Source organism: Novosphingobium sp. KCTC 2891 (assembly GCF_025938155.1).
Taxonomy (GTDB): domain Bacteria; phylum Pseudomonadota; class Alphaproteobacteria; order Sphingomonadales; family Sphingomonadaceae; genus Novosphingobium.
Genome location: NZ_JAPCZG010000016.1, coordinates 1 through 57,449 on the forward strand (window position 1 = coordinate 1; position 57,449 = coordinate 57,449).

Here is a 57,449-nt window from a genome sequence, read left to right on the forward strand (position 1 = left end):
CCCGGTAGCTCGTCAGGCTCATAACCTGAAGGTCGCAGGTTCAAATCCTGCCCCCGCAACCATTCCAGTCAAACGACTTCGCTACACAAGAGCACAGCTCCACGCTCCAGCGTGTCCACAGCAGGTCCACAACCCGGCCAACGCACCACATGCACGCCGCGTAAACCCCTCCCCAAATCCAACACCCCACCTGCACCACGCGAACTGATCGGATCGGGTTTCCGCCGCCTCGGTGCGAATACGCTGATGATTGCGCGTGACGTCGATCGAAGGGCCGTTCCACACCGGAGCGTCCGAAGGACTAAAGCGGTCGAAGCCGGTCGAAGTCTTGCCCATGAGCTTGGGTGCGTCGACCAGATAGGTTCGCCACTTCTGAGCGCCGGTCTGCGCGTCAAGCGTGAGGATCGAACCAGCCGCGATTGTTCAAATTCCGATGGTTTTGTTCGTGCCTTAGCCGCGAGGCTGGCGTGCATTGCCCATTCTGACAGTTGGGGTCAGACCGTCCGTCCTAGTTCGGCCCCGCCGTGGATGGCGGAGAGAAGGTCGCTGCGTCCCAGCATGTCGCCGGCCGTGCTGTATGCGATGCCCATCGCGTCAAGTTCGTCGGCCAGATCGCGCATGGGGCGGTTCACGCCGGCAAGTATCACCAGCCGCGCGGGCAGGGAGTCCACCCGGCTGGTGTGCGGCACGCCGATCTCTACGCTGTCCTTGCCGATCGTCACAAGGTGGCGACCACCGACGAACGTCATTCCTGCCTGCATCAGCCGTTCGCGCGCCGCGCCAGTGGTCACGGGCGGAAAGGGCAGCGTTTCGCCTGGCTTGTCGAAGCGAGAGACGAGCGTCACGTCCAGACCTGTGGCCAGCAACGCATCGGCCGCTGAAATCGCCTCGAACGTGCCCGCATCGTCGAACACCACCGCCGGTCCCTTCAGTTCCGGCGGTCGGCCCACGCCGAACAGCGCCCAGGCATCGTGGACATGCGAAGCGTCGTGCCCGGGGACCGAGTCTGCGGGCGCGTAGACCTGGCAACCATCATCACGCGGCACCGAGCCGGTACAGAGAACGACGCGATCGGCACCTATCGCGGCGACAGCGGCCCCGTCGAGCGGGCTTTCGAGGTGGACGGTAACGCCCAGCCTCTCCAGCTCGGCTTCCTGCCAGCGCACGAGCTGCCCGATGTCGGCGCGGTGCGGTGCGCTTGCGGCCAAACGGGCTTGTCCGCCCAGCTTCCGGCCCGCCTCATGCAGTTCCACGCGGTGCCCGCGCAGCCCCGCGTTGCGCGCCGCCTCCATCCCGGCAGGGCCGCCCCCGACGACGAGGACATGCAAGGGCGAGGTGGCTGAGGTTTCGGGTTCGAACGGCATATGGTCTTCGCGCGCGGCGGCGGGGTTGACCACACAGGAGAGAACCCCGCGCGTCATCAACTGGCCCACGCACCCCAGATTGGTGCCGATGCACGGGCGGATCAGGTGCTCCTCGGCACGGCGGCCCTTGGCGACAAGCTGCGGATCGGCGATCAGCGCACGCACCATCGAGACCATGTCGGCCTCTCCATTGGCGACTAGCGCGCTGGCATGGTCGAGCGTCATGATCCGGCCGACGACGATCGTGGGCATGGTACAGGCGGGCGTGATGACCGCGTTGGCAGGCATCTCCACGCCCAGCGGATCGTCGGCCAGCGCGATCAGTTTGTGAAAGCGCCAGTAGCTGCCCATGTGCAGCGAAACGTAGTCGACCAGCGGATCGATCGCCGCGGCGATACGCGCGGCGAGAGCGGGCTCGATCCCGCCGGGCACGTGATCATGGTTGGGCAGGCGCACGCCTACGGCGATGTCGTGGCCGACTTCGGCGCGGATCGCTGCGATCACCTCCCGCAGGAAGCGCAGGCGGTTGTCGAAGCTGCCGCCATATCCATCCTCGCGCCGGTTGAGCGCGGGCGAGAGGAATTCATGGATCAGGTAGCCGGAGGAGGCGTGGATATCGATGCCATCAAGCCCGCCGTCGCGCACGCGGCGCGCGGCCTTGGCAAAGCCTTCGACCACTTCGTCGATCATTGCCTGATTCATCACGCGCGGCACCGCGCCGCCCATGGGGTTGAGCAGGGCGCTGGCCGACCAGATTTCGTCACGCGCACCGAACGTGGGTGTGCCCGCGCCTGAGTGGTAGAGCTGCTGGAACAGCTTCATCCCGTGGGGACGCATCCGGCCCGCAATCTCGCGGTAGAAGGGCAGGATGTCGTCCGACCACAGCGGCAGTGCCGAGGGCGAGGTCGGGTGGACGCCGCTCGCCTCCAGCGTGGACATGCCGACCCCGCCGGCCGCGCGCGCCTCGTGGTAGGCGATGAGCCTTTCGCCCGTCAGCAGCGTACCGTGCGCGCTGCGCACCACGCGGTTTGGAATGGTGACGGGGCCGACCGCGATCGGCTGGAACAGATTGTCGTAAAGCGCCATCGGCAGGCGACCTTTCAGAATGTCAGCATCAGCTTGCAGGCGGTCTTGTTCGCGCGCAGATCCTCGAAGGCTTGCGGCAGCGCGTCGAGCGAGACGGTGCCGTCGAACATCGGCATCGGGTTGACTTCGCCCGTGGCGATCAGCCGCTGCGCATGGGCAAATTCGGCGATCGTGTAGCACGCTGCATAGCGGTAGGTCAGTTCCTTGAGCGTGGGGGTGATGCCGAACAGGGTTTCGTGCCCGTTGCAGGCCCCGGCCATGATGATTTCGCCCTTCACTGGGGCAAGGTCGCTGGCGCACTGCATCATGCCGGGGGTGCCGACGCATTCGTAGATCACGTCGGGCGCGGCCCCTGCGGCATCGGCAAAGGCTTCGCCCAGGCGATCATCGCTGACGAGGAAACTGTCGGCCCCCATCGCGCGGCCAAGCTCGGCGCGCCGGTCCGAACGCGCGGCCACCGCCACGTGGCCTGCACCAAGCCTGCGCGCCATCGCCGCGCAGGCGAGCCCAACGGGCCCCGCGCCCAGCACCAGTACCGGCGCGCCGGGCCTGATCCGGCTCATGGCCACGGCGTGCAGGCCGACCGCGAGCGGCTCGGTGAAGGCGCCTTCCTCCCAGCTGACGTGATCGGCCAGTCGTACCGCCTCGCGCGCACCGATCACCATGTATTCGCCATAGCCGCCGACCAGATCCCCGGTCGGCAGGCGCAGCGTGTGCGGGCAGTGGAAGGATTCGCCCCTCATGCAGAACGCGCATTGGCCACAGCCGATATAGGGCAGGGCGGTTACCCGGTCGCCCGGCTGCCACTGGTCGCGCACTGCCGCTCCGGCTTCGACCACCTCGCCCGAAAATTCATGTCCCAGCACGCAGCCCGATGGCACGTTCCAGCTGCTGTGCACGTCGGTGAGGTGAAGGTCCGAGCCGCAGATCCCGCAGCGTTTCACCCGGATCAGCAGGTGGTGCAGTCCGGGCGCGGGAACGTCGATTTCCCGCACCACCAGCGGCTGGCCCGGCTTGTCGAAAACGGCGGCTCGCATCTTCATCGTCGGTGTCCGTCCGATCTCACGCCTTGTCGAAGGCGATGTGCAGTTCCTTCAGCGCGCGCAGCCAGAAGCCGGGCACGTGGGTGAAGTCATTACGGCGTTCGACCGGGCGCAGGTTGCGCGTGCGATCGAGCAGGATGTCCCAGCAGACCGTCTGTTCGAGCCGCGAGAGCGCGCCGCCCGGGCACACATGGTCGCCGCCGCCGAAGGCGAAGTGCCCTGCCGCTGTCCGGCGCGAAAGGTCGGGCTTTTCCGGACAGGCGAATCGGCGCGCATCGCGATTGCCCGCGCCGAAGCGGATGTGGATGGCCGAACCCTTGGGGATATTCACGCCGTCGAATTCGACATCGCAGGTTGCCACGCGGTGCATGCCCTGCGTGGGCGATTCCACGCGTAGCACTTCTTCGACCCAGACGCGCAGCTTGCTGCGATCCCCCTGCAACTGCGCATAGACTTCGGGATAGCGGAACAGCAGCCACATTCCGTTCGACAGCGCGAACGTGGTGGTTTCATTGCCGCCGGTCAGCAGGTGGTCGGCAATACCGATGATTTCGGCATCATGGAGCTTGCGCGTCTCGCTGGTGACCGGATCCTCGAAGTCGCCGTGTACCAGCGCGGAGATCACGTCCTCGGTGGGCGCGGTTCGTTTGCGCTGGATGGTTTCGTGGATGTAGTGCTGGAACTCGATGTGCGTGCGTACGGCCTCGACTTCCTGCTCCTCCGTCAGGCCCTTGAAGAAGGGCGTGGCCCAGGCGGTCGACCACCGCTTGAGCCGGGGCATGTCCACGCGCGGAAAGCCCAGCGCCTCGGCGATGATCGCCATCGGCAGCGGCTCTGCGAAGTTGTGGATGAACTCCACTTCGCCCTGATCGATCCAGCTGTCGATCAGCTCGTTCGCAACTTCTCGGATCAGCGGTTCGCGGCTCTTGACTGCGGTCGCGGTCAGGAACGGATCGACCATCCGGCGATAGGCCTTCTGCACCGGTCGGTTGAGTGCGAGCGGCATCATCCGCTCCCAGCCTTCCCTGGCGTAGAGTTCGCGTGCCGCCGGAAAGTTGAGCAGCGGCTGTTCGGCGTCGTCCGAATACTCGTTGATGAACGTGTAAGGATCCTTGAGGACGCGGTCGATGTCCTCATAGCGGGTCAGAATCCACTGGTTGACTTCGGGCATGAAGTAGACCGGCGCCTGTTCGTGCAGCACGGCATAGGCCCCGTACCAGTCTTCCTGCACCGCAGGGTCCAAGAAGTTGATATCCTGCGCCTTGTGGTAGGGGCATGCGGGATTGGAGAGGGTCATGCCAGCGCCTCCTTGTGCGCGAGGATCGGGCCCCACCACTGCGGGCGCTCTGACGGCAGCATGTCGGCATAGACCTTGCGCTTTTCGTCGATATCGGCGGGCAGCGGCGGGATCTCCGACTGCGCCAGCGTGTGCGCGCCCGGGATCGGATCGATCCATTGCAGCTCGTGCTCGATGAACAGCCCATCCCAGGCCACGTCGTCGTGGTAGTCGGCGATCTGGTGTTCGAGGAACGCGGCCAGATCCTTGAACGTCAGGATCGAAACGAACTGGCCCGGCTTGGTCGCGCGGTAGTGTTCGTAGCGCACGGTTTCGGGTTCCAGTTCCCACGTCTTGGCCCAGAGCATGCGCTGGATCGCCACGTATTCCTCTTCCCGCCCTGGCGCGACGGTGTGGACCGACATCAGGCTGATCATGGCTCTCTCCTAGGTCTGGCTTTTGGCGCCGTTTGATTTGCAGTGTGCGGCCAGCCGGGCACCGTCCCAAGCTGGCCAGTGTGATAGGTCGCATCCACTGTTGTTCCAGCGGCGCGGCAATGTCCTGCCCGGCGCGGGAGGTTGTTGCGCCGGGCAGAACTCCTCAGGACAGCGAAGCGGTCACCACTTCACCCCGACTTGCGCGCCGAACCAGCGCGGGCGGCCCAGAAGGCCGAACACCCACAGCGGATCGACGCTCTGCACGCCTTGCAGATAAGTCTTGTTGGTGAGGTTCTGGCCGATCACCCGCACGAAGTAGCGATCGTCCTTTTCCGCCAGCGTGATCGATGCGTTGAACAACGTGCGCGCGGGCAGGTAAGTGTTGTTGGCAAGGCTGGAGATCGACTGGGTGTAGAGATTGCGGCCAACGTAGTTGACATCGCCATCCAGCACGACCTTGTGCTCGCCCAGCGGGATCACGTAGTTCGCGCCCAGTGTCCACTGCCATTCGGGCGTGCGGTCGAGCGGAGAGAGCGAAAGGTCGTAACCTGCGGGATAAGGCGGCGTATAGTTCTGGTAGCGTCCGTTCTGGTAGCCGAGCACCGCATTCAGCGTCAGGTTGTCGATCGGCCGTGCCTGGATTTCGCCTTCAATGCCGTACACGCGCGAGGAGGCGGCGTTAAAGAAGGCGGTAATCTGCGCAGGCACGCCATTGGCCACGACCGGCACCTGCACCTGGCGCTGAAGATCGCGGTACTTGACGTAGAAGCCGGTGAGGTTGAAGCGCAGCCGGCGGCCGAAGGCCTCGGTCTTGATGCCCGCCTCGAAGCTGTCGGCGTATTCGGGCCGGGTGGCGGCGGCAGCGGCGGCATAGGCGTCCAGATCGTCGCCGAACTGGTTGTTGGAGCCGATGTTGTCGTTGAACCCGCCCGACTTGAAGCCGCGCGAATAGGTGAAGTAGGCAAAGACATCGGGCGTGGCCTGATAGGACAGGCTCAGGCGCCAGGTCGGTTCGTGGACCTTGGTCTTCAGGCTGATCACACCTTGCGGATACTTGCTGAAATCGGATAGCGACATGATCGAGATCGTCTCGGGATCGATGCCGATCTGCTGTGCGGCCACCTGTTGGCGGCCCTGCCAGGCCTTGTCTTCCCAGGTGTAGCGGAAGCCGCCGACCAGCGTCAGTTCGGGCGTGATCTTGTAGGTCGCCTCGGTGAACAGCGCCTCGGAATTCTGGCGCTGGCGGCTGCACTGGAACAGCGGTACGTCGTTGTAGCTGCCCCACGGCGTTGTCGCGCCGAACAGCTCGTTCACGCCGACGTAGGCCGCCGAGCAGAAATCGACGCTGTCATGCTGGTAAAACCCGCCCGCGACGAAATTGAACGGACCGTCGAAGGCCGAGGCGAAGCGCAGTTCTTCCTGGAAGGTCTTGCGGTTCGTGGCGCGCTGCGCGTCGAACAGCGAGAGCACGTCGCCATCGGGCGCGACCGGGGCGATCCCAGTGTAGGAGTTGGACAGGCGGTCGCGTTCGGACTGGAAGCCGATCACGTTGGTGATGGTGCCCACATCCAGCTTGATGTCGGTGTTCGAATAGACCCCGTCGAGCGAGACCTTGCTGCCGTGTTTTTGATCGATGAAGCGATCAATGCGGTTGGTGATGCCCCCAAGCTTGTAGAGATCATTGCCAGTGGATGCGCCAACGCCCAGCAGGTTGAACAGGTAGCTGGCGTTGCCCTTGGGCGTCAGGTTGACCGAGGCCGGGACCGGCGAGTTGTCGCGCAGCAGCTGATACTGCAATTCGGTCGAGAAGGTCTCGCTCGGCTTCCACAGCAGCTTGGCCCGGCCGCTGGCGATCCTTTCGCCGCCAATGGCGCGGCCGTCGCCGCTACCCGTGGCGCCCGCCCACTTGGTCGGAGCGAAGGCCACCACCGGCCCATAGTTGAACCCGTTGCGCATGTAGCCCTGCGACGAACGGTAGCCGCCCACGACGCGCAGCGCGAGCTGGTCGGAAATGATGGGCAGGTTGATCGCGGCCTTGGCGTCGAACGTCTCGAACTTGCCGTAGCTGGCCTCCGCCTTGCCCGACACCTTGGTTAGGTCAGGCTTGATCGTGCGAACCGAAACCGCGCCGCCGGTGGTGTTCTTGCCGAACAGCGTGCCCTGCGGACCGCGCAGCACTTCGACTTGCGCGATGTCGAAGGTGTCGAGCAACTGCGATTGGATCGTGGGCATCACGAAGTCGTCGACCAGCACCGCGACAGGCGCTTCATAATATACGATGATGTTATTCGCGCCGGTGCCGCGCATGGCATAGCTAGCGGCATGGAAGCCGGGCAGTTCGGCGGCCGAAAAGTTGGGGACAAACTTGGCGATATCGGCGATGTTGCGCGGCGCGGCCTGCGCGATGCGGCTGGAATCGACCGCCGACACCGCGATCGGGGTCTTTTGCAGGTTGGATTCGCGCCGCGTCGCGGTCACCACGATTTCGGCAAGGCCGCCCGTCCTGGCTCCATCGGCGCTGGTGGTTGCAGCGTCCTCTGTTGCGTGCGCTGCCTGCGCCATGGCGCCCAGCGCCAGCGCGATGGCCAGCGCGGAGCGCGAAACCGGCCCCGTCCCATTGATCCCGTGCATTGCTCTCTCCCGTCTTGCGGACGCAAGTTCTCGTCCCCGCGGAACGGTTTTCGCGCGGCTTGTCGTCCGGGTTTCTGCCAGTCCCCCCCAGGGGCAGCGGTAATTTAGTCTTGGGTTTCGCCGATCAGTTCGGCGACCTTGCGGTGGAACCGCTGCAGCGCGATCTCGTTGCTGCCATAGACGATGCGGAAGCCGTCAGGTGCGTAGGTCAGGTTCTTCTGACCGCCTTCGGAAACCGAATAGTCTTCCGTGCTTACAACCTGCTTGACCAGTTCGTGCACGTCGATCCATTGCTGCATGTCGGGATCGCCCTTGGCCTCAACCGGGCGGTAGTTCGACATCAGGGTGTAGGCCTTGTCCACGCTTTCGCCCGGGAACATCCGGTAGAAGCCATAGACGAACTCCAGTTCGGGGCTCATCTTTTCCACCTGGATGATCGTGTTGGGAAACAGCAGGTGCACCCCGCCGTGCGGGATTTCTGGCCAGGTTTCCTCAGGGTCTGCGGCGTAATCCTTCATCTCGTGGCGCGGAAAGCCGATGCGGTGATGCGGCGCATAGCCATCGTAGAACATCACGTCCGACGGCGAGAACTTGGCGATCGTATCGGGGTGCAGCGCGCCGAAATGGTAGCTCTCGCCATACGTGTCGAGCGCGTATTTCCAGTTGGCGTTCACATCCACGCGTGACGAGCGCACGTGTTCAGCGTTGGCAAAATCGAGTTGCGCCAATTCAGGCGCAAATTCCCCGAGATAGGCCGCGACATCGATCTCCTCGTCGCCCGGCGTGGCCCGCACGAAGATCATACCGTGCCATTCGGCTACCGGCACGCGGATCAGGCCGAGTTCTGCGCGGTCGATCCCGGCAAAGCCTTCGCTGCCCGGCTGGCCGATCAGCTGGCCATCGAGGTCGAAGGTCCAGCCGTGAAACTTGCAGGTCATGCGGGTGCGCGCGTCGCATTCGTGGACCAGCGTTGCTGCGCGGTGCGTGCACATGTTGAGGAAAGCGTTGAGCTTGCCCGCCTTGTTGCGCACCACGACGATGCTCGGCCCCGCAGCATCGAACAGCAGCTTGTCGCCCGGGTTCGGGATGTCCGGCGTCAGCCCCACGAACAGTGGCAGCTTGCGGAACAGCTCGCGCTTTTCCGCCTCGAAACGTTCGGGATCGGTATAGGCGCCGGGCACGTTGCGCATCGGCCCTTCGGCGCGGCTGGTGGTGCCATCGCGCAAGTGCTGCATCATGCCGCGCTGCATGCGCTTGCCCGATTCCTTGCGTGCGCCCACCATGTCGGCGGCGGCCTGCGCGATTTTCTGTTCAAGACCCATGGGTGTTCTCCCGCGAAACGGCTGGCTCAGGCCATCCGGCGATAATGAGGGTGATCGGAACTGGTCGCGCCAATCGTATTGAGGGCAGCAAGCGGCCCCGTGATCTCGATTTCCTGCCACTGCGTGCCCGCGATCAGCAGGTGACGCCGCGCGGCGATGTTCCAGACGCCATCGCGCCGCTCGAAGCGGTCGACATAGTAGCCGAAGAAGCTGCCGAGCGCGGCTGGCGGGGTCGATCCGACGGTGTCGGCGGCCATCGACAGGTTGTAGGCGCTGGCATGGGCGACATCGCCGTCAAGCTCGATCGAGACTTGCGCGGTGAAGTGCCAGCGTCGACCGGAGGTGCGCTCCACCTCCATCAGGATCGGACGGAATTCCGAAGCTTTCCCCTTGAAAAACCCATAATCGATCTGCGCATCGTCGAAGAATACATCTTCGATAAGGCGATCATCCAGCCAATCAAGCGCACGAGAATAGCGGTTCATCACCGAGATGATGCTATCCTTGTCCTCAAGATGTTTGAGGCGAGATTCGATTATTTCGGGACAAAATTCAATGGATGCATCAAGCATGCGCATCTCCCAACGATGAAATCTTATGGCGATCTCTTGAGGATGGAAGATAGTCGTGCCGCATGGCTTGTAAAGTTTAGTCAAAACGCCCTATTTTTAATATTAGGTGTGAGTGTGTAAATTCAGTGGCCAGGAAGGCTGCGGAAAGGGGATGTGCATTGGTGCGTGGACCGAGGCAAAAAGGCAGCGACAACGGCGGCACGGACGCGCGTCAGGCGATCCTCGATGCAGCCGAAAGGATCTTCGGCATGGAAGGCTATGCAGGGGCCGTGATCCGCGACATCGCCGATGCCGCCGGGGTCAACCTCGGGCTGATCCAGTATCATTGCGGAACCAAGGACCGGCTGTTTGCGGAGGCGGTCAATCGCCGGTTCGCGCAATGGGAAACCCGCGTCGTGGGCGCGGTCGAAGCCGCCGCTGCCGCGCCCGGGGCCAGCGAGCGTGACGTGATTCGCGCTTTCCTCACCCCGTTTCTCGAAGTCCTGGCGAGCGGCGACGAGGGCTGGATCAACTATCTGCGCTTGCTGGGCCGGGGGATGAGCGCCTACGCCATGGGCAAGGTCCATCCCGCGCTAGTGCAGCTCTCGGACATTCCCGACGTGCTCAAGTCCAATCTGCGCGCGATCGGAGGGTTGAACGATGATGTCGCGCTCGACACGGCGAGCTACGTGCTCGAAGTGACGCTGACCTATCTGGTACAGGATCGCGGCCTGCTGACCGCACGAACGCACGGCAAGGTCACGCCTGCGGGCATGGCGGCCGAACTCAATTTCCTGACCGACCTGTTCGCCGCCACGTTCGAGGTGCGCCGCCGCGCCTGATTTTTGCTTGCGCTCTCCTGGTCGGATGACCAATGCAGAATGCGCGATGATCGACCGGCGCAGCGACCTTTCCAGCCCGAACGGCGCCCGCCGCCCGCGCGGGGCCGAATCGAAGGCCGCGATCCTGGCTGCGGCCGAGTGCTTGTTCGCGCGCGAAGGCTTCGATGGGGCTTCCACGCGCGACATCGCCGCGCAAGCCGGCGTCACGCTCAACCTCATCGCCCACCACTTCGGCACCAAGGAAAACCTGTTCATCGCCGCGGTCGAACGCCGCTACGATGCTTGGGAGGCGCGCGTGCTGGCCAGTCTCGCTGCGGCCGAGGCGGAACCCGACGCTGGACCCCGCGCACTGATCTGCGCGTTCATAACGCCGTTCGTCGCCTGCCTTGCCAGCGGCGATGAAGGCTGGATCGATTACCTGCGCCTGCTGGGCCGGGGGATGAGCGTCTACAGCCACGAGAGTATCCATCCCGTGCTGCACCGCCTGTCCGACATCCCCAACGCGTTCCGCGCGGCGCTGTGCCGCCATGACGCGGTGCAGGACGAGGAGGCGCTGTCGCTTGCCAGCTACCTGCTCGAAGTGGCGCTGACTTATGTGGTGCAGGACCGGGGCCTGCTGCGCGCGCGCACCGGCGGGCAAGTCGCGGTGGAGGAGCTCGATCGCAGAATCGCGTTCCTCACCGACTATTTCTACGGGGCCTTCACGCTCAGCGGCGCGATCGTCCCGCGCCTTGCCGAATGACCCTCATGCGGCGGTCATCCCGCCGTCGATCACCAGTTCAGTCCCGGTCATGAAGCTCGACGCGGGCGAGGCGAGGTAGACGATTCCGGCCGCCACTTCCTCGGCCTTTCCCAGCCGCTTGAGCAGATGCCCGCCCTCGATCGTGCGGTGGCCGTCCTCGACCGAAGTGAAAGCGCCACTCGTGACGTAGTGCTCGAGGATCTCGTCCAGCATCTCGGTCTGGATGCCGCCAGGGCAGACCGAATTGGCGCGGATCGGCAGCGACAGCGCGCCGAATTCGGCCGCGCAGCTCTTGGTGAACAACTTTACCGCGCCCTTGCTGGTGCAATAGGCCGCGAGGAACGCCGCTCCCTGCAGCCCGCCGATGGACGACAGGTTGATGATGCACGATCCCCCCGCCCGTCTCTCGCCGCTGCGCGCCAGCAGGTCGGTGGCTGCCCGTGTGCCATAGAACACGCCGTCAACATTGACCGCCATCAGCTGGCGCCAGGCCTCGTCGCTGGTATCGGCGATGCTGGTGGTCAGTTGCAGCCCGGCATTGTTGACCAGCACGTCGAGCCGCCCATACCGCACCTCGATGGCGGTGATCGTTGCGGCCCATTGCGCGGGGCTGGTCACGTCGAGCCGGTGGTATTCGGCAGCCCCCGGCACCCGGGCATCTTCATGCATGTCGGTCGCCACCACCGTCGCGCCAGCTTCCGCGAGCGCCGCGCAGGTTGCCGCGCCGATGCCGCGCGCCGCGCCCGTGACCAGCACTACCGCGCCATCGAGTCTGAAATTCGCCATTGCTTGTCTCTCCATTGCTTTATGGATGTGGATCAGCGCAGTGCGTCGCGGCTTTCGGGCCGTCCTTGCGCGAAATTGTAGGTCATGCCCTGCATCCACGCGGCATAGGCGAGGCGGAAATCGCCAGTGCCCATGGCGCCCGCCTCGGCATCGAGTTCCACCGCTTCGCCGTGGGCGAGCGGGCCTTCCCAGATCGCGGACAGGCACCGCTTGGTCTGGGCAAAGGCAGCGGGCGAACAGCGTTCGAGCTGCCCCAGCACGTCGGCCAGGTGGGCATCGAGCGCCGCGTCATCGGCAAAGGCGCGCGTGATCAGCCCTTGTTCTGCGGCCTCGCTGCCCGAAATGGCGTTGCCCAGCAGCAGCAGTTCCTGCGCGCGGCGCATCGGCATCATCCGCCCGGCCCATTGCGTGCCCCCCCACGCCGCCACGAAGCCCAGCGTTACTTCGGGAAAGCTGAAGCGCGCATCCTCGCGCGCGAACACGAAATCGCAGCGCAGCAACTGCTCCAGCCCGCCGCCCAGCGCGCCGCTGCGGGCAAGCCCGATCACCGGCTTGGGCAGGCCGGCCACTTTGCGGCCCAGCTGCTGCCCGCGATGCACCAGCTCGCGGAAATCCTCGTCGCCCAGTGCTTCCATGTCTGCCTGCAGTTCGGTCACCATCACCGCCCCGCGATGAAAGCCCCGCCCGCCCGCGTCGATCACCACCGCGCGCACTTCCGGATCGCACGCGGCGGCCTCGATCGCAGCGCCCAGTTCGCGGCACACCGCGATGGAAATGCCATAATGGGTTGCGGCGTTGATCTTGGTGATGAACCGGACGCCGTTTTCGGTCCGGATGTCGAGCGCGGCTTCATCCGCTGCTCCCTTGGCCGTCATGGCAGCCTCCCCCCTTCGCTGGTCAATTGACCAGTTCAGGAGGTGCCACCTGCGCTGCAAACTGCCTCCTGACGAAAGGGAGAGTTATGAAGGCAATCCACTACAGCGCCAACGGCGGCCCGGAGGTCATGACCTATGGCGATCTTCCCGATCCGGTGGCGGGCCCGGAGGCGATCGTCATCGCGGTCGCGTGGATATCGATTGAAGGCGGTGACCTGCTCAACCGGCGGGTGACGCCGCCCGTGCGCGTTCCGTTCGTGCCCGGCTACCAAGCCTCGGGCACCGTGGTTGCTGTGGGTGAGCGGGTCACCCGCTTCAAGGTGGGGGACCGCGTGGTCGGCTTCAACTGGAACGGCAGCCATGCCGAACTGTTCGAAGTGCCCGAACACTATGCCTATGCGGTTCCTGCCGATCTCGACCTGCGCCTGGCCGCGACGATCCCCGTGGCCTTCGGCACCGCGCACGATTCGCTGTTTGAGTATGGCGGGTTGAAGGAGGGAGAGACTGTGCTGGTTCAGGGCGCGGCGGGTGGCGTCGGCCTTGCCGCAGTGCAGTTCGCCGCCCAGGCGGGCGCCACGGTGATTGGCACGGCATCGAGCGCGGAACGGCTGGAGCGAATGCAACTCTTCGGACTGCACCACGGCATCAACTATCGCACCGACGACATTGCCGCGCGAGTGCACGAAATTACCTGCGGGCGAGGGGTCGATCTCGTCATCGATCTGGCGGGGGGCAAAGGCAAAGAGGCGCTTGTGCAGTCGCTGCGCGGGCACGGCCGCTACGCGGTCGTGGGGGCATCATCGGGCGATCTTCCCAGCTTCGGCTTCTTCGAACTGATCCGCAAGGCAATGCATGCCGTGGGTATCTCGTTTGGGCGCGATATGCACACGCCGCGTGCTCATCGGTTGCTCGCAGATATCATGCACCAAATCGGCGATGGTACGATCACAATGCCGATCGACCGGGAGTTTCACTTGTCGGAGGCCGTAGAGGCGCACCGATATGTGGCAGATGGCCATCCCTTCGGCAGAGTCGTCATGAAGGCCGCATCAGCATGAGCATGGAGGTCGCGCCTGACCAGCCGTCCGCTTCGGGGCGTTCAATCGGCAGCTTACTCACCAATGGACCGGCATCGCGGTCTCGATAGGAGTGGTGCCGACCAAGACACTGGCCAAGGCCGCCAATCCGCATGGAGAAGTCCGCTAGGGCGGGGTCCTCGATCTCGTACATCACCCGGGCTGGATTGACGCCGCTTTGCGCGGGGATTGGCAGGCGCTGGAATGCGATGTGCGGGGCATCCACACTGCCCATGATCTTGCCCATGCTCCGGATGGCAGGGGCCGCAAGCCCATGGGCGTGGTCGGCCTGCGGACAGTGCATGAACTGCATGGATTTGTCTGCCATGCGCTCGAGGACCAGGCGATGGCCATGCCGGGAGGGCGACATCTACCAATGCATCCGGTGGGCAACGCTGATTTGGGATCGATCGATTACCTCATACGACTATGATCCTCAAAGCGGGCGTCGGATAGGACACAGGTAACTCCCCAGGTGAGGCGAACTTGAAATCGCCCGTGAACGTATAACGTATTGATTATATGTAAAATATTATGGATTTAGCCAGAATTTTTGGTTGGAAGTCAGCGGTGGAGCGTTTGTCAGCGGGAATCGTGTTCTGCAAAGGACAAATCCTGCCCCCGCAACCATACCAATCCAACGATTTCGCTACACAAGAGCACAGCTCCACGCTCCAGCGTGTCCAAAGCAAGTCCACAACGCGGCCAACGCACCACATGCACGCCGCGTAAACCTCTCCGCAAATCCAATACCCCGCCTGCACCACGCGAAACGTCACCACGTGTCTATCCACGGCTGACGCTTCCCCTCCCGAACCACACGCGCAGGCAGCGCCTCCAACCCCATCTTCAACCAACCGCGCGTCCCCGCAGGATCAATCACGTCGCTCGAGGTGCGGCTTGTGCTGATCTCCGTCTTGATCGCAAGACGCACCGCTACAGGTCAGCCCGAGGCGGCCAGGCGTTAAAACAGGATCAAGGAGATCGCAGCGACCCGCATGCGTTATGACTGCACGTCGGGTGGTGCGATCGCTCGCGTCGCGGCCGAACGAAATCTGGGTCATGGATTTCGTGTCCGACGCCCTGTTCAACGGCAAACGGTTCAGCGTCTTGACCGTTGTGGATGCCTGCACCCGGGAGCGCCTGGCGATCCACGTCGATCAGGGGATCAGGGGCGAGCAGGTGGTCGAGGTGATGGACCGCCTGTGGTTCGAGCTGCGCGAACCGCCCGCGAAGATCAGGGTGGGCAATGGGCCCGAATTTATCTCCCGGTCGACCATTGGGCCTACATCAACCGCGTTGCGCTGGACTTCAGCAGGCCGGGTAAACCAACCGACAATGCATTCGTTGAGTTCTTCAACGGGCAGCTCCGCGACGAGTGTCTGAACACGCATTGGTTCTTGTCATTGGGCGGACGGACTTCAACGAGACCCGACCACACACAGCCATGGGGTTCACGACGCCTGCCGAATTTTCTTCATCGGCCGGGGTTAACCACGGCCGATGAAGCGCCGGATCTCTGGCAAAATCCAAGGACAGGGTCAGGTCAAGTTCACGCTCTGGGCTGACCGTGAGACCCAAATGGTGGGCTCGCTCAGGCCGCGTGCAATTGCTGCGGGTAATAATGCGCGGCCATTTCGTGGACGGCGGAGTTGGCTGGCGCACTGTCCGCCGTTTGCATTGCCCGAAATTCCCGCGGAGTTACGCCATAGGCAGTCTTGAACATGCGGCTGAAATGTGCGGCGCTCTTGAAGCCTGACATATAGGCGATCTCGTGGATAGGTTGGTTGCGGGTCTTAGGCGTGACAAGCCAATCGCGCGCCTTGGGCAGCCGGTTTTTCCATACGAGATCGGAGAACGAGGTGTTGTTCGCCTTTAGAAGATAGCACAAATAACGAGGGGAGATGCCGCAGTTGGCGGCGACCTTGTCGTGACAGAGATCAGGATCCGTCAGGTTCATCATGATATAGTTTTCGATGTCCGCCAGTCGGCGATCCACCAGGTTCTGTCGCTTGGGCAGAGTGGCAAAGCTGTTCCGCAGATGATCCGCGATCGCTTCCAGCAACCCGCCGACGAGGTGCCGTGAGGATTGCTCGCCGAGTGTGTCGCCATATTCAAGCAGGATGTCCAGCAGGCGAGTGCAGGCAGCGCCTTCCGACGATTGCAGATCGACCGGCGCGGACAGCTTTTCAGCTTCGATCAGGTGCGCGAAGAAAAAATCCGGCGGAAGGATGATCTGAGTGGATTCGTGCCTATCCTCACCATTGCGCTTGAGGGTGGCGTGGAATGGCACGCTCGAGTCCATGATACCGGCAAAGCCTGCGCCGATCTCGCAAGTGCCGTCGGCGCGACGGATCTTGAGCGATCCCTTGCGGACGAACCACAGGACGCGGATGCCTACGCGGTTGTTGCGGATGTGTTTCGGGCCGCGGCGGAAAGAGAGATCACATCCACTAGTGATGCGCGTGATGGCAATAGGATTGCTCATTGCCTTATCAAACGTGACATCGAACGTCCCATCGGGGCACTCCAAGTCACCTTCATAAAATTCACGCTTCATGAGGGCCGCGTAGGCACTCACTTCTTCAGAAGACTGGCTGTTAGCCGTGGAAAACAGGCGCTCCATGCTTACTCATCTCCCGATGCCCGCGTTTTTGGCTGGATGCCCAGCCGCGCTTTTATAGCTAATCGATGGCCGATTTCGCTGTTTGTGAATAATCATTCACATATGGGAATGGGTTGAGTCAAGGCGACCGAGTTTTCTCTAAGCGCAATCCCTAGCCGACCAAGGCACGGGATCTGTCACGGTGTTCGGGGGCTGCCCATTATGACATTTGCACAGGGGGCAGGTCTGCGTGCGAGCAGGACGAAAGCGTGACTTCGCCTCCGTTTAACCTGCCTGCGAACACCAAGCCTGCTTGTGATGACAACGCTCAAGCCGATCTCGGGGAGGCAAGAATATGGCCACGCAAACTGTTCGTGGCCGCAATGGAATTTTTCTCTCGTCGCAAAAGTGGAATTTGGTTTGCAACCTGCGGCCGGATGAAAGACGGATTTAGCCGCGCTCATGAAGGACTGGCCCATCGCAATTGAGGTGTCCGCCATTAGAAAGTCCGGGGGAAACGAGGCGAATCAACGCAAATGGCAGCTACTGTGCAAAAACGCCGTAATCGGCCGCAGAAAAACGACCAGGATGCTCGGTTGACCGACGAGGAAGGCGAGGCACCGACGCGTACCTCGGGCGCCGTGGCGACGACCATAGCGATCTTGCGCCATCTGGCCGTGATGGAGAGTCCCGCCGGGGTGAATGCGATCGCGCGCGATCTTGGCATCCCTCCCAGTTCGTGTTTCAAGATTCTGAAGCACTTGCAGCACAGCGATCTTGCCGATTTCGACGAGCAGACCAAGTGCTATTCGTTGGGCAGCTTTGCCGCCGTGCTGGCCAGCCGGGCCCTGGATCCGGCGAACGCCTTTTCGCTGCTGCGTCCACAATTCGAGGCCTTTGCTGCGAAATATGGCGTCGCCATCGGATTGTGGCGCCGGATTTCAAAAGACCGGATGATCTTGTCTGGCTTTGTCGAGGGCAGCAATCCGCTGCGTATCCATATGACGGTCGGTCAGCGTCTTCCCATGTTGATCGGTGCTGTCGGGCGGGCCTTTGCCGCAGCCACCGACATGCGCCGGGAGGACATGGAAAAATCCTATCTGGAATTGCGCTGGCAAAGACTGATCTCGTTCGACGAGTATTGTGCGCAGGTCGAAGAATCGTGCAAGCTTGGCTATGCGGTCGATGTCGATAATTTCGCGCTTGGGGTGACGACGGTGGCCGTTACCTTGCGCGATCCGCACGGCGAAATTCGCTATGGCGTGTCGGCGATCCGTTTTTCGAGCCAGTCTGCGGATGAGGAAGTCCGCAAGATCGGCCTGGCGCTGATGCAGATGGCCGAGGCGATCCATGCCCGCTGGAACACCAAATTGAAGTAAGGCCGGCGTTCGGGTCTGATTCAGGCCTGCCGGGCAACACTGTTTCGGGCTGACCACAGGGCAGCGCGAATTCGGCAAAGTGGAGGGGTGGGTGTTCGATTTACCCGCCCCTTCGTGTTGTTCAGCGCCAGCTTTCCAGAACCTCGGCCGTGCTGTGCAGCGCGTCGGACGGCGGCCATTGAATGGCGGCAGGCGTTGCGGAAAAGCGCGGGGCAGGGGCGGGCACCGTGGTTCCGCCGCTTTCGACGAAGGTTCCCCGTGCCACGTTGTGCGCGTGATGCGGCGCTTCGGCAAATGTCAGGACGGGGGCGAAGCAGACGTCGGTCCCTTCCATGATCGCGCACCATTCATCGCGGGTCTTGCCGCGGATCGCCTCGCGCAGGACTTCGCGCATTTCCGGCCAAGCGGCACGATCCATCTGCGGGTGGACGATCTTTTCAGCCGTGCCGGTCTTTTCCAGCAGCAATGCGTAGAACTGCGGTTCGATGGAACCGATCGAAATCCACTTGCCATCGGCGCACTCGAACACGCCATAGAAGTGTGCGCCGCCGTCCAGCAGGTTCGCTTCGCGTTCCTCCTTCCACATCCCGGTGGCGTGCATCCCGTAGAAGAGCGAGGCGAGGTAGGCCGCGCAATCGGTCATGGCCACGTCGATCACCTGCCCTTCGCCGGTGGTGCGCGCGTGCAGCACGGCCGACAGGATGCCCATGATCAGGAACATGGTGCCGCCCCCATAGTCGGCTGCCAGATTCAGCGGTGGCACGGGGCGTTCGGCAGTGCCGATGGCGTGAAGGACGCCGGTCAGCGAGAGGTAGTTGATATCGTGCCCGGCGGTGTGGGCATAAGGACCGGACTGCCCCCAGCCCGTCATGCGGCCATAGACCAGGCGCGGATTGCGGGCCAGCATCGTGGAGGGGCCAAGGCCCAGCCGTTCCATCACGCCGGGGCGGTTGCCTTCGATCACCACGTCGGCCTGGGCGGCAAGGTCGAGGCAGGTCGCCACCGCTTCAGGCGTCTTGAGGTTGAGCGCGACGCGCCGACGGCCGCGTGCATCGGGGCGGGTCGAAGGCGGCGGCGGCGTGCCTTCGCGCGCGACTTCGACGACATCGGCGCCGAGGTCCGACAGAAACATGCCCGCGAGGGGAGCCGGTCCGAGGCCCGCAAACTCCAGTACTTTTACGCCAGCCAAGGGGCCTTTTGCCATGTTTCCCAATCCTTTTTGCTTGTCGGTTCTACTGCCCTGCAGATCGCATCGGCAGCCTGGCGCTGCTTATAGCCCGTGCAGGACGTGACCCGGTTTGCGCAGGCGGAACAATGGCTATCCTCTGGACGCAATCCTCCATGCGGGAGGTTGGCAATCCATCCGGATTTCCCAATTTAGCATCACATCAATGCGATCCGGCCGGGGCGAACCCCCGGCATGCCGTGCCAGTGGGTTGGCTGGATCGCGAGGGGAAGTCGAAAAAAATGACCAAGTCTGTCACCACGCTGGACGACAAGTACACCAAGACCGAAGGGCGGGTGTTTCTATCGTCCAATCAGGCCCTTGTTCGCCTGCCCATGGACCAGGCGCGGCGCGACCGCGCGGCCGGGCTCAAGACGGCGGGCTTCATTTCCGGGTATCGCGGCTCGCCTCTGGGGGTTTACGACGCCGCGCTCTGGGGTGCCCAGAAATACCTCGACGAATTCGACATCCGTTTCAATCCGGGCCTGAACGAGGAACTGGCGGCAACGTCGATCCGCGGTACGCAAGGCCTCGCCTGGTTCGGGAAGTCGGAATACCAGGGGGTGTTCGGGCTTTGGTACGGCAAGGGGCTTGGCGTCGATCGTGCCTGTGAATCGCTCAAGCTGGGTAACCTCGAAGGCGCTTCGGCCACCGGCGGTTTCCTTGTGCTGGCGGGCGACGACCACGGCGGCAAGTCATCGGCGAGCGCCCACCAGTCGGAACATACGCTGATCGCGGGCTTCATCCCGGTGCTTTATCCGGCGAACGCGGCGGAAATGATCGAGTACGGCCTTTATGGCTGGGCCCTGTCGCGCTTCAGCGGTCTTTACGTGGGCATGAAGTGCATCACCGACACGCTGGACGTGACGGCATCGGTCGAATTGCCCGACATCTACCGCTCGTTCGTGACCCCCGATTTTCCGAGCCCTCCGGGCGGACGCAACGTCAGCGATTCCAAATTCCCGCTGGAGCTTGAGGCTCTGACCCTCAATCACCGCCACCCCGCCGCGCAGGCCTTTGTGCGCGCCAATCCGATCGACCGCGTGGTGATTTCCGGTCCCCGGCGCGAACTGGGCCTGGTGGCCGCGGGCAAGATGTACCTCGATCTGCGCCAGGCGCTCGAAGACCTCGGCCTTGACGAAGCGCGCTGCCAGGAACTGGGCATCGGCCTTTACAAGCCCGGCCTGATCTGGCCGATGGAGCCGCAGGGCGCCACCGCGTTTTCCGCCGGATACAAGGCGCTGCTGGTGATCGAGGAAAAGCGGCCGGTCATGGAAGACCAGCTGGCCCGCATCCTGTTCGACCTGCCCGCCGACCAGCGCCCCGCGCTATCGGGCAAGCTGAGCCTCAAGGGCAAGGCGCTGTTGTCCTCTGTCGGGGAATTGAGCACACCGCAGATCCGCAAGGCGGTCTATACCGTGCTGAACGAACTGGGCCTTGCCGATGCGGCGGTGACCGAGCGCTACGGCTTCTATCATGACCTGGAAGGCAAGGCGATCGTGCTGGGCAGCGGCAAGGCGCGTCCGGCCTTCTTCTGCTCTGGCTGTCCCCACAACACCAGCACCCGCGTGCCCGATGGCAGCTATGCCATGAGCGCGGTCGGCTGTCAGGGCCTTTCGGCCTATGTCATGCCCGAGCGCCGTACCATGCTGCCCATGCCGATGGGCGGCGAAGGGATGCCGTGGTTGTCGGTTGGCCCGTTGGTGGAACGCGAGCACATGTTCCAGAACATGGGCGATGGCACCTATTCGCACTCGGGCCTGCTGGCGATCCGGGCCTCTGTCGCTGCCAAGTCGCGCATCACGTACAAGCTTTTGTTCAACGATGCCGTGGCGATGACCGGCGGCCAGCCGATTGAAATGCATATCGGCCCGATGGACATGGTAAACCAGCTCATGTCGGAAGGGGTATCCCCCGTCGTTCTGATGAGCGATGACATCGAAAAGTATGCCAACGTGACCCTGCCCCAAGGGGCCTCGCTCCGCCACCGCGACGAGTTGGACAACGTCCAGCGCGAACTGCGCGAGGAGTTGGGTGTTTCGGCCATCGTCTATGAACAGACCTGCGCCACCGAAAAGCGCCGCCGGCGCAAGCGCGGGACCTATCCTGATCCCGACAAGCGCGTGTTCATCAACCAGGATGTGTGCGAAGGCTGTGGCGATTGCTCGGTGCAGTCGAACTGCATCTCGGTTGGTCCGCTGGAAACCGAGTTCGGCCGCAAGCGCCGCATCGACCAGTCCACCTGCAACAAGGACTTCAGCTGCGTGAAGGGCTTCTGCCCGTCGTTCGTGACCGTGGAAGGCGCCAAGATCGCCACCCGCGGGCTCGCGGACGCCTCGCACCTCGATGCCATGATTGCCACCTTGCCGCAGCCTGCGGTTGCGCCGTTCAATGGCGTGTACAGCATCCTTGTGGGCGGCATTGGCGGCACCGGGGTTCTGACCATCGGGGCGCTGGTGGGTATGGCCGCGCACATCGAAGGCAAGGGCTGCACGGTGCTCGACATGACCGGCATGGCCCAGAAGGGCGGCGCGGTCACCTCGCATATCCGCGTTTCCAACGACGGCGCCAACGATCACTCCACGCGCCTGAGCTTCGGTTACACCGACGTGTTGCTGGCGTGCGATGCCATCGTGGGGTCTGGCCAGGACGTGCTCAAGACGATCCGCCCCGGCCACACCACGGCGATCGTCAACGAGGATGTCTCGCCCACCGGCGAATTCCAGACCAACCGCAACGCCGATTATGGCGAGGACACGCTGGTCGGCGCGGTCCAGGCGGCGCTGCGCGGCGGGGCGCTGTTCCCGGTCCATGCCAGCGCGCTGGCGACGGCTCTGATCGGCGACAGCATTGGCACCAACGTCCTGATGCTCGGCTATGCCGCGCAGAAGGGGCTTCTGCCGGTGTCGGTGGAATCGCTGGAAGAGGCGATCCGCCTGAACGGCACGTTCGTGAAGGGCAACCTGCGGGTCTTCGCCTTCGGTCGCCTTGCCGCCCATGCACCTGAAGAACTCACCAAGCTGCTGACGCCGCCGTCAACCAAGCTGGAGGACATGTCGCTTGGCGAAATCCTCGAAAGCCGCACGCGTCTGCTCACCGCGTATCAGAACGAAGCCTATGCCGCTTCGTATCGCGATTTCGTGCAGGAAGTTGAAAACACGCTGAAGACCAAGGGCCTGACCGGGGCCGAAGTGCTGGTGCGCGACGTGGCGCTGACGTTGGCCAAGCTGATGGCCTACAAGGACGAGTACGAAGTCGCCCGCCTGCATTCCGATCCGGTGTTCTGGGAGCGGCTGCGCAACCAGTTCGATGGCGATTTCAAGGTGAAGTTCCACCTTGCCCCGCCGATCCTGCCGGGTCGCGATGCCTCGGGCCGTCCGAAGAAGCGGACGTTCGGTGCGTGGATGCTGCCGGTCTTCCGCGTCCTGGCCGGCATGAAGGGGCTGCGCGGTACTGCGCTCGACGTGTTCGGCTACACCGCCGAACGGCGGATGGAGCGCCAGTTGATCGACGACTACAAGGCCATGATCCGCGACATCGTGGCCCGCGTGGACCAGCAACATCTGCACACGGCGATCGAACTGGCCGAAGCCGCTGCCGATGTGCGCGGTTATGGCCCCGTCAAGGAAGCCGCGTTCGCGGAATACGAAGCGCGCAAGGCATCGCTGCTGCAGGACTTCGCCAGCCCGGTCACCGCGGCCGCGACCGACACCAAGGAAAAAATGCGGGTCTGAATCTCCTCTCCCCCCCGTCCGGGAGACCGGGCGGGGTCAGACCTTGCATAACTAAGCCCTTCCACCGGTTATGGTGGAAGGGCATTTTTCTGCCTGGTTGCCGGCGCCAAACGAAAACCCCGCAGGAAACAAATCCTGCGGGGTTCCGGATTGCGGATGCTGAGACCGGCGCCAAACGCCGGGTTTTCGATCAGTTTTCGGGAATGCGCCGCTTGCCCATCGAGGCGAGCCCGTCGCCCGCCATTTCGTCGGGCGTCAGCGGACGGCGCAAGTGGGCGCCGCCATCCACGTGGATGATCTCGCCCGTGATCGAAGGGGCATCGTTTGCCAGCCAGATGATCATACGGGCCAGTTCTTCGGTTTCCACGGCGCGCGTCAGCGGAATTTCCTTGAGGAAGCGGTCGAACATGCCGGCCTGTCGCCAGCGGCGCGCCTGCGGGCCTTCAAGCATACCCGCCTTGATCGCGTTCACGCGGATCCCGCGCGGAGCATATTCGAACGCGGCATAGCGGGTGAAGGTGTTGAGCGCGCCCTTGGCCGCAGCATAGGCGATGCTGCCCTGCAGCACGTCGGTGGAGACGATGCTGGAGAACAGCACGATCGACGCGCCGCTATTCATATGCCGCGCGCAGAAGCGCGCGAACTGGAACGGCCCGAAGAAATTGACCTGCATGGCTTCGTTCAGCTTGGCCATGCTGGTATCGTCGATCGTGCCGAACGAGCCGAGCCCGACAGCCGCCACAGCGATGTCGATTTGCCCCGTCCTGGCGGCGGCAGCCTCAACGAATGCCGCCACTTCCGCCTCGTCTGTCGCATCGCAGCGATGGGCGGTGCCGCCAATTTCTTCAGCCAATTCCTCGACTTTTTCGAGGCGGCGAGCGGCAACGTGAACGTCGGCGCCGGCAGCTGCCAGCACTTTCGCCACATTCCAGCCTGCACCGCCCCGTTGCGAGGCACCAAGGATCGCAACCACGCGTCCTTCAAGCGGCCTTGCGGTCATGCCGTGTCCTTTCGCGATCCGAAAAGCCTGCTCAGGCAGGTTGCTTCGCACGTTCGGGGCGGCGTACCGAGAGGCCCTCAGCTTCGCGGTCCCACGTGTGTTCGGTCACGCCTTCATCGCGAAGGCGATACTTGAGCACGCGGCCCAGCGGATTCTTTGGCAGCTGGCTGCGGAACTCGATAAAGCGCGGCACGGCGAAGTAGGGCAGGTTCTCGATCGACCACAGGCACAGTTCGCGCGGGCAGCACTCGATACCCTCGCGCGCCACGATCGTGACCTTGATCTCGTCTTCCCCGCTCTGTTCGCCCACGGCGTGGACGGCGGCCTCGGCCACCCACGGATGGCGCAGGAAGGTGGCCTCGACCTCGAAGCTGGAGATGTTCTCGCCGCGGCTGCGCAAGTAGTCCTTGGCGCGGTCGGCAAAATAGATCCAGCCGTTCTCATCCATGCGGCCAAGATCGCCCGTGTGCATCCACAGGTTCCGCCATACCGCAGCGGTGGCATCGGGGCGGTTCCAATAGCCCTCGAACATCACGTTGGGGAACTTGGGGCGGCAGACGATCTGGCCGACCGTGCCGGGGGGCACCGGACAATCGTTCTCGTCGAAAATGCACACCTCGAATTCATCTGCCGCGCGCCCGGCGCACAGCTCGGGCGGGTTGTCGGTGGGCAGCGCCATCGTCAGGCGGCTGTTCTCGGTCTGACCATAAGCCCACGATGATACGAGCTTCACGCCAAAGCGATCTTTCCAGATCTGGCGCACTTCGGGCGTGATCGGCACGCCCACGATCATCTTGAGCTGTCCCTTGCAGCGTTCCATCGCTTCGCTGTCCGGAGCCTTGGCGACAAGCGCGAAGATCGAGGCCATCAGCACCGCATGGGTGGCGCCCGACCGCTCGATGTCTCCCCAGAAATGCGAGAGCGAGAAACGTGGCCACAGGGCAACGCGGTGATAATTCGTCATCGCGCCCAGCACGGCGTTGATCGCGGCCGAATGGAACATCGGCAGCGGGCAGAACACCACGTCTTCCGGCAGCGGATCGAGCGCGCGAATTTGCTGGCGTCCCTGCATCGCCATGTAGTTGTGGCTGATCATGCAGCCCTTGGACGGCCCGGTCGTTCCCGAGGTGTAGAGCAGGCAGGCAAGATCCTGCGGTAGAACGGGGATCGGGATCGGGGTTTCATCGGTGCCGGCGTGGTCTTCGAACCGCTCGATGGTGAGCCTGGAGGAGGGCAGGTCGCCCTCGGTGCCGCGCGCCATGACGAGTTCGACATTGGGCAATTCGTCGGCAAGTTCCACCACGCGTTCAAGGTAGGGCGCATCGGTGATGACGATGCGCGCGCCAGTATCGCAGATCTGGTGGCGCAGGAATTCGTGGCGATAGGCAAGGTTGATCGGCACCCAGATCGCGCCAAGCTTCTGCACGCCGAACCAGATCGTGATGAGGTCCGTGTGGGTTTCGCAGATGGAGACGACCGTATCGCCCTGCCGCACGCCATGACGCGCCAGTTCATGGGCAAAGCGCGTGGCGCGACGATCGGCCTCGCGGAAGGTCAGCGTGTCTCCGCCCACATCGAGGAAGACCTTGTCGCCAGCGGTTGCGACGGCACGCTCCAGCATGTGGAGAACGGTATCGCGCGTTCCGGCCGAATACTGAGAGGCTTGGGGGCTGTTCATCATCCTGATCCCTTGTGCTTTCCTTGCAAGGCCAGTTTGCGAGCAAGAAAACTATTTCCATTCAGTTGGTTGTATTGTCCCCGGTAAGCCTCGCGGGCCGGCGCATGGGGTGTCAGATCGTCACGCAGATCTTGCCGAAGTGGCCGTGGGCCTCCTGGTGCCGGAAAGCCTCTGCAAGCTGCTCGAACGCGAAAGTCGACGAAACCACCGGCCGCATGCCGGAAGCTTCGATCGCACGGACCATGTCCTCCTGGTCCTTGCGGCTTCCCACGGTGATGGCCTGAAGGCGCAAGTTGCGGTTGAGCACGCCAAGCATCGGAAACTTGAGGGGGCTGCGGCTCAGCGCGCCGATCAATACGATGATGCCGCCAGTGCGCATGGCCGCGATGGACTGCGTAATGCCTTCGCCGCCGACGACTTCCAGCAATACGTCAACGCCGCGCCCGTTGGTCAGGCGCACGGCCTCGGCGCCCCAATCCGGCGTCTCGGCATAGTTGATGACATGCGTCGCACCCAGGGCGCGCAGCTTCTCGGCCTTGGCCTCGGACGACGTGGTGGCGATCACCTGTGCCCCGGCGGCGACGGCGAACTGAAGCGCGAAGATCGAGACGCCGCCCGTGCCTTCGACGAGCACGACATCGCCCGGCTTGATCTTTGCTTCCACCATGAGGGCGCGCCACGCGGTCAGGCCTGCACAGGGCAGGGTGGCGGCTTCCTCGAAACCGAGGTTGGCCGGTGCCAGCGTGAAGTCGCTGGCCGGACGAACGACGTATTCGGCGGCGAGGCCGTCGACCTGGTCGCCGCGCATCATGGCGACGCGTTCGGCGGTGACCGGACCATCCAGCCAGTTGGCGAAATACGTGCTGATCACCCGGTCGCCGGGCTTGAAGGCGCTGACGCCTTCGCCGACGGCCACGACTTCGCCCGCGCCGTCGGACATCGGGATGCGGCCCTTTTCCGCCGGAAACCAGCCCATGACCACGATGTAGTCATGAAAGTTGAGGGACGTGGCGCGTACCCGCACCAACACCTGTCCGGCTGCCACGGCAGGGGTTTCGCGCTCGACGATCGCAAGCTCATCCAGCCCGCGCTCTTCGGCGAGTTCATACTGACGCATCGTGACGGTTCCTCTCGAATACTGGTCTTGTCGCGCCAGACTTCGCGCTGCCGTAGGTAGAAAGTAGGCCCGACCGCAACCGCGACGGGTTACGGGGCGCCGCAATTCGGCTGTTGTCTGGCAGCAATGTGGCGCATGAGGGCACGATCATGGGGCCTCGCCTGTTGTCCGGGGCGCGCGCCAGATCGGCCCGCGCGCCAATACCGGCGCGAGCAGGTCGGTAAAATCAGGGGCGGCTTCGGGGTCGACAGGGCGCCGTTCCGGCCCGGTGTATCCCAGCAGCGCGCGCACATCGTCGAACAGGTAGTAACCACCCGCAATCGCAAGACAGAACCCCTGCCAGGTTTCGCTGTCGTGCGTGCGCAGTTCTTCCAGGGCGGCTCTGTGGTCCTTGCCGCGCGCAAAACGCACGGCAGCCAGTACGCGCGGCGCCAGATCGGCGCGCAGTTGCACCACGCGATCGAGCAATTCATCCGCAGCCCCTGCCGCCGATGCCGACGGCATGCCTTCGGCATCGGGGATAAGAATGTCGGCCAATGCGCGTATGACCGCGCGGTCATCTTCCTTGAACCAGTTCATGCGGCCACTTTCTGATCGCGGCGCGCGGCGATCAGGTGGCGGGCACCACGCGCGGCCAGCGCGCAGATCGTGGCCGTGGGGTTCACCCCGCCAGAGGTTACGAACAGGCTGCCGTCAAAGATATAGAGATTGGGCACGTCATGCGTACGGCCCCAGCGATCGGTGACCGAGGTGGCCGGATCGTTGCCCATGCGAGCGGTGCCCAGCATGTGGCCACCGCTGTTGGGCAGGACGGGGATGGACAGCGTTTCAACGGCGCCGGCTGCCACCAGCGATTCCCGCGCGCGTTCGATGTGCCAGTCGCGCAGGGCCCTGTCGTTCTCGCCCACGCGGAAATGCACTTTCACCGACGGCACGCCGTCGCAATCGGACAGTTCATCGTGCAGGGTTATGCGGTTTTCCGGATCGGGCAAGGTCTCGCCGCAGATCGCCCATGACAGCGAATGGCCCAGCCGGCGCATCTTCTGGTGAGCTGCTGCGCCCCACCCGCGCTCCAGCGAGGCGCGGCCCAGACCGGGATGGATCGACAGCGGACCGCCGCCGGTGGAAAGGCTCCACTTCGCGCCGCGCACGAACCCGCGCAAGCGGTCGGTTTCATAGAACTGCATGGAATAGATCGCGATGCCGCCGGGGCCGATCCAGCTTTCCAGCTGTTCGTCGAACACCCCCACGGCCACCGAGATCGGGTGCGGCATGAAGTTGCGTCCCACAAGGCCTGAAGAGTTGGCGAGGCCATCGGGAAAACGCGCCGATTTCGATAGCAGCAGCAAGCGCGCGGTGCCGATGCCATTGGCACACAAGATCACTACCCGGGCGCGCTGGTGGTGTTCCTCGCCCGAACGGTCGATCCAGATCGCGCCCGTGGCAAGGCCCGCGCTGTCCGTCGTGATTTCACGCACGCGGGCCCCGGTAATCAGGCGGGCGCCGCTGGCCGTGGCGTCGATCCAGTAAGCTTTGTCGGCAACCGCCTTGGCGCCTTCGGGGCATCCTTTGCTGCACACGCCAAGCCGCACGCAGGCGGCAAGGTGTCCGTGCGGTCGCGATGGAATGCCATTCGAACCCGGCCACCAGTGCCAGCCCAGCCGGTTCATCCCCTCGGCCGCTTTGCGCCCCGCCTTGCCGATGGGAAAAGGCGGCAACGGGTGGCGGTGCGGTGCGGGATAGGCCGGATCGCCCGACAGGCCCGATACGCCCATCGCCAGCTCGGCTTCCTCGTAGAAGGGTTCCAGCTCGGCGTAAGTGATGGGCCAATCGTCGGCCACGCCATCAAGGCTGCGCACGGCGAAATCCGAAGGGGTCAGGCGGTGCCAGTGCGCACCCCACAGCCAGGTGGAACCGCCCACGGCATTGTACATGGTTATGCCGACATCGGACTCGCTTTCGTCAATCGGATAGTCGGCCTCGCGCTCTCGTTGGTTGGGGCTCCAGTGCCAGCGCTGGCGCGCCATCAGCTCGCCCTCGGGCCGGCCGGTAGGCAGCCGGTCGGAACTTTCCCAGTCACCCTGTTCAAGGCACACGACGCTGAGGCCTGCGGCGACAAGATGTTTGGCCGCCATGCCGCCCGCCGGGCCTGCGCCCACGATGAGCACGTCGGCGATCGTGCCGTCAGGATCCTCTGCTCGATTCATGCCCTTGTGGCTAACCAACGCAATCATGCCGGAAAAGCGCCGAGAGTTGCATTGAGGGGCAATTGCAGGTGGCGGACATACATGTTGCACGGCGGGGCCAAACCTGGCGTCTAGCAGCATTCGAGCCAGTTGCGGCGGTTAGAGCAGGGGGCCTCGGCGGCGGCGGCCGGGGCGGACGGGGCATGAAAATGGCCGGGCTCCGAAATCGGACTTTTCTCTGCCTGCAATCCTCCGGGGGTGCCTTGCGCATGGCAGCCAACTGGCGAAAGCTGTGATCCACGAGGGCGGGCCTGACATCGTTCAATGGCCGGGCCGTTGCAAAAAGTTGTGACAAGAGGGGAAGGCTGGATGGAAACCGAAGCGATCAATCGCGCAGCGTGGCGCGCGCAAATCGTCGAGGCGGCGATCGAACCGGATTTGCCGATCATCGATTCCCATCACCACATCTGGCGCGACGCCCCGGTTGAGCCGTGGGAGGCCTATCCTGCGGCGGCGATGATCGCGGACAAAGTGAATTCGGCCCATAACGTCGTAGCCACGGTGTATGTCGATTCCCACTCTGCCTACCGTGTCGATGGCCCCGAGCATCTGCGCGTCGTGGGCGAAACCGAATACGCAGGTTCAGTGGGCGACGATTGCGATGCGCGCGGCGGTCGTGCGGTCGGGGGCTGCGCCGCAGTTGTCACGCATGCCAACCTTCTGATGGGCGCGGCGGTGGGCGAAGTGCTTGATGCGCATATCGCCGCGTCGTCGCGTTTTCGCGGCATCCGCCACATGACGGCGATAGATCCGGACCTGCCGCCGGTCTATGGTGCTACCGAATACGGTGTGATGATGCGGCCGGAATTCCGCGAAGGCTTTGCCGAGCTGGCGCGTCGCAACCTCAGCTTCGATGCCTGGATGTTCCATCCCCAGCTTCCCGAACTGCTCGACCTGGCTCGCGCCTTTCCCGAAGCGAACATCGTGCTGGACCACACCGGCGGCCCGATCGGCATCGGCCGTTTCGCGGGCAAGCGGGACGAGGCTTTTGCCGCGTGGAAGAAGGACATGTCCGCGATCGCCGCCTGTCCCAACGTGTCGGTCAAGGTCGGCGGCCTTAACATGACCTATACCGCGATGGACGCGATCGAAAATCCGCGCCCGAACACATCCGAAGAAGTGGCCTTGTTGCAGCGGGATCATTTTCTGACCACGATTGACCTGTTCGGCCCGGACCGTTGCATGGTGGAAAGCAATTTCCCGGTAGACATGCGCTCGATCTCGTATGACGTCCTGTGGAACAGCGTTAAGCGCATGACTGCCGACCTGACGCGCAGCGATCGCGAGCATATCTTCGCGGGCACCGCCCGGCGCGTTTATCGCCTTCCGTAATGGCGAGGGAAACTTTTCACGTCGAAGGTTCGTTCTCGGACGAGGAGAAGGCCGAAGCCGACTCTTTCGTGACGCGGCTGATTTATGGCGGCTCCAGCGAGGTGTCTGCCGTCGGGCCGAGTTTTGCCGTGCATCTGGAACAGGTCGCCTCGCGGCCTTTCCCGTGCTTTTCCTCGCAGGTGCGGACCAATTACGTCTGGCGCCGCAGTTCTGCCGATGTCCGTAAGGACGGCTCGGATTTCTGCGTGATCCGGCTCATCCGCTCCGGCACCACCCGCATCACGCAAATGGGGCGCACGCTGGAGTTCCATGCGGGTGATATCATCGTCACCCGTTCGAACATGCCGATTTTCTCGGAAATCTTGCCGGACGGCGACGGCGGCGTGGCCGATACGGCACTGTTGCTGGTGCCGAGCGCCACGCTCCAGAAATATCTGGAGGTGGACGCAATCGTTAATTGCCCCCTCCCGCGCGATACCCCGCATTACCGGGTGTTGGTGGACATGATCGAAATGCTTGCCCACCGGTCGTTCGATTTCGACGAGGAGACGGGAGACTTGCTGGCGACTGCGTTGTGCGTGGAAATGCGCAAGCTGTCGCAAGTGATGGTTGAAGGCGCGGACAGCCACATAAGCGTCCCCGAAGCGCGCTTGGTCGATATCCGCGCGCAGATCCGGGCGCATTTTTCGAATCCCTATCTCTCGCTCGAGATGATCGCTCGAAAATGCAACATATCTACGCGTTACGTTTCCTACATAATGTCAAAATATGGCACTTCGTTTTACGAAGAACTGAAGATGGAGCGGCTGAATACGGCACGAAATATTCTTAAATCCGATAAGAATAAGAATATGCCGATAAAGCAGGTGGCATTCTTTACGGGATTCAAGTCTACCTCGCACTTCAGCACGGCGTACAAGAAGACTTTTGGCATATCTCCCCATGAAGAACGCGCCCATTAAAAGGGGCGCGACTTTTCGATGTTCCAACATTTTGGATGAAAGCAGATGGCACAGCTAAAAGAGAAAGTCGCGCTCGTAGCGGGCGGCACGGGCGGCATTGGCGAAGCGATCGCCCGCAAGCTGGCCGAGGAAGGTGCGCGCGTTTATCTGGGTGGACGCAACCCCGGCAAGACGGCCACTGCCGCTGCCGCGCTGGGCGCGGTGCCGGTGCGGCTTGATGTGGGCAGTGCGGTCGACTGGAAGGCGGCCGTCGCGAGCATCGAGACGCAGGAGGGGCGCCTCGATGTTCTGGTCAATGCTCAGGGCGAAACGCTGCTTGCGCCTTTCGAGGAGGCGACGCTCGACCAGTTCCGGCAGATGATGGCCCTGAATGCGGAAAGCGTGTTCCTTGGCGCGCAGGCGGCCTTGCCGCTGATGCGCAAGTCGGGGCCGGGCAGCATCATCAACATCGGTTCGGTCATCCAGGCGCGGCCTAACAGCAGCCTGGCCGGCTATGGGGCGTCCAAGGCGGCCATGACCGCACTCAGCAAGTCGCTGGCGCTTCATTGTGCCGAGACGGGATCGGGCATTCGCGTCAACGTGATCCACCCGGCGGGCATCCTCACTCCGATGCTGGACCGTGCGATCCATGACATGGACGTACCTTATGATGAAGGTCGCGCCATGTGGGAGGCAACGCACCCGCTTGGCCGGTTCGGCACCCCCGAAGAGATCGCCAGTGCGGCGCTTTATTTCGCATCCGACCTGTCCGGCTTCACGACAGGAACCGAACTCTACGTGGATGGAGGCGCGGCCATCCGTTCATGAGGGCGGGCTGCTCCTGAACGCGATCGCGCGCTAGGAAAACGAGGAATTCATGGTGAAGTGTTATGATGTCATTGTCGCCGGATCGGGATCGGCCGGCATGGCGGCTGCAGTCCGGGCGCTGCACCTGGGGTTTTCGGTGCTGGTGCTGGAAAAGGAACAGCAGTGGGGCGGCACGTCTGCCGCTTCAGGCGGCGGCGTATGGATCCCCAACCACGGCATGAAGGCCGATGGTGACAGCCATGAGAAGGCGATGACCTACCTCAAGGCGGTCTCCAATGGTGCGGTACGCGAAGACCGCCTTGCCGCGTTTGTCGACAACGGATCAAAAATGGTCTCGTTTCTCGATGAAGTGGGCGTGCGCCTGCACGTGCTGGAAGGCTATCCGGATTACTTCCCCGACGCGCCGGGCGCGCATGCCGGGCGCGCGCTGTTCCCGTACGAAGTCGATGGCGCATCGGTGGGCGAAAGCGCCTACACGATGCGCGAGGCTCCGATACGCGGCAAGCTGTTCAACCGATATTCGTTCGGGCTGGACGAGGCTTTCGCACTCGCCACCAAGGCGCGCGGTTGGCGGGTGATCGTGGGCAAGATGCTTTGGCGCTACTGGTCGGATCTCGGCTGGCGCAAGAAGACCAGCCGGGACCGGCGCCTGACGATGGGTTCGGGCCTCATGGGGGCTCTGCGCCGCGCTTTCGATCGCATGGGCGGCGAAATGTGGATGGGCACCGGGCTTGTCGGCCTTCACGAAGAAGGCGGCCGTGTGACGGGCGTGGAAGTTGAACGCTATGGCCATCGCTTCCGCGTGGAGGCGCGCCACGGCGTGGTGATCGCCGCGGGCGGGTTCGAATGGAACCAGGAAATGCGCGACCGCTATTTCACGCTGCCCACGCCCGCGCATTGGGCGACCACGCCAGAGCGCGCCAATGACGGCAAGGCCACGCTGGCCGGTCAGGAAATCGGCGCCGATGTCGAATTCATGGAAACCGGCTGGTACATTCCCAGCATGATCATGCCCACCATCGGCGTGCCAAACACCGCGATGACGCACCAGATGTCGTTCGACCATGGCCGTCCGCATAGCGTATGCGTGAACCGGAATGGTGAGCGGTTCGTCAAGGAAACCATCGCTTACGACCAGTTTGGTCTGGCCATGATCGAGGACAACCGCAAGACCGGTTCGAGCTCTGTTATCTGGCACGTGTTCGACGACCAGTTCCGCGAAAAATATTCGTCGGGCGGCTTCATGCTGAAAGCACTGATGCCCGACAGCAAGGTGCCGGTCCACTGGTGGGATCACTTCATCTATCGTGCCGATACGCTGGGCGACCTAGCCGCCAAGATCGACGTGGACGGCGCTGCCCTGGTCAAGACGGTGGAGCGCATGAACGAATATGCACGCACCGGCATCGACAAGGAATTCGGCCGCGGTAGCGACGATTACGACCGTTTCTTCGCCGATCAGCGGGTGAAGCCCAACGGGTGCATCGGCACAATCGAGAAGGGTCCGTTCTATGCGGTGCCGATCGTGCTGGGCGATATGGGCACCAAGGGCGGCCTGAAGGCTGATGCCCAGGCGCGTGTGCTCAATACCAACGGCGTGCCCATCGGCGGTCTTTACGCCGCAGGCAATGCTTCGGGCGCCATCACGGGCAATTGCTATCCGGGGGCGGGCGGCACGATCGGTCCCGCCATGACCTTTGGCTTCATCGCGGCGAACACGATCGCCGCACTTGCCGCAAATTCACGCTGAATCATCATGTCACATCAAAAGGAAAGCCCAATGGCCATTACGTCTCATCCGTCGCCAAATGTCATGCTGGTGCTGCGCGCGATCAAGGTCGCCAGCGATCGTGAACTGGAAGGTTTCCGCGAAATCTGCGCGCCGTACGTGGTCGTGAACATGCCGTTCCACCCGGCCGGCATGAAGACCTTCCACGGCATCGACCAGATGATCCGCACGTTCAAGGCAGAGGAAACGTTCGCCACTTTCGCGCTGTGGGCCGAAAAGGTCTGGGAAGTGGGGGATACGGTGTTCGTCGAAGGCCGTTCGCACGGCACGAACAGCAACGATCTGCCCGATTACAACAACCACTACATGTTCGTGGTGCGTGTTGATAATGGCAAGATCGTGGAATGGAACGAGTTCTACAACCCGCTTGAAGCCATGAAGCAGGGTTATGGCCAGCCGCGCGAAAAGAAGGCAGCCAAGGCCTGATCCAGGGTTTCTGATCAAAAAAAAGGGGCGGAGAACCGGATTGGTTCTCCGCCCTTTTTGTTTGCCGCTTCTGCGCAGGTGTGGGGTCACACGCGGGCGAGGCGATCCTTGTATGTCTTGCCGCCGACCATCACCAGGTCAAGCGTCTCGAGCGGGCGGCGAAGGATGCCGATGTCAGCCAGCGGATCGCCATCGACCACGATCAGGTCGGCCAGGCGCCCCTTCTGGATAAGGCCGCCATCGTTGCCCAGACCCATCATCTTCGCGCCATTGCGCGTCGCCCAGGTGAGCACGTCCCGTGCCGCGATGTTGCAATCGTTGACATAGACTTCCAGCTCTTCGGCATAGTTGCCGTAGCCGTGCATCATGAATTCCAGGCCGAAATCGTCACCCGGCACAATGTTGATGCCGGCGGCATGGATGCGCGGCAGCATCTCGCGCAGGTTCTCGAAGGAACGCACGACGGGTTGGAGCTGCGTTGAACGCGCCAGATCGCCTTCGCCGCTAGGCATCAGCTTCTTGAGGAACAGCATGCTGGGCACATAGTGCGTCCCATGCTTGACCATGGCCTCGATCACTTCATCGTCCATGCCATCGCCATGGTCGACGATGTCCATGCCCAGTTCGACCGCTTCCAGCATATGCCGCTTGGTGGTGACATGGCCGCGCACGATGGCGCCGTGGTCGTGCGCGGTCTCGATGACGGTTGCCAGTTCGTCGCGGGTCATGCTGCGCATGTCCTCGGGATAATCGATGCCGTGGCCACCGCTGGGGAAGATCTTGATGACTTCCACCTTCCGGCGCAGTTGGTGGCGCACTGCCTTGCGCATTCCTTCCACACCATCGGCATAAAGCTCTTGTCCGATAATCTGCATCCCGTCTTCGCGCGGCGGAGCGGGGAGCCAGAACGAATTGGGCTCGTTCTCGTTGCCGGAAGAATTGATGTGCAGCCCGGAGGGGCGGATGCGCGGGCCCGGGATGCGTCCGTCGGCAATCGCCATTTTCATGGCCACGTCATTGTCGAAGCTGCATGCCGCGCCGACGACATTGGTGACACCCGACTGGATCGCGTAGTTCAGGTTTTCCACGCAGACGGCGGCCAGATAGGAGGGCGGGCTTTGCGTGCCGAGATACAGCTTACCCACGTCGGCCAGTCGCAACCCGCCGTAATCGGGATGCCAGTGACCCTGGGTCATGCCGGGCATCAAGGTCTTGCCACCAAGATCGACGTGCTCGCCTTCGGCGCCACGCAAGGCTTCGCTGTCCGGCGCGACCTCGACAATGCGTTCGCCTTCGACGGCGACGGTCATTCCATTTTTTGCTTCGTTTTCGCCATCAAAGAGGCGTGCGTTGTGGAAGAATGTCGGCAATGCCATGTTCCTTTCCCTTATGGCTGGAAGCGCTGAGGTTCCCTGACCTTCAAGCTTGACTTCCATGCTTCATGGCCCCGTCAGATCGCTGGTCAAGCAATCCACAGCACTGTGGGGAAGAAGTGCTTTTTCCGGGTAGCCGCATTGCGCCTACAGTGAAGACGCGGGGGGAGATTTGCGGCGAGATCGGCGTAAATTGAACATGCCGAGTCGCCAAATAGTCGTAGCGGCATGAATACTCAGGAGAGTGATATGAAGCCTTTTATCTTCAGCGCTGACGCTCACATCGCCGAGCCGCCAGATCTTTACCGCAACGCGTTGCCGGCTCATCTTCAGCAGTGGGCGCTTTCCACCGAAGTGGACGGTGAATCGATCGTTATCCTGATGGGCGAACAGAAGATTCTGAAAGTCTATCGCAACTTCCACGATCACAAGACCGGCCAGCTCGATTGCCCGGACGTGCGTCGACTTGGTGGCCGCAACCTCGATGCGCGCCTTCAGGACATGGTGCGCGATGGTGTGGATGCCGAACTGTGCTATCCCTCTCTGGGTCTGCAGCTGCCGCGCGTGCTTGACCGTGAAGCGGCGCGCATTTCGCACGAAGCCTACAACGACTGGGCATGGGAATATACCGACGGCCTGCACGACAAGCTGGTTGCCGGGGCGATGATCCCCGTCATCAACATGGATGACGCGATGGCCGAGCTCGATCGCGTTCTGAAGATGGGCTACCGCGCGGTGTGCCTGCCTTCGGTCCTGTTCGATTGCACGCCGAACTACAACCAGCCCGATTGGGATCCGTTCTTTGCCGTCTGCGGCGAAGCGGGCGTTCCGATCTGCCTGCATACCGCGACCGGTGACATGCCGATCCGCGCGATGCGTGGTCCTGGCGCTGCGGTCTACAACTACGTCCGCCTGATGAACGACGCCGTCAACTCGGTCTGCCTGCTGGCCGCCGGCGGCGTGCTCGATCGCAATCCCAAGGCCCGGATCCTGCTGTCGGAATATGGCGCAGGCTGGTTGCTGGCCCTGGGTGAACGCATGGACGAAGCCTATTTCGGCCACGCGCCGATGGTGCAGCCCAAGCTTGGCCGCCTGCCCAGCCAGATCCTGAGCGAGCAGGTCGTGCTGTGCCTTCAGAACGATCTTGGCGCGCTCAAGACGCTGCGTGAACAGGGCGTGGGTTCGATGGTCTTTGCGACCGACTATCCGCATTCGGAAGGCACGTTCCCCTATTCGCAGGAACTGGTCGACAAGATCCTGACCGAAACCCCGCACCTGACCCAGGAAGAGCGCGAAGCCGTTCTGGGCCAGACTGCGGTCAAGCTCTTCAAGATCGATATGGATAAGGCGCGCAATGCCAAGATGCCGGAGCGGGCAGCCGCCTGATCCAGCATTCGCGTTGTGGCGGGCTCCCTTTCCTTTTTCGGGGAAGGGGGCCTGCTTCGTTTTGGACGATCGAATTCCGCGGGACCGCGCAAAGCCCGCAACAAGGAACGGGCATGACCATCCCCATCGATTCTGCTTATTTCCGTCGTATCCTGGGGCATTATCCCACGGGCATTTGCATCATTACCTCGATTGACGCCGAAGGCGCGCCGCTGGGTATGGTCGTGGGTTCGTTCACGTCCGTCTCGCTGGATCCGCCGCTGGTGGGCTTCCTGCCGACGACCAATTCGGAAAGCTGGCGCCGGATCGGGGAAAGTGGGCGCTTTTGCGTCAACGTGCTGTCCTCCCAGCAAGAGACGCTGTGCCGCACGTTCGCATCGCGCATACCTGACAAGTATGCGGGGATCGACTACCGCCTGTCCCCGGGGGGGCTGCCGATTTTCGATGGCGCTATTGCATGGATAGAATGCGACATTCACGCGGTGCATGAAGCCGGCGACCACCTGATTGTGCTGGGTGACGTGCGTGCGCTCGACGTGGAACACCCCGAATCACCGCTGCTGTTCTTCAAGGGCGACTATGTCAGCCTGAATGTGTGATCCGCGCGTCAGCCGCACAAGCAAGGGGCGCCCGGTCAGGCATTGACCGGGCGCCCCTTTTCGTTTCGCTTATCGCGTCAAATAGCCGCCATCGGCCACCAGGCCATGGCCGGTGACGAAGCTGGAAGCATCGCTGCACAACCACACCACGGCGTTGCCGATTTCGGCAGGGGTACCAAGCCGTCCCACTGGCTGGCCTGCTACCATCGCTTCGATATAGGCTGGCCCGCCGACGGGGTCGCGTTCAAGGTAGGCATCCATCGCGGGCGTATGGATCGTGCCGGGACACACGGCATTTACCCGGATCCCCTTGGTGGCGTAGTCGAGGGCAGCCGAGCGGGTGAGGCCCAGGATGGCATGCTTGCTGGCGACATAGGCGGGCATGTTGGGCGTGGCCACATGGCTGCAAACGGAACCGCAGTTCACGATGACGCCGCCGCCCTGCTCTTCCATCAGCCCGATTTCATGCTTCATCGACAGGAAGATGCTGGTGACATTGGTCGTCATCACCATGTCCCATGCGTCTTCGGGATAGGTGCCGAGCGGTTCGAATGCACCGCCCACGCCCACATTGTTGAATGCGCAATCAAGGCGCCCGAAGCGTGACCGGATCGTCCCGAACAGTTCGGCAATGCTGGCGCGGTCGCGCATGTCGCACGCCACGAACGTGGCCGCGTTGCCCGCCGCAACGATCGCTTCGGCCGCGGCATTGCCTTTTTCCACGTCGAAGTCGGCCAAGATGACCGTGGCGCCGGCTGCGGCCATCGCCACAGCCGCACCATTGCCGATGCCCGATGCCCCGCCCGTGACAAGGGCGATCCTGCCATCGAGAAGGCGGCCCATCGGGTTGTTTGCCTGCGCGCTCATCCTTGGCTTTCTCCTGCCTTCAGCACTCAATACGTCTCGATGGCGCCTTCGGGGCAACTGCGCACGGCGTGGTCCACGGCATGCTCAAGCTCGGGCGGAACATCGGTCATCTTGACATAGGCATGGCCGTCTTCGTCGTTGAGTTCGAAGATTTCTGGGCAGGCGAGGCGGCACATCCCTTGGCCGACGCACCGATCATCGTTCACGCGCACTTTCATGGAAATATCCTTCGCAACAAAAGAAGATGTCAGGCCAATGCCCCGCTGCCCACCTTGTGGCCCGGCGTGAACGTGGCCGGAACGCTGATGAGGCCATTGACCGAAGTGGCGCTGGGGAAGCGGCGCACGCGTGCTTCGTCCACCATGATATCGGGCATGCGTGTCATCACTTCGCGGAACATCACCTCGAAGAACACGCGCGCAAGGAACGAACCAAGGCAGCGGTGGATGCCCGCGCCAAAGCCCACGTGAGGGTTGGGCATGCGGTCGAGGATCACCGTGTCGGCATCGGGGAACACGCGTTCGTCGCGGTTGGCCGCGCCCAGCGCCATCAGCACTTGCTCACCGGCCTTCATCGACGCCCCGCAAACCTCGGTATCGTGCGTGACCGTGCGGGCCTGCGAATTGATCGGCGAGAAGTAGCGGACGAACTCTTCCTTGGCCTTGTCCAGCAATTCCGGCTCATCGATGAGACGCTGCCGCGCTTCGAGATCCTGGCTGAGATAGATCATCGTGTTGGAAAACAGCGCGGTCGTGGTGCCCACGCCGCCCACAAGCACCATCATGCCGATGTCGATCAGTTCCTGCTTGCTCAGCTTGCCCTCAGCAGTGTTCGCATGGCACAGCGTGCCGAACAGGCCGGGCTGCTGCTCAGCCCAGTTGAGATCGACGGCAGCCGACAGTTGCTGACGGATCCATTCAAGATCGGCAAGGCATTGCCCGAACTCTTCTGTTCCGCGGGCATAGGCCAGCTGGTGGAACGGCAAGGACCAGCGTCGCCATTCGTCTTCGCTGTAATTGATTCCCAGAATCCTGAGCGTGGAAAGCGCGGTCAGCGGGTTGGTGAAGTCGCGGGTGATATCCACTTCACCTTTCTCGATCACCCGGTCGATCAGCGCGGTGGCCACTTCGGTTACGACGCCGGTATAGCTCTTGGCGGCCTTGGGCGCGAAGAATGGGTTGAGGAGGAAGCGATATTTCTTCCACTTCGGCGGATCGGTCTCCACCGGGATGAAAGCACGCGCGGGAACGGGGGGCACCACGTTCCCGCCGGTGGGTACATCGCCCTCTTTTTCCCAGTGCTTGGCCGACGAGAACGTTTCCCAGTCCCGCATCATTTCCGTCAGTTCGGGATAGCCAGCCGCGACCCAGTAGCCGTTTTGTCCGGTCGACTTGAAGACCGGGCACTGCTTTTGCAAATCGGGGAAGCGTTCACGCCAGCCGGCATAATCGACATCGGCGGGGTCAAAATCGGTAACGCATACTTGCGCAGTGTCTTCGGGCACATCAGTCTCCTGGTCGATTTTATGCGATTATGTCAGATTGCACGTCCTTGGCCGTCGCTCGTCTGTTATGATCCGGCACGCATCTGTTGTGAATTTGCGGAGCGCAGGTCTGCACGCCGGCTGCGCAGGTACTGGCGCAGGTCATCCATATCCCGTGCCGAAAATTCGGGGAAAATTGGCATTCCCTGTGAAACCAGCGCCCCTTCGTGAACGACGGCGGCAAAGGCTTCGGATGACAGGGGAATGGGCGAGCGGCGCAAGTCGGGGGCTACGCCGCCACCGGCATCGGCGCCGATACCGTGACAGGAAAAGCATTGTCCGAACAGGCGCGCGCCGCGCGTGGCCGAGGCCGTGTCTTCACGATAGTCCGGATCGTCCAGAGGCGTCGTGTCGGCAGGTTCGGGCCGGGGCAGGGTTGCGGTGCCCCCGATCGCGAACGTCAGCACGCGCCGCTGCGTGGTGCGATAGTCGCTGGTCGTGGCAATGGCGCTTGCATCCACGCCGGCACTCGTGCCCGGCCCGGCCAACACGGTGATGTATTGCCGCCCGCCGACCATATAGGAGATGGGCGCCGCCAGCACCGGGGCTTGTGCCGCAAACGACCACAGCCGTTTTCCCGTCCGGGCGTCATAGGCGTTGAACTGACCATCGGCCTGTCCCTGGAACACAAGATTGCCGGCCGTGGCCATCAGGCCGCCGTTCCATTTCTTGGGTGTTTCCACCTTCCAGGCCAGTTTTTGCGTGGCCGGGTTCCATGCCACGAGGAAGCTGGTGGGATCGGGCAACTTGGTCGAAGGGCCGAACGCGGGGTAGGCTCCCACGTCATAGGCGGCGTGGGGCGTACGTTTCCAGTTGGCGAGATCCAGTCCTGCGTCCGTGAAAACAAGGCCCGCCTCGGCGACCGGCACATAGACAAGTCCGGTCTGTGGGCTGAAGGCGCTTGGCATGTGCGAATGGGCACCGCTGTTGCTGGGCCATAATTCAAAGCTTTGGCCGTTTTCGTAGCGCGCCCCTGCCACTTCGACCGGACGCCCGGTTTTGGGGTCGATGCGGGTGGCCCAGGTGACCTTCGCGATCTTTTCGGCGGAGATGAACTTGCCGTTGGTCCGGTCGATCACATACAGGAAGCCGTTCTTGGGCGCCGTGACCAGCACCTTGCGCACTTTCCCGCCGATCCTGAGGTTGGCCAGGTGCATGTCCATCGCGGCGTTGTAGTCCCACGTCTCGCCCGGATTGACCTGGTAGTGCCACTTGTAGCGGCCGGTGTTCACATCAAGCGCGAGGATCGAGGCGAGAAACAGGTTGTCGCCCTTGCCCTGAGAGCGGACCTTGCGATTCCACGGGGCGCCATTGCCTGTGCCGATGAACACGGTGCGCGTTTCCGGGTCATAGGACAGCGCGTTCCAAACCGTGCCACCGCCGCCGAATTTCCACCATTCGCCCGACCATGTCTTGGCGGCCATCGCCATGGCCGCGTTCTCGAATCCCTTGGCGGGATCGCCAGGGACGGTGAAGAAGCGCCACACCTGCTCCCCGGTCCGGGCGTCGTAGGCGGTGACATAGCCACGCGCATCGGAGCTGTCCGCGCCCCCATGCCCCACGATGACCTTGCCATCGAAAATGCGGGGCGCGGCCGTGATGTAACGCAGATCGCCATCTTCCAGCGTCTGACTGCTCCATGCAACGGTCCCGGTGCGCGCATCGAGCGCGATCAGGCGGCCATCGACTGTGCCGGTATAGATCCGCCCGTCCCAGTAGCCCAGTCCCCGCGATCCCCACGAGCGGCGCAGGCGCTCGCCGGCCGCTTCAGGGGCGTGCGGATCGTACGTCCACAGTTCCCCGCCGGTGACTGCATCGACTGCGTGGACCACGCTGTAGCCCGTTGTGAAATAGAGTACCCCGTCAACTTCCAGCGGCTGCGTCACGGCATTGCCGGGGGGAAGGTCGATCGACCACGAAAGCCCCAGGTCGCCCAAGTTCCGGGCGTTCACCTGATCGAGGGGGCTATAGTGCTGCTCGCCAAAAGTGCGGCCATAGCCGGCCCAGTTGGCCCCGTCGGAGCCATCTTTCAGAATGGCTGCCGGCTCACTGCGATGGACGGATGGAGCCGAACCGGGGTGCCCCGCGACAAGCATGGCCGCACTGGCCATAAGCCCGGTCGTTATGGTTGCCCGATGGATGAATCCGCGCCTGCAGTGGAACTGTTTCAAGATTTGTGTCCCGTACAAAAAATTGCCGCCCGTATTGGTTATACGGGCGGCAAGGCGGTTTAGAAGCGAAGGGTGACTTCCATGCCATACGTGCGCGGTTCGCCCGGAATGACGCCGGCGATGCCGAATGGCACGATGTCGATACCGCCGGTGTAAAACTCGGTCTTGGTGATGTTCTTGGCGAACAAGGCCATCGACAACGGCGATCCGGCGACGTCCTTCCAATCGAGACGGGCGTTCACCAGCGAGTAACCCGGCAGATAGGTTCCGGGCGCCTGGGTCGTACCCTGGTTCGCGAACCACTGGCCAGTCTGGGAATAGATATCCCCGCGCAGCGAGACTTCACCCAGATCGTCTGGCAATGCCGCGGTGATCGCACCATAGACAGTGCCTGCCCACCGAGGCGTATCGGCGTAGGTGCCGAAAGTCTGCGGTGCCCCGAACAGCAGGGTCGTTCCGTTCAGGAACTTTGCATCGGTGTGGGTAAGGCTGCCGCCCAGCTCCAGCCAGTGCGTGGGGTTGAAGGCCAGATCGAATTCAAAGCCGCGTACGCGAGCCTTGGGCAGGTTCACCGAGAGAGCCTGCAGCGCCGGCAAGCCGGCAACGGCATATTCGGCCGGTGGCGCGGTGTAGACCACGCGCTGTACGTTCTTGATGATCTGGTTGTAGACCGCAAGGTTCGCACGGACCGGAACATCGCCGGCCATACCGTTGAACTTTGCGCCCAGTTCGAAGTCGTACGTCGTTTCCGGTGCGAAGATGTTGCCGCCTTGCGCCGCGGTCAATGCGCGGGCCGGGCCCTGCCCATTGACGCCGCCCGACCGCCAGCTGCCGCGGTGCGCTGCATAGAGAAGCAGCGAACGGCTCGCCTGGTAGTCGATGCTGACGTTCCAGCTCGGCTTGTTGTTCTTCACTTGCTCGAACGGAGCTGCCGGGTTGATCGGCGAATTGACGTAAAGCAGCTGGGTAGCGCGCGAGCGCTGTTCGGCCGAGAAGGTTTCCCAGGTATAGCGGATACCGCCAGTGAACTTCAGGCCCTGGACGCCGGTAAGCCCGCCAAGGTCCTGGGTCACCTGAGCGTAAAGCGCCTTGCTGACATCCTTCGTGGCGAAGTCGTTGATCTGGACGATCTGTTCGTAGCCCGCAGGATAGCCGAAATAGGCACCGAAGGGGGCAACGTCGAGGAACGAGACCGGGGAGTAGAAGCCGCGCTTCTCACGCGAGATATAAGCACCGACGATGAAATCCGTGCTGTCCAGCTTGCCGACGACCTGAAGTTCGTCGGAAATGTTCTTCACATCGTTATGGGCACCGAAATCGCCCGTGTAATGCGGGTCTGCCACGGTTGCCTTGTTGGCATCCTGGTTCTGAATGTAGAACGGACCGTCGGCTTCACTGTCGTAGCTGTCGTGCGATTTCGACCTGCCGACACCGAAGATGTTCTTGATGGTGATCGCGTCGCTGGCCTCGAACGCAGTCGTGTTGGTCACGAACCAATCGGTTGCGCGGTGGAACGACGGCTTCCACGAATTGACCTTGTAGATCCCGAGCTTCTTCTGGAAAGCCAACTGGTCGATGTAGCCGTTGGGCATGGCTTCGGTGCCCGGATGCAGCGCCTGGAATGCGGCATATCCGCCGGGGAAGTTGTTCATCAAGGCGGGAGAATAGACGCACGCGGCAATGCTGCTGACGCCCGGCTGGCCGCAGCCATAGATTGCCCAGGCTTCCATCTGAAGATTGTCGCCGCGCGAACGCGAATACTGAAACACCGTATCGTTGCTGATGCGTTCCATCGGCTTCAAGGTCAGCGAGATACGGCCCGATTCGCGGTCAATCTCACCATGGTACTTGTTCTGGTAGATATTGTATTGGAAGCCGTCGCGACGCTGCAGGTCGCCGGCGACGCGCAGCATGACCTTGTCGGTCACCACCGGGATGTTGATGAAGCCCTGCACCTGGCGCAAGTTCAGGTTGCCGACGCGCCCGGTAATGGACCCTTCAAACTTGTCAGTCGGCTTCGCGGTCGAAAACAGCACGGCGCCCCCCGTCGCGTTGCGGCCGAAAAGGGTGCCCTGAGGGCCCTTCAGTACCTGGATCGACTGAAGGTCGAAAAATCCCGAAGTGCTGAACGAGGACAGCTGAACTTCGTTGTAATAGGGAAGAACACCGGGCTGCGAGCCGCTGAACAGGTCGATGCTCTGGCCGCGGATCGAGAAGTTGAACAAGTTGTTGGTCTGACCCGAGCGAACCGTCAGGCCGGGGAAACCGCGCTGAAGATCGGATTCTGCAAGGACCGCGCGGGCGGTGAGCTGTTCCGCGCCGAGTGCGCTGACCGCAACCGGAACCTTGGAGAGGGATTCGCTGACGCGGCGCGCCGTCACAAGAATTTCGCCGGTTTCGGCGGTGGTCGCTGCGGTTCCAGAAGCAGTATCTTCTGCTGCCCGAGCGATGGCTGGCAGGCTGGCGAGCGTTGTCGTGATCAACAGGCCCAGGCATGCACGTTTGATATTCTGCATGTTGTCTCCCTCATTATGGTCTTGGCAGTACAGGCTTGAACGTAAAGCGGAGGTCTGATGTGGAGCGTGGGCTGAGCGTAAAGCGCGCCGACGCAGGCCCGTATCGACGGGCCGCGCTGTCTGGTCGGCGCGGTCGGCCTGACCAGCAGTTCATCCACCTCCTGAATTTTGATCCGGGCGTTGCGGCTGCCGCGCTCCGATTGATTTTGCCGGTGCATATGTTGCGTTCTCGGGCCGGAACAATCGAAAAGCTCGCCAGTGCGCTTGGGGTCAATTCGATCTGCGGAAGGTCAATATTTTACCGCCTGGCAGACGTGGAAGCGCAGGCTTCGGACCGGAATCTGCGGGCACGAGGACCATGATATGAGTCGCGGCGGGCGGGCATCGGCCCCAATGAAAAGGCACGGCATGACCGATGCCATGCCGTGCCTTTTCGTGTGAATGTCGCGCCCGGGGCGCGATCGGGTCGGACGATTAGAATTCGAACTTCAGTTCCACGCCATACATCCGGGGGCGGCCCACGTTGGTCGAGTTTGCGCCCAGCGCGATGCCCTGCGCCAGACCGCCCACGTAATAGCCCTTGTTGAACAGATTGCGGCCAAAGACCGAGGCGGTAACGCCGGTGCCCTGGATATGGGTCCAGTCGAGCCGCGCGTTCACGAGGGCATAGCCTGGCGTATTGGTGCCGATCTCACGACCGATGCCAAAGTTCGAGAACCATTGGGAGGTCTGGGCATAGACATCGCTACGAACGCGGACCTTGCCCATGCTTTCCGGCACCGGAAGGGTGATTTGCACATAGGCGCTGCCCGACCATTTCGGCGTGTCGGGGTAAGTGTCGAAGGTATAATCGTTGCCGAAGAGCGTGACCTTGCCGTTGGTGAAGCGGGCATTGGTGTACGCAAGGTTGCCGCCCAGTTCGAGCCAGTCGGTCGGCTCGATCGCGCCGTCGACTTCGAAGCCGGTGACCTGTGCGTTGGGCACATTGGCCGTCACCGCGATGGACGCGCCGCGATAAGACGGGAACGTCACGCGTTGAACGTTGTCGATCCACTGGTTGTAGGCAGCGATGAACAGGTGGGCCGGCCGATTCATGACGCGGCCGTTGAACTTCACACCCGCTTCCACGTCCTTGGCTGTTTCCGAAAGGAACAGGGCGCCGGCATTGGCGCCGGTGGCCAGCACCGGCGGGGCGACGCCATTCAGGCCGCCACTGCGCCAGCTGCCGCGCGTGGTGACATAGGCCATGACATGCGGATTGATCTGGTATTCAAGACCGAAGTTCCAGCTGGGCTTGCTGAAGCTGGTGGCGATCTCGGGTATGCCGGCGCTGTAGGTCGAACCGGGCAGGTTGACGAGCGATACGTCCACCCAAGTATAGCGACCGCCAAAGCTCATGCTCAGGCCTTCGATCCCGGTCGCCCTGGAAAGGTCATATGTACCATGCGCGAAAATGGCCTTGGTCTCGTCCTCGTTCCTGAAGTTCGAGTCATAGGCAACGACCGAGGGAATGCCCGTCGTGGGCACTACCGGACGGATGTCGAAATAGGATCCGGGGTAGAAGATCGTATTCTTGGTCTTCTGGTAGAAAGCGCCAAGGATGTAGTTGAGCGAACCGCCAAACGCCTTGCCCTGAAGCTGGAGTTCGTCGGAAATGCCGGAGACCTTCACGACATTGCCATCGGCCCCGGTCAGGACGTTGGTGGTGGCGATCAGCAGGTAGGGCGTGCCCTTCTGGCTGGTCGTGTCATGGGCGTACGAATCCGTCGCGCCGAAGATGTTCTTGATCTGGATGGTATCGGTCACGTCCAGCGTGGTGGTGTTGGTGACATACCAGTCACGACCGTCGTGGAAAGAGTTGGCAAGGGTGTCGACCGCCCAGAAACCGAGCTGCTTCTGGCGTTGCAGCGTGGCGGCAAGGCCGCCCGGATTGGCCTTGGGATGGGCTGCGAGATAAGCCTGCCATGCACCCGGAACGCCGGTCAGCGTGTCCATCATCGGGCTGAACAGATTCGCTGCATAAGTATTTACCGGGTCGAGCGAATAGATCTGCGTACCGGTATTGTTGCCCTTCGACTTGCTGTATTCGAACACGGTGGTATTCTGCAGCGTATCCGTAGGACGCAGGGTCAGCGAACCGCGCGCACTCCACCGATCGACCGCGCCCAGATCCTCGTTGCGATAGACGTTGTGGATATATCCGTCGCGTTGCGTAACGTCGAAAGCTGCGCGGAACAGAACCTTGTCAGTGACGATGGGAACGTTCAGCGCACCCTTGACTTCCCAGTAGTTGTAATTGCCGTAAGCGCCGCTGATATATCCGCCGAGATCGTTCTTCGGCTTGGTCGTGGTGAACAAAACCGCACCGCCGGTGGCATTGCGGCCGAACAGTGTGCCCTGCGGTCCCTTCAGAACCTGGACGGATTCGATATCATACAGGTTGGATGCGCCGCCCGCAGCGAAGTTCACTTCGTTGATGTAAGGCACAACGGCAGCCGCCGACCCCGAGAAGGCGTCGATCGTCTGTCCACGGATCGAATAGCTGAGATTGTTGTTCGACTGGGTTTCACGGATCGTCAGGCCCGGAACGGCGCTCTGCAGGTCGGCCTGGGTGGTGATGCTGCGCTGGGCAAGGGCATCGGCAGAAATGGCCGCGACCGCGGTGGGCACCCGGGCGATATCTTCGCCGCGACGACGCGCGGTCACGATGATTTCATCCTGCGCCGGCGCGTCGGCGGCTGCGCTTTCCTGAGCGAAGGCGGGGGTTGCGAGGAGGGCGGCCGGAGCGAATGCCGCCGAGCACGCCAGAAGCGCATGAAGCTTTTTCATAGTATCCCTCATGATGGATAGATTGCACGTCATCTGGATGAACCGGCCGCACGAAGCTTGGCGGCCGTTCTTGCGTCGATCAGAAATGGGCCAGCACCCGGCCCACCCGGATTTCAGCCCTCAGCCGAAATCCGCATTGCCTCAAAGGCTGCGGCCGCCGTCGACGATGAAAGTCTGCCCCGTGATGTAGGAGGCCAGTGGTGAGACAAGGAAAAGCGCCATGTTGGCCACGTCTTCCGGCAGGCCGAGGCGGCCGAGCGAGATCGTGTCGAGCGCGGCCTTCAGGCGATCCGGGTGTTCGGTGGTTGCCGTGGTCATCTTGGTGGCGATCATGCCGGGTGCAATGCCGTTCACGCGCAGCCCTTCGCGGCCCCATGCATCGCCCAGCGTCCGGGTCAGGCCGACCACGCCCGCTTTCGACGCGGCATAGGCCGGGTTGCCGATCACGGCCTTGTAGGCACCGATCGAGCTGATGACGATGATCGTGCCCTGCCGGGCCTTGAGCGTATCGTGAAAGCGAGTGCAGCAATGCATGACGCTGGTCAGGTTCACGTCGATGACGTGCCTGAACGTGTCCATCTCGAACTCGCGGCGCTTGTACTGGACCGCGCCTTGCGCCAGCACCAGCACGTCGAGTTCGGCCGGAGCGTCGGCCTGGTCGATGTCCGCAGGCACCGAAACGTCGGCGCGCGAGTAGCCCAGCCCCGTCAGGTCTGATCCCTTTTGCTCGTCATAGTCGGCCGCGCTGGCGCGGGTGCCCCACACGTGCACGTCGGCGCCCTGTTGACGGAACAGTTGCGCGACGCCGTTGCCGATACCGCTGGATCCGCCCACGACAAGCGCGCTCTTGCCGGACAGCGAGAGAACGGAGGCGTCGATCATGGCGCCACTCACTTCTTGCGCAATGCTTCGATGGTTGCCGGAAGATCGGGGCTGGCCATGGCCACCATTTCGAGTTCCAGCCCGTATTCGAAGGCTTCGGCCGCGCGCGCGTCGGTAATGCGCGAAAACGCCTGCTTGGTGCCGTTGATGCCCAGCGGAGCCAGTGCGGCGGCGCGAGCAGCCAGTTCACGGGCGCGCGGCAATGCATCCTCGGGCGTTTCGACCAGCTCGGTGACAAGGCCGAAAGCATAGGCCTGTTCGCCGGTAATGATGTCGCCGGTCAGCAGGTAGCGCTTGGCCCGATTGACGCCGATCGACTGCGACCAGCTGACGACGCCGCCATCGCCGGCGACCAGCCCCACGTTGACGTGGGTGTCGGCGAACTTGGCGCCTTTCCATGCGACCACGATGTCGCAAAGCGTCGCGATGGTGGCGCCAAGACCAATGGCGGCACCCTGCACGGCCACGATCACCGGGATGGGCAGGCGGCTGATCCCGTAATAGACGCCCTTGGCAAAGGTCACCATGCCATCGCGCACGTCCTTGTCCGCGTGGGCCTGCAACATTTCCTCGAAATCACCACCGGCGGAGAAGGCGCGGCCTTCCGCTGACAGCACGAGCGCACGCACTTGCGGGAGTCGCGTCTTGATCTGCTCGATTGCTTCGACGAATTCGATATGCGCGGGCATGTCAAAGCGGTTGAGAAGATCGGGACGGATCAAGCGGATCTCGGCGAGGTTTCCGTCAAAAGTCAGCGTAAGTGTCTGGAAATTCATGGCAAGGACTTCTCCGTCGAAGACGCTATCGAATATCCGACCCGGCCGGTTCATAACAAGGGCAGAGCTTGTCTCCTGCCGAACTTGGCCATGTACCTACTTGCACTGAAGCTAAATCGCGGTCGAAAGGTGGGTATGTCGCGCCGCCCGGCGGGAGGAAGGCGACCGGGCGGCGCGTTGGTCGCCGCTCAGGTGGAAGCGACCATGTTGTGGGTGAACTGGCCAAGTTCGGACGAGGACTTCGCCTCTTGCGCGATCGCATTGGCAGCGACGTATCCAAAGGTCATGGCGGGGCCGATCGTCCCGCCAGCACCCGGATAGCAATTGCCAAAGGGCGAACCCGCAGCGTTGCCCGCAGCGTAAAGACCGGGGATGGGGCGCCCTTCTTGATCCAGCACCCGCGCCTTGGCGTCGGCTTTCAGGCCTCCTTTGCAGCCGAGGTCGCCAAGCCCCACGGGCACGGCATAGAACGGTCCCTTGTCGATCGGACCAAGGCAGGGATTGGGCGTGATCGCTGGATCGCCAAACGTGCGGTCATAGGCCGTACTGCCACGCCCGAATTCGGGATCGACCCCGGTGCAGGCATAGTCGTTCATGCGACGCACGACGTCTTCCAGCTTGTCGGGGGCTACTTCGATCTTTGCAGCCAGTTCGCGGATGCTGTCGGCGCGGAAGATATAATGGTCCCACCAATCCACCGGGATCTTGCTGTCGGGCATCAGCGCGGTCGGCATGATGCCGCCGGCCGTGAACTTGGAGCGGAACGTGGCATCGAACACGTGCCAGCATGGAGCATTGGCCCCGGTCTTGAGCTGGTCGTCCATCATCGCATTGCCGAAGCGGTCGTAACCGCACGCCTCGTCGACGAAGCGATCGCCATTGCGATTGACGCAAACGCTGTGGGGACGACCCACGTCGAACACCGACTGGTGTATTTCCTCGAAGTTCGACGCGGTGACGAGCGGCATCGACATTGTCGGCACGAACCAGCCGGTTTCAGTGAATTCGGTCGCCGCGCCAATGGCCATCCCTGCTTCCAGCATCTGCCCGGTGTTGGCGCCTTCGGGCGTGGAACTGTCGCGGATGTCGCCGGGAACGGTCATGAACTTGTCCCGCAGCTTCTGACTCCATTCAAAGCCACCGGCGCAGACGATCACGCCATGGCGCGCTCGCAACTCTTCCTTGCGACCGAAGCGAGTGCCTTCGACGCCGGTGACGCGCCCATCCTCGACAATCAGGCTCTTCACCGCCGTGCCAAGGCGAAATTCCACGCCGCGCTTGAGCAGGCGTTCCACCATCGGGCCGATCATTGCTGCGCCCAGCGTGAAAATGCGGTCGCGGCGCGTCAGGCGGCGCGTGCCGAAATCAAGCCAGTAGCGCGCCATGATGGCCAGAACGGCCCGCATCCAGCCTTTGCTGCGCGTGGAAATGGTGTTGGCTTCGGCGAAGTCCATTGAATAGCGGTTCATCAGCTTGAAACGCGTGAACTGCTCGCGCACCAGCGGGAAATAGGCCCCCAGTCGTCGCCCGTCATACTTGGGAAACACGATCGAGCGATCCGCGCGGGCTGCCGGCATTTCTGAAAAATAGTCCGGCCAGGGCATGACCACGGGCTCGATCCCGATCGACTTGAGGTAGGCGACCATGCGCGGGCCCTCATCGACGAAGGCTTCCACGCGATCCTTGCGGATTGGCCCGTTTGCAACGGAATAGATGTAGTCCAGCGCCTGCTGCCGGCTGTCGCTGGTGCCTAGGCCATGGTTGGGAATCCAGGTGACGCCGCCCGATGTGGCCGAAGTGCCACCGATCTTGTGGGTCTTTTCGACGATCAGCACGTCGAGGCCATGATCACAGGCACGCAAGGCGGCCGTCAGAGCCGCCGAGCCAGAGCCTACGACGATCACATCGTGGATTTTACCCATTTGAATTGCCTCTACCCGCTATTTTCTTCTGTCTTACCGCAATGCGCGGCACGCGCGAGAAGGCATTGGCGCACTGCCGCCGGGGTATCGTGGAACTGCGCCTCGGGACAATTCGATATCGAGGAATCCCATTATGGAGGCGGCTGCAACATAGTTTTCGAGAAAGGGGCATTCGGCTTTGGGCGCATTTGATCTCCCACGGCCATCGTTCATGCAGGACGATGAGCTGCGCATGTTCGAAGAAGCGGTCGATCGCTTCCTTGATGTTCATGCCGATGACGCCGCGCGGGCACGCTGGCGCGATCAGGGCTTTGTCGATCGCGAGACCTGGCTGGCTGCGGGCGAGGCGGGTCTTCTCGGGTGTTCGCTTCCCGAAGAATATGGCGGGTCCGGCGGCGATTTTCGCTATGACGCGCTGTTGATGGAGCGACTGGGCCTGAAGCAGGCGCTGCATTTTGCCATTCCGCTGCACACCACCGTGGTCGCACCCTACATCGCGGCCTACGCCAGTGAGGATTTGAGGAAGCGCTTGCTGCCTGGAGCCATCTCGGGCGAGAAGCTCATGGCCGTGGCCATGACCGAACCGGGCGCCGGTTCCGATCTGCAGGGCATGAAGAGCACGGCGGTGCGCGATGGTGACCACTACGTCATCAACGGGCAGAAAACCTTCATTTCTAACGGTTACGGCTGCGATGTCGTGATCGTTGCGGCCAAGACCGACGCGACGGCGGGCGCACGCGGCATTTCGCTGTTCGTGGTGGAAGTGGACAAGGTGGAAGGCTTCCAGCGGGGCCGGCTTCTTGACAAGCTGGGCCAGGAAGGGCGCGATACCACCGAACTGTTCTTCTCCGACATGCGCGTTCCGGTGGAAAACCTGCTGGGCGGTGTCGAGGGGCAGGGCTTCCGCATGTTGATGGAGATGCTGCCCAAGGAGCGCCTCGTCATCGCGTGGCAGGCAATGGGCATGATCGAATCTGCGCTGGCGCTGACCGTCGATTATACGCGCGAGCGCAAAGCGTTCGGAAAATCTCTGTTCGAGCAGCAGAACACACAGTTCAAGCTGGCTGACTGCAAGACGCGCGCCACGGTAGCCAAGACGTTCCTTTACCACTGCACCGAGAAGCTGGTTCACGGTCAGCTCGATGCGGCTACGGCGTCGATGGCGAAGCTGTTTGTAACCGAGGCGCAAGCGTTCATCATTGATGAATGCCTGCAGCTGTTCGGTGGTTACGGATACATGCTCGAGTATCCAATTTCCGAGATGTACAAGGATGCTCGTGCTTATCGCATCTACGGTGGATCGAGCGAAATCATGAAGATGCTGATCGCCCGCTCGATCTGAATAGATCTATTGTTTCAGACAGGATTCCCTATGGCCGTTGAATTCACCATCGATGATGGCGTCGCCATCATTACCATCAACCGTCCCGAAGCGCGCAATGCCGTGGACCGGGAAACCGCGCTGGGCATTGCCGAAGCGGTCGAGCGCATCAACAATGATGACGCCATCCGCGTGGCGGTCATTACCGGCGCGGGCGGCAATTTCTGCGCGGGGATGGACCTCAAGGCTTTCCTGCGCGGCGAAGTCGTGAAGCTTCCGGGAACCGGTTTTGCCGGTATGGCCCAGGCCAAGCTGGCCAAGCCGTTCATCGCCGCGGTGGAGGGCTATGCGTTGGCCGGCGGTTTTGAGATCATGCTCGCGTGCGACATGGTCGTTGCCTCGGAGAGCGCGAAATTCGGACTTACCGAAGTGAAGCGCGGACTGGTGGCCAATGCCGGTGGTCTTGTCCGCCTGCCGCGCCAGCTGCCGATCAAGATCGCTTCCGAACTGGTGCTGACGGGTGAGATTTTCCCGGCCACCCATGTGTCCGCGCACGGCCTTATCAATCGCCTGGTTCCTGCTGGCGAGGCCCTGGCCACGGCTATCGGTATCGCTCGCATCATTGCCGCCAACGGTCCCTTGGCCGTTGCCGTCAGCCGCAAGGTCTTGAACGAAAGCCGCGAATGGCCGGAAGCGGAAATGTTCGATCGCCAGAACGAACTGACGTTGCCAGTGTTTCAGTCGGAAGACGCCCGCGAGGGTGCGTCCGCTTTTGCCGAAAAGCGGGCGCCGGTCTGGAAGGGGCGCTGAACGATGTCTGCGGCGCTCACACTGGACCATGATCGACTGACCACGCTGTGGGAGGTTGTGGATTACCACGCGAGCGTTCGCGGCGATGCGGATGCGATCCAGTTCGAAGGCCACACGATCACGTACGCCGGATTGCGCGAGGCGGCTTTGCGCCTCGCGGCTGGCCTTGCGGCAACCGGCGTGGGTAGGGGCAGCCGGGTGGCCTATCTCGGCAAGAACGGCGACCGCTATTTCGTCCTGCTGTTCGCCTTGGCGCGCATTGGTGCGGTGATGGTGCCGCTCAACTGGCGCCTGGCGGCTGAAGAATGGGGTTATATCGTTCGCGACGCCGGCGTGATGCGCCTGTTCTGCGACAGCGAGTTCGGCAGCCCTGCCGCAACGCTCGCGGCGGCCTGCGGCCTGCCGGGTGCCGAAACGATCCCGGCAGACCCGCAGGGCGCACACGCCATAACCCACGTGCCGCTGCCTGGCCCGTCCGACACCGTGTTCCAGGTCTATACGTCTGGCACCACCGGCCATCCCAAGGGCGCGCTTCTGACCAATGCCAACCTGTTGGCCTTGCGCGCTCCGGGATACCGGGCGGGCCTTGAATGGTTTCCGCAGCCCGAGACAACGATGCTCGTGGTCCTGCCGGTGGCGCATATCGCAGGCACCGCGTATGCGCTGTTCGGTTTCTATGCCGGGGCGCGCATTGCGCTTGCACGTGAGTTCGACCCGGTCGAGGTTTTATCCCTGATCGAACGCGAGCGGGCGGACTACATCCTGCTGGCACCTGCCGCGATGCAGCTTCTGATGGATTGCCCCGCCGCCGCGCGCACCGATTTCGGCAGTCTGCGCTACATCACTTATGGCGCGGCCCCGATCCCCGAAGTGCAATTGCAGCAGGCGTTGAAGGTGTTCGGCTGCGGCTTCGTGCAAATGTATGGCATGAGCGAGGCGTCGGGGGGCGTCGTGGCGCTGGATCCGGGCGATCATGTTTGCGGCATCCCGGGGCGCTTGCGATCTGCGGGGCGTGCGATGCCGGGCGTGGAAGTGGGCGTCATGGACGATGGCGGCGCCTTGCTCCCGCCCGATACCACGGGCGAGATCGTGGTGCGTTCGGCGGCCGTCATGTCCGGTTACTGGAACCTGCCGCAGGCGACCGCCGAGACGCTGACTGCGGACGGTTGGCTGCGTACCGGCGATATCGGCCGGATCGACGAGGAAGGTTATGTCTATGTACTGGACAGAGCCAAGGACATGATCATCTCAGGCGGGGAGAACGTGTATCCCGCCGAAGTGGAAAACGCGGTTTTCAGCCATCCCGACGTGGCCGATGTAGCGGTGATCGGGGTGCCCTCGGCGCGCTGGGGTGAAGAAGTGGCTGCGATCGTGGTGCCACGCCCGGGTGCGGATCCCCGCCTTGAGGATATCCAGGAATGGGTCGGAGGCAGGCTCGCGCGGTTCAAGGTGCCGCGTCACCTGTATCTGGCGGAGTCCCTTCCCCGAAACGCGGGCAACAAGATCTTGCGCCGCATGCTGCGCGAGCCGTTCTGGCAGGGCCACGATCGCCGCGTGAACTGATGATCGCGCGGCGATGACTGCAACTTGTCTCTGGACGTAGCTCGGCTTGCTTGGCTCGCTCGGGGCGTTGGCTTTGTGTTCTGGCTGGCACATCCGGTTTGCTTGAAGTGCCATTGCCCAAGCAGGATTCTCCATGACCGACTATCTCGCCATTGACGCTCTCTCGCGAGAGGCGCTGTTCACGCCTTTGCAGTTGCGCGATGTGGTTCTTCCCAACCGTATCGTGATGTCGCCCATGACGCGCGGTTTCAGCCCGGGCGGCGCGCCGGACGAGAACGTGGCCGCGTATTACCGTCGCCGGGCTGAAGGCGGTACAGGGTTGATCGTGACCGAGGGCGTGGCGGTGGACCATCCCACTGCGCTCGGCGATGCCGGTCTTCAGGAACAGGACGTGCCCTACCTTGCAGGCGATGCTTCGCTGGCAGGTTGGCGCAACGTCGTCTCGCAGGTCCATGCCGCAGGGGGCAAGATCATCCCGCAGCTGTGGCACCAGGGCGCCATGCGCAAGCCCGGCAGCGGCCCGTTCCCCGATGTGCGCTCGGTCAGCCCGTCCGGCATCTGGGGGCCGCTTGGCCGGATGACCTCGATCGACGCGGCCAGCGTCCCCGCAGATTCTCGCATCGGCGAGCCGATGACCGAGGAGGTGATCGAGGAAGTGATCGAAGCGTTCGTGCGGTGTGCACGCAACGCCATCGATGTGGGTTTTGACGGCATCGCGCTGCATGGCGCGCATGGCTACCTGCTCGACAACTTCCTGTGGGAGGGCACCAACCAGCGCGATGACCGTTGGGGTGGCGACCGCCGCCGCCGTTCTGAATTCCCGGCCGAGATCGTGCGCCGCATCCGCCGCGAAATCGGCGAGGGCTTTCCCATTTTCTTCCGCTTCTCGCAGTGGAAGCAGCAGGATTTTCGGGCAACCCTGGCAGATACGCCGGAAGAGCTGGCAGAAGTTCTGGGCCCGCTGGCTGAAGCCGGTGTCGACGTGTTCGACGCCAGCGTGCGTTACTACAATCGCGGCGCGTTCGAAGGCTCGCCCATCAATCTTGCCGGCTGGGCAAAGAAGGTCACCGGCAAGGCCTCGATGACAGTGGGCGGCGTCGGCATCAACCAGGGGATGTACGATCGCGACAAGCCGGCCGAGGCGGTCTTCGATTACGCTCCGCTGCTCGAACGCTTCGCCAACGGCGAATTCGATCTCGTCGCGGTGGGCCGCGCGCTCATCGGTGATCCGGCGTGGGCGGCCAAGTTCCGCACCGGCGCTTTTCCTCGTGTATATCGTTCGAGTGATGATCGAGTTTTGACCTGAGGCGCAGGGACGTTTGCTTGGGTGTTGTGAGTGCGTGGCTGATTTGTTGCGTGGGGATAAGCAGGTTTTTCAGTTGTATTGGCAAACATGTGGAACGATCGAGTGATGCAGAACAATCCGGTTATCGTTGACATCGCGCGATCGCCGATGGGGCGTGGCAAGGCTGGCGGGGCTTTGTCCGAGGTTCATCCTGCGGACTTGCTGATGCAGGTTCTGGTGGGGATCGTGGAGCGCAACAAGCTTGATCCGGGTCTGGTCGACGACCTGATCATGGGCTGTGTGAGCCAGGCCGGCGAGCAGGCGGTTCCGACGGGGCGCACGGCGTGGCTGGCGGCGGGGTATCCGCTGCACGTGCCGTGCACGATGGTGGAGCGGCGGTGCGGTTCGAGCCAGCAGGCGGTGCATTTTGCGGCGCAGGGGATTGCGGCGGGTGCCTACGAGATCGTGCTTGCGGGCGGGATCGAGTCGATGAGCCGGGTGCCGATGGGCAGTGCGCGCATGGGCAAGGACCCGCACGGGGTGGCCTATGAGCAGCGGTTCCCGGGCACGGTGGGGCAGGGCATCTCGGCCGAACTGATCGCGGCGCGCTGGGGCATCTCGCGCGAGGCGATGGATGCCTATTCGGCGCGTTCGCACCAGCTGGCCGAGCAGGCCCGCGTTGCCGGGCACCTTGCGCGCGAGATCGTGGCGATCGACACGCCGGCGGGCCGGGTGAGCGAGGACGAGACGATCCGCGCCTCGAGCACGGCCGAAGGGCTGGCGCAGCTCAAGACCTCGTTCAACAACGACGAGATCGCGGCGCGCTTTCCCGAGATCGACTGGAGCGTGACGGCGGGCAACAGCTCGCAGATCACCGATGGCGCCTCGGTGGCGCTGGTGATGTCCGAGAAGATGGCGGGCAAGCTGGGCCTGCGCCCGCGCGCGCGCTTCGTGGCGTTCGACGTGATCGCCGACGATCCGCTGCTGATGCTGACCGCGCCGATCCCGGCGACGCAGCGTGCGCTGGCCAAGGCCGGCCTCAAGGTGGACGATATCGACCACTACGAGGTGAACGAGGCGTTCGCCTCGGTGCCGCTGGCGTGGCTCAAGGACATCAAGGCCGACCCTGCGCGGCTGAACCCGCGCGGCGGTGCGATCGCGCTGGGCCATCCGCTGGGTGCATCGGGCACGCGGCTGATGAGCTCGATGCTGTACGGGCTGGAAGAAACGGGCGGGCGCTATGGCCTGCAGACGATGTGCGAGGCGGGCGGCCAG

At 62.9% G+C, this 57,449-nt stretch carries 45 protein-coding genes and 1 pseudogene; 19 read left to right on the forward strand and 27 right to left on the reverse strand.

The window, feature by feature from the left end:
- Positions 1–494: 494 nt before the first annotated feature.
- The 7 genes from OLX02_RS18710 to OLX02_RS18740 all read right to left on the reverse strand — a co-directional run bounded on the left by OLX02_RS18710 (position 495) and on the right by OLX02_RS18740 (position 9,815).
- A complete protein-coding gene (locus OLX02_RS18710) occupies positions 495–2,450 on the reverse strand; it encodes an FAD-dependent oxidoreductase (RefSeq protein WP_264425304.1) in 1,956 nt (651 codons plus the stop codon).
- 14 nt (positions 2,451–2,464) lie between these two features.
- Positions 2,465–3,493: an alcohol dehydrogenase catalytic domain-containing protein gene (locus OLX02_RS18715; RefSeq protein WP_264425306.1), complete on the reverse strand. Its 1,029-nt coding sequence runs from the start codon at positions 3,491–3,493 to the stop codon at positions 2,465–2,467.
- Between the two features lie 19 nt (positions 3,494–3,512).
- A complete protein-coding gene (locus OLX02_RS18720; protein ID WP_264425308.1) occupies positions 3,513–4,790 on the reverse strand; it encodes a cytochrome P450 in 1,278 nt (425 codons plus the stop codon).
- Entirely contained in the window at positions 4,787–5,206 is a 420-nt protein-coding gene (locus OLX02_RS18725) for an antibiotic biosynthesis monooxygenase (RefSeq protein ID WP_264425310.1), read from the reverse strand. The genes OLX02_RS18720 and OLX02_RS18725 overlap by 4 nt, the downstream gene beginning before the upstream one ends.
- Before the next feature lie 180 nt (positions 5,207–5,386).
- Positions 5,387–7,837: a TonB-dependent receptor gene (locus OLX02_RS18730; protein ID WP_264425312.1), complete on the reverse strand. Its 2,451-nt coding sequence runs from the start codon at positions 7,835–7,837 to the stop codon at positions 5,387–5,389.
- 104 nt (positions 7,838–7,941) lie between these two features.
- A complete protein-coding gene (locus OLX02_RS18735) occupies positions 7,942–9,159 on the reverse strand; it encodes an aromatic ring-hydroxylating oxygenase subunit alpha (RefSeq protein WP_264425314.1) in 1,218 nt (405 codons plus the stop codon).
- Positions 9,160–9,185: 26 nt separating this feature from the next.
- Positions 9,186–9,815 (reverse strand): nuclear transport factor 2 family protein, encoded by a 630-nt coding sequence (locus tag OLX02_RS18740; protein WP_264425316.1) that lies wholly within the window; start codon positions 9,813–9,815, stop codon positions 9,186–9,188.
- A gap of 77 nt (positions 9,816–9,892) precedes the next feature.
- Here OLX02_RS18740 and OLX02_RS18745 point away from each other — a divergent pair, with 77 nt between their 5' ends.
- Entirely contained in the window at positions 9,893–10,552 is a 660-nt protein-coding gene (locus OLX02_RS18745; protein WP_264425318.1) for a TetR/AcrR family transcriptional regulator, read from the forward strand.
- Positions 10,553–10,598: 46 nt separating this feature from the next.
- Positions 10,599–11,294 carry a TetR/AcrR family transcriptional regulator gene (locus OLX02_RS18750; protein WP_264425320.1) on the forward strand — a complete coding sequence of 232 codons (696 nt, stop codon included), beginning with the start codon at positions 10,599–10,601 and terminating at the stop codon, positions 11,292–11,294.
- Between the two features lie 3 nt (positions 11,295–11,297).
- Here OLX02_RS18750 and OLX02_RS18755 read toward each other — a convergent pair whose 3' ends face one another.
- Together OLX02_RS18755 and OLX02_RS18760 are read right to left on the reverse strand one after the other, a co-directional pair.
- The gene (locus OLX02_RS18755) at positions 11,298–12,080 is read right to left on the reverse strand and encodes an SDR family oxidoreductase (protein ID WP_264425322.1); all 783 of its coding nucleotides are present in this window, start codon (positions 12,078–12,080) and stop codon (positions 11,298–11,300) included.
- Between the two features lie 32 nt (positions 12,081–12,112).
- Positions 12,113–12,955 carry an enoyl-CoA hydratase/isomerase family protein gene (locus OLX02_RS18760; RefSeq protein ID WP_264425325.1) on the reverse strand — a complete coding sequence of 281 codons (843 nt, stop codon included), beginning with the start codon at positions 12,953–12,955 and terminating at the stop codon, positions 12,113–12,115.
- A gap of 128 nt (positions 12,956–13,083) precedes the next feature.
- On the opposite strand from OLX02_RS18760, the gene OLX02_RS18765 reads away from it, so the two are divergent.
- Entirely contained in the window at positions 13,084–14,013 is a 930-nt protein-coding gene (locus OLX02_RS18765) for a quinone oxidoreductase family protein (RefSeq protein WP_264425327.1), read from the forward strand.
- Here the strand turns inward: OLX02_RS18765 and OLX02_RS18770 are convergent.
- The gene (locus OLX02_RS18770) at positions 13,991–14,359 is read right to left on the reverse strand and encodes a hypothetical protein (protein ID WP_264425328.1); all 369 of its coding nucleotides are present in this window, start codon (positions 14,357–14,359) and stop codon (positions 13,991–13,993) included. The two genes, OLX02_RS18765 and OLX02_RS18770, sit on opposite strands and share 23 nt — an antisense overlap.
- A 647-nt stretch (positions 14,360–15,006) precedes the next feature.
- On the opposite strand from OLX02_RS18770, the pseudogene OLX02_RS18775 reads away from it, so the two are divergent.
- Positions 15,007–15,538 (forward strand): annotated as a pseudogene (locus OLX02_RS18775) (DDE-type integrase/transposase/recombinase); the annotation flags it as partial.
- Between the two features lie 87 nt (positions 15,539–15,625).
- On the opposite strand, the gene OLX02_RS18780 reads toward OLX02_RS18775, so the two are convergent.
- Positions 15,626–16,657: an AraC family transcriptional regulator gene (locus tag OLX02_RS18780; protein WP_264425330.1), complete on the reverse strand. Its 1,032-nt coding sequence runs from the start codon at positions 16,655–16,657 to the stop codon at positions 15,626–15,628.
- A gap of 248 nt (positions 16,658–16,905) precedes the next feature.
- Between OLX02_RS18780 and OLX02_RS18785 the strand changes: the two genes are divergently transcribed.
- Both OLX02_RS18785 and OLX02_RS18790 read left to right on the forward strand, forming a co-directional pair.
- Positions 16,906–17,124, forward strand: a complete 219-nt coding sequence (locus OLX02_RS18785; RefSeq protein WP_264425332.1) for a hypothetical protein — start codon at positions 16,906–16,908, stop codon at positions 17,122–17,124.
- A gap of 48 nt (positions 17,125–17,172) precedes the next feature.
- Positions 17,173–18,015 (forward strand): IclR family transcriptional regulator, encoded by an 843-nt coding sequence (locus OLX02_RS18790; protein ID WP_264425334.1) that lies wholly within the window; start codon positions 17,173–17,175, stop codon positions 18,013–18,015.
- A 121-nt stretch (positions 18,016–18,136) separates the two neighbouring features.
- Here OLX02_RS18790 and OLX02_RS18795 read toward each other — a convergent pair whose 3' ends face one another.
- A complete protein-coding gene (locus OLX02_RS18795) occupies positions 18,137–19,219 on the reverse strand; it encodes a CaiB/BaiF CoA transferase family protein (RefSeq protein ID WP_264425336.1) in 1,083 nt (360 codons plus the stop codon).
- 263 nt (positions 19,220–19,482) lie between these two features.
- On the opposite strand from OLX02_RS18795, the gene OLX02_RS18800 reads away from it, so the two are divergent.
- Positions 19,483–22,974: an indolepyruvate ferredoxin oxidoreductase family protein gene (locus OLX02_RS18800; RefSeq protein ID WP_264425337.1), complete on the forward strand. Its 3,492-nt coding sequence runs from the start codon at positions 19,483–19,485 to the stop codon at positions 22,972–22,974.
- A gap of 190 nt (positions 22,975–23,164) precedes the next feature.
- Here OLX02_RS18800 and OLX02_RS18805 read toward each other — a convergent pair whose 3' ends face one another.
- The 5 genes from OLX02_RS18805 to OLX02_RS18825 all read right to left on the reverse strand — a co-directional run bounded on the left by OLX02_RS18805 (position 23,165) and on the right by OLX02_RS18825 (position 28,976).
- A complete protein-coding gene (locus OLX02_RS18805; RefSeq protein WP_264425339.1) occupies positions 23,165–23,974 on the reverse strand; it encodes an SDR family NAD(P)-dependent oxidoreductase in 810 nt (269 codons plus the stop codon).
- 31 nt (positions 23,975–24,005) lie between these two features.
- Positions 24,006–25,652 carry an AMP-binding protein gene (locus tag OLX02_RS18810; RefSeq protein ID WP_264425341.1) on the reverse strand — a complete coding sequence of 549 codons (1,647 nt, stop codon included), beginning with the start codon at positions 25,650–25,652 and terminating at the stop codon, positions 24,006–24,008.
- 112 nt (positions 25,653–25,764) lie between these two features.
- A complete protein-coding gene (locus tag OLX02_RS18815) occupies positions 25,765–26,769 on the reverse strand; it encodes a zinc-dependent alcohol dehydrogenase family protein (RefSeq protein ID WP_264425343.1) in 1,005 nt (334 codons plus the stop codon).
- A 147-nt stretch (positions 26,770–26,916) separates the two neighbouring features.
- Positions 26,917–27,348, reverse strand: coding sequence for a hypothetical protein (locus OLX02_RS18820; protein ID WP_264425344.1), 432 nt, complete (start codon positions 27,346–27,348; stop codon positions 26,917–26,919).
- Positions 27,345–28,976, reverse strand: coding sequence for a GMC family oxidoreductase (locus OLX02_RS18825; RefSeq protein ID WP_264425347.1), 1,632 nt, complete (start codon positions 28,974–28,976; stop codon positions 27,345–27,347). The genes OLX02_RS18820 and OLX02_RS18825 overlap by 4 nt, the downstream gene beginning before the upstream one ends.
- A 303-nt stretch (positions 28,977–29,279) precedes the next feature.
- Here OLX02_RS18825 and OLX02_RS18830 point away from each other — a divergent pair, with 303 nt between their 5' ends.
- Genes OLX02_RS18830 through OLX02_RS18850 form a run of 5 tightly spaced genes read left to right on the forward strand, consistent with a single transcriptional unit; the run spans position 29,280 to position 34,331 of the window.
- Positions 29,280–30,347, forward strand: a complete 1,068-nt coding sequence (locus tag OLX02_RS18830; RefSeq protein ID WP_264425349.1) for an amidohydrolase family protein — start codon at positions 29,280–29,282, stop codon at positions 30,345–30,347.
- Positions 30,347–31,309: a helix-turn-helix domain-containing protein gene (locus OLX02_RS18835; protein ID WP_264425350.1), complete on the forward strand. Its 963-nt coding sequence runs from the start codon at positions 30,347–30,349 to the stop codon at positions 31,307–31,309. Before OLX02_RS18830 ends, OLX02_RS18835 begins: the two co-directional genes overlap by 1 nt.
- Before the next feature lie 45 nt (positions 31,310–31,354).
- A complete protein-coding gene (locus tag OLX02_RS18840; RefSeq protein ID WP_264425352.1) occupies positions 31,355–32,116 on the forward strand; it encodes an SDR family NAD(P)-dependent oxidoreductase in 762 nt (253 codons plus the stop codon).
- Positions 32,117–32,165: 49 nt separating this feature from the next.
- Positions 32,166–33,866 (forward strand): FAD-dependent oxidoreductase, encoded by a 1,701-nt coding sequence (locus OLX02_RS18845; protein ID WP_264425353.1) that lies wholly within the window; start codon positions 32,166–32,168, stop codon positions 33,864–33,866.
- Positions 33,867–33,896: 30 nt separating this feature from the next.
- Positions 33,897–34,331, forward strand: a complete 435-nt coding sequence (locus OLX02_RS18850; RefSeq protein ID WP_264425355.1) for a nuclear transport factor 2 family protein — start codon at positions 33,897–33,899, stop codon at positions 34,329–34,331.
- Between the two features lie 86 nt (positions 34,332–34,417).
- Here the strand turns inward: OLX02_RS18850 and OLX02_RS18855 are convergent, their stop codons facing one another.
- The gene (locus tag OLX02_RS18855) at positions 34,418–35,641 is read right to left on the reverse strand and encodes an amidohydrolase family protein (RefSeq protein ID WP_264425357.1); all 1,224 of its coding nucleotides are present in this window, start codon (positions 35,639–35,641) and stop codon (positions 34,418–34,420) included.
- A gap of 312 nt (positions 35,642–35,953) precedes the next feature.
- Here OLX02_RS18855 and OLX02_RS18860 point away from each other — a divergent pair, with 312 nt between their 5' ends.
- Positions 35,954–37,090, forward strand: coding sequence for an amidohydrolase family protein (locus OLX02_RS18860; RefSeq protein WP_264425359.1), 1,137 nt, complete (start codon positions 35,954–35,956; stop codon positions 37,088–37,090).
- A gap of 113 nt (positions 37,091–37,203) precedes the next feature.
- Positions 37,204–37,689, forward strand: a complete 486-nt coding sequence (locus tag OLX02_RS18865; RefSeq protein ID WP_264425361.1) for a flavin reductase family protein — start codon at positions 37,204–37,206, stop codon at positions 37,687–37,689.
- Between the two features lie 69 nt (positions 37,690–37,758).
- Here the strand turns inward: OLX02_RS18865 and OLX02_RS18870 are convergent, their stop codons facing one another.
- The 9 genes from OLX02_RS18870 to OLX02_RS18910 form a co-directional block, all read right to left on the reverse strand.
- Positions 37,759–38,556 carry a glucose 1-dehydrogenase gene (locus OLX02_RS18870; protein WP_264425362.1) on the reverse strand — a complete coding sequence of 266 codons (798 nt, stop codon included), beginning with the start codon at positions 38,554–38,556 and terminating at the stop codon, positions 37,759–37,761.
- Between the two features lie 26 nt (positions 38,557–38,582).
- Positions 38,583–38,774 carry a ferredoxin gene (locus tag OLX02_RS18875; protein WP_264425364.1) on the reverse strand — a complete coding sequence of 64 codons (192 nt, stop codon included), beginning with the start codon at positions 38,772–38,774 and terminating at the stop codon, positions 38,583–38,585.
- A gap of 29 nt (positions 38,775–38,803) precedes the next feature.
- On the reverse strand, positions 38,804–40,060 hold the full coding sequence (locus OLX02_RS18880; protein ID WP_264425366.1) for a cytochrome P450: 1,257 nt from the start codon (positions 40,058–40,060) through the stop codon (positions 38,804–38,806).
- A 65-nt stretch (positions 40,061–40,125) separates the two neighbouring features.
- On the reverse strand, positions 40,126–42,210 hold the full coding sequence (locus tag OLX02_RS18885; RefSeq protein WP_264425367.1) for a PQQ-dependent dehydrogenase, methanol/ethanol family: 2,085 nt from the start codon (positions 42,208–42,210) through the stop codon (positions 40,126–40,128).
- A 119-nt stretch (positions 42,211–42,329) separates the two neighbouring features.
- On the reverse strand, positions 42,330–44,786 hold the full coding sequence (locus OLX02_RS18890; protein ID WP_264425369.1) for a TonB-dependent receptor: 2,457 nt from the start codon (positions 44,784–44,786) through the stop codon (positions 42,330–42,332).
- Between the two features lie 474 nt (positions 44,787–45,260).
- Positions 45,261–47,615 carry a TonB-dependent receptor gene (locus OLX02_RS18895; protein WP_264425370.1) on the reverse strand — a complete coding sequence of 785 codons (2,355 nt, stop codon included), beginning with the start codon at positions 47,613–47,615 and terminating at the stop codon, positions 45,261–45,263.
- 141 nt (positions 47,616–47,756) lie between these two features.
- Positions 47,757–48,497 (reverse strand): SDR family NAD(P)-dependent oxidoreductase, encoded by a 741-nt coding sequence (locus OLX02_RS18900; RefSeq protein ID WP_264425371.1) that lies wholly within the window; start codon positions 48,495–48,497, stop codon positions 47,757–47,759.
- Positions 48,498–48,505: 8 nt separating this feature from the next.
- A complete protein-coding gene (locus OLX02_RS18905; protein WP_264425373.1) occupies positions 48,506–49,273 on the reverse strand; it encodes an enoyl-CoA hydratase/isomerase family protein in 768 nt (255 codons plus the stop codon).
- Positions 49,274–49,461: 188 nt separating this feature from the next.
- Positions 49,462–51,195: an FAD-dependent oxidoreductase gene (locus OLX02_RS18910; RefSeq protein WP_264425374.1), complete on the reverse strand. Its 1,734-nt coding sequence runs from the start codon at positions 51,193–51,195 to the stop codon at positions 49,462–49,464.
- A gap of 232 nt (positions 51,196–51,427) precedes the next feature.
- Between OLX02_RS18910 and OLX02_RS18915 the strand changes: the two genes are divergently transcribed.
- The 5 genes from OLX02_RS18915 to OLX02_RS18935 form a co-directional block, all read left to right on the forward strand.
- Positions 51,428–52,537 carry an acyl-CoA dehydrogenase family protein gene (locus OLX02_RS18915; protein WP_264425375.1) on the forward strand — a complete coding sequence of 370 codons (1,110 nt, stop codon included), beginning with the start codon at positions 51,428–51,430 and terminating at the stop codon, positions 52,535–52,537.
- Positions 52,538–52,567: 30 nt separating this feature from the next.
- Complete coding sequence (locus tag OLX02_RS18920) at positions 52,568–53,326, forward strand: crotonase/enoyl-CoA hydratase family protein (protein ID WP_264425378.1); 759 nt, start codon at positions 52,568–52,570, stop codon at positions 53,324–53,326.
- Between the two features lie 3 nt (positions 53,327–53,329).
- Positions 53,330–54,889: an AMP-binding protein gene (locus tag OLX02_RS18925; protein WP_264425380.1), complete on the forward strand. Its 1,560-nt coding sequence runs from the start codon at positions 53,330–53,332 to the stop codon at positions 54,887–54,889.
- Positions 54,890–55,022: 133 nt separating this feature from the next.
- Positions 55,023–56,195, forward strand: a complete 1,173-nt coding sequence (locus OLX02_RS18930) for a 12-oxophytodienoate reductase (protein ID WP_264425381.1) — start codon at positions 55,023–55,025, stop codon at positions 56,193–56,195.
- 105 nt (positions 56,196–56,300) lie between these two features.
- On the forward strand, positions 56,301–57,449 hold a 1,149-nt coding region (locus tag OLX02_RS18935), incomplete at its 3' end, for a thiolase family protein (protein ID WP_264425382.1).

Bases quoted from the DNA above. Each gene is read 5' to 3' on its own strand.
- OLX02_RS18710 (WP_264425304.1), bottom strand. From the start codon at position 2,450: ATGGCGCTTTACGACAATCTGTTCCAGCCGATCGCGGTCGGCCCCGTC.
- OLX02_RS18715 (WP_264425306.1), bottom strand. From the start codon at position 3,493: ATGAAGATGCGAGCCGCCGTTTTCGACAAGCCGGGCCAGCCGCTGGTG.
- OLX02_RS18720 (WP_264425308.1), bottom strand. From the start codon at position 4,790: ATGACCCTCTCCAATCCCGCATGCCCCTACCACAAGGCGCAGGATATC.
- OLX02_RS18725 (WP_264425310.1), bottom strand. From the start codon at position 5,206: ATGATCAGCCTGATGTCGGTCCACACCGTCGCGCCAGGGCGGGAAGAG.
- OLX02_RS18730 (WP_264425312.1), bottom strand. From the start codon at position 7,837: ATGCACGGGATCAATGGGACGGGGCCGGTTTCGCGCTCCGCGCTGGCC.
- OLX02_RS18735 (WP_264425314.1), bottom strand. From the start codon at position 9,159: ATGGGTCTTGAACAGAAAATCGCGCAGGCCGCCGCCGACATGGTGGGC.
- OLX02_RS18750 (WP_264425320.1), top strand. From the start codon at position 10,599: ATGATCGACCGGCGCAGCGACCTTTCCAGCCCGAACGGCGCCCGCCGC.
- OLX02_RS18755 (WP_264425322.1), bottom strand. From the start codon at position 12,080: ATGGCGAATTTCAGACTCGATGGCGCGGTAGTGCTGGTCACGGGCGCG.
- OLX02_RS18760 (WP_264425325.1), bottom strand. From the start codon at position 12,955: ATGACGGCCAAGGGAGCAGCGGATGAAGCCGCGCTCGACATCCGGACC.
- OLX02_RS18765 (WP_264425327.1), top strand. From the start codon at position 13,084: ATGACCTATGGCGATCTTCCCGATCCGGTGGCGGGCCCGGAGGCGATC.
- OLX02_RS18770 (WP_264425328.1), bottom strand. From the start codon at position 14,359: ATGGCAGACAAATCCATGCAGTTCATGCACTGTCCGCAGGCCGACCAC.
- OLX02_RS18780 (WP_264425330.1), bottom strand. From the start codon at position 16,657: ATGGAGCGCCTGTTTTCCACGGCTAACAGCCAGTCTTCTGAAGAAGTG.
- OLX02_RS18790 (WP_264425334.1), top strand. From the start codon at position 17,173: ATGGCAGCTACTGTGCAAAAACGCCGTAATCGGCCGCAGAAAAACGAC.
- OLX02_RS18795 (WP_264425336.1), bottom strand. From the start codon at position 19,219: ATGGCAAAAGGCCCCTTGGCTGGCGTAAAAGTACTGGAGTTTGCGGGC.
- OLX02_RS18800 (WP_264425337.1), top strand. From the start codon at position 19,483: ATGACCAAGTCTGTCACCACGCTGGACGACAAGTACACCAAGACCGAA.
- OLX02_RS18805 (WP_264425339.1), bottom strand. From the start codon at position 23,974: ATGACCGCAAGGCCGCTTGAAGGACGCGTGGTTGCGATCCTTGGTGCC.
- OLX02_RS18810 (WP_264425341.1), bottom strand. From the start codon at position 25,652: ATGAACAGCCCCCAAGCCTCTCAGTATTCGGCCGGAACGCGCGATACC.
- OLX02_RS18815 (WP_264425343.1), bottom strand. From the start codon at position 26,769: ATGCGTCAGTATGAACTCGCCGAAGAGCGCGGGCTGGATGAGCTTGCG.
- OLX02_RS18820 (WP_264425344.1), bottom strand. From the start codon at position 27,348: ATGAACTGGTTCAAGGAAGATGACCGCGCGGTCATACGCGCATTGGCC.
- OLX02_RS18825 (WP_264425347.1), bottom strand. From the start codon at position 28,976: ATGAATCGAGCAGAGGATCCTGACGGCACGATCGCCGACGTGCTCATC.
- OLX02_RS18830 (WP_264425349.1), top strand. From the start codon at position 29,280: ATGGCCGGGCCGTTGCAAAAAGTTGTGACAAGAGGGGAAGGCTGGATG.
- OLX02_RS18835 (WP_264425350.1), top strand. From the start codon at position 30,347: ATGGCGAGGGAAACTTTTCACGTCGAAGGTTCGTTCTCGGACGAGGAG.
- OLX02_RS18840 (WP_264425352.1), top strand. From the start codon at position 31,355: ATGGCACAGCTAAAAGAGAAAGTCGCGCTCGTAGCGGGCGGCACGGGC.
- OLX02_RS18845 (WP_264425353.1), top strand. From the start codon at position 32,166: ATGGTGAAGTGTTATGATGTCATTGTCGCCGGATCGGGATCGGCCGGC.
- OLX02_RS18850 (WP_264425355.1), top strand. From the start codon at position 33,897: ATGGCCATTACGTCTCATCCGTCGCCAAATGTCATGCTGGTGCTGCGC.
- OLX02_RS18855 (WP_264425357.1), bottom strand. From the start codon at position 35,641: ATGACCGTCGCCGTCGAAGGCGAACGCATTGTCGAGGTCGCGCCGGAC.
- OLX02_RS18860 (WP_264425359.1), top strand. From the start codon at position 35,954: ATGAAGCCTTTTATCTTCAGCGCTGACGCTCACATCGCCGAGCCGCCA.
- OLX02_RS18865 (WP_264425361.1), top strand. From the start codon at position 37,204: ATGACCATCCCCATCGATTCTGCTTATTTCCGTCGTATCCTGGGGCAT.
- OLX02_RS18870 (WP_264425362.1), bottom strand. From the start codon at position 38,556: ATGAGCGCGCAGGCAAACAACCCGATGGGCCGCCTTCTCGATGGCAGG.
- OLX02_RS18875 (WP_264425364.1), bottom strand. From the start codon at position 38,774: ATGAAAGTGCGCGTGAACGATGATCGGTGCGTCGGCCAAGGGATGTGC.
- OLX02_RS18885 (WP_264425367.1), bottom strand. From the start codon at position 42,210: ATGGCCAGTGCGGCCATGCTTGTCGCGGGGCACCCCGGTTCGGCTCCA.
- OLX02_RS18890 (WP_264425369.1), bottom strand. From the start codon at position 44,786: ATGCAGAATATCAAACGTGCATGCCTGGGCCTGTTGATCACGACAACG.
- OLX02_RS18895 (WP_264425370.1), bottom strand. From the start codon at position 47,615: ATGAAAAAGCTTCATGCGCTTCTGGCGTGCTCGGCGGCATTCGCTCCG.
- OLX02_RS18900 (WP_264425371.1), bottom strand. From the start codon at position 48,497: ATGATCGACGCCTCCGTTCTCTCGCTGTCCGGCAAGAGCGCGCTTGTC.
- OLX02_RS18905 (WP_264425373.1), bottom strand. From the start codon at position 49,273: ATGAATTTCCAGACACTTACGCTGACTTTTGACGGAAACCTCGCCGAG.
- OLX02_RS18910 (WP_264425374.1), bottom strand. From the start codon at position 51,195: ATGGGTAAAATCCACGATGTGATCGTCGTAGGCTCTGGCTCGGCGGCT.
- OLX02_RS18915 (WP_264425375.1), top strand. From the start codon at position 51,428: ATGTTCGAAGAAGCGGTCGATCGCTTCCTTGATGTTCATGCCGATGAC.
- OLX02_RS18920 (WP_264425378.1), top strand. From the start codon at position 52,568: ATGGCCGTTGAATTCACCATCGATGATGGCGTCGCCATCATTACCATC.
- OLX02_RS18925 (WP_264425380.1), top strand. From the start codon at position 53,330: ATGTCTGCGGCGCTCACACTGGACCATGATCGACTGACCACGCTGTGG.
- OLX02_RS18930 (WP_264425381.1), top strand. From the start codon at position 55,023: ATGACCGACTATCTCGCCATTGACGCTCTCTCGCGAGAGGCGCTGTTC.